The organism is Flavimarina sp. Hel_I_48 (assembly GCF_000733945.1).
Classification (GTDB): domain Bacteria; phylum Bacteroidota; class Bacteroidia; order Flavobacteriales; family Flavobacteriaceae; genus Leeuwenhoekiella.
Genome location: NZ_JPOL01000002.1, coordinates 1,285,686 through 1,343,356 on the forward strand (window position 1 = coordinate 1,285,686; position 57,671 = coordinate 1,343,356).

Sequence of the window (57,671 nt, forward strand, 5' to 3'; positions counted from 1 at the left end):
ATAGCTCATTTCCCCGTTGATCTCTACGCCTGCTTCAAAAGATTTCTTGGCATTATCCCAGGCACCACCGGCATTGTTCTGAAAAATAGCCCACATAACACCAGAAACGCACACTCCTGCCATATAACCGCCCAAGGGTTCTGGGCCAAAAATGAGTCCCATAAGAATGGGGGTAATAATTGTAATCAGACCGGGCAAGATCATTTCCCGAAGTGCCGCTTTGGTCGAAATTTCAACACATTTGCCATATTCCGGCTTTCCGGTGCCTTCTAAAATACCGGGGATTTCCCTAAACTGGCGACGTACTTCCTGTACCATTTCCATGGCTGCTTTCCCAACAGATTGCATGGCCAGTGCAGAGAAGATAACCGGGATCATTCCACCTACAAAAAGGGCAGCAAGAACATCTGCCTTAAAAATATTGATACCATCTATTCCGGTAAAGGTTACATACGCCGCAAAAAGCGCCAGCGCAGTAAGTGCCGCAGAAGCAATGGCAAACCCTTTGCCTACGGCAGCCGTAGTATTTCCCACGGAATCCAGAATATCAGTACGTTCCCTAACTTCATCTGGGAGATTACTCATTTCTGCAACCCCGCCCGCATTATCTGCAATAGGCCCAAAAGCATCAATAGCCAACTGCATCGCTGTGGTCGCCATCATGGCTGAAGCGGCCAGTGCAACCCCATAAAAACCGGCCAACTCATACGAACCATAGATAGCGGCTGCAAATAACAAAACCGAAAGAAACGTACTTTTCATACCAACGGCCAGACCGGCAATAATATTGGTTGCCGCCCCGGTTGATGAATTTTTTACAATACTCATGACCGGGCCTTTTCCCAGACTGGTATAATGGGCGGTGACCAATGAAATCAAGGCACCCACCGCCAGACCTATACACGCTGACCAAAAAACATTCATGGAAGAAATTTCCTGATAACCGCCCTCTCCAAAGAAATTCATTTGAATAGTTTCAGGCAACATCCATTGTATCAGGAAAAAACTAGCGATCAACGTAAGTATAATAGCGACCCAGTTGCCCGTATCAAGCGCTTTTTGCACTTTACTTTCCCTTGCGTCATTACTGCTTATTTTTACTAGAAAAGTACCTAATATGGAGGCTAAGATCCCGACTCCCGCAATAACGACCGGCAATAAAATAGGTCCCATATTACTAAATTCATCCTGAAACAGAACACCGGTATTTATGGAAATATCGCGTATCATATAATTTCCCAGCACCATGGCCGCCAAAACTGTTGCAACATAACTACCAAAAAGGTCTGCACCCATACCGGCCACATCGCCCACATTATCACCCACATTGTCTGCAATTGTCGCAGGATTTCTAGGATCATCTTCAGGAATACCAGCTTCTACCTTACCCACAAGATCAGCGCCCACATCTGCCGCTTTTGTATAAATACCACCACCTACCCGGGCAAAAAGCGCAATGGACTCTGCACCAAGGGAGAAGCCAGCAAGTGCTTCTAAAACAATGGTCATATCCATATAAAAATCGCCTGTTTGACCCATAAACTGGGCAGAGAAGAACATAAAAAACAGGGAAATACCAAGGACTGCAAGTCCGGCAACTCCCATGCCCATAACCGTACCACCGTTAAAACTTACTTTTAAAGCTTGTGGCAAACTGGTTTTTGCCGCTTCCGCAGTACGTGCGTTAGCATCTGTGGCGATACGCATCCCAATGTTACCGGCTAGTGCCGAAAAGATGGCTCCTATAATAAATGCGGGAACGATCATCCAGCTGGTACTTTCAACAAGGGTTGATATAAAAAACAAAAGTGCTGAAGCGATCAGCACAAAAATCAATAACAATCGGTATTCAGCAGCCAGGAAAGCAAGCGCACCTTCCTTTATACTTTTGGAAATACTTTGCATTTTGTCGTCTCCGGCGGGTTGTTTCTTTACCCATGACCGTTTGATGAACATAAAAATAAGCCCTAAGATCGCCAGCGCGATGGGCAGTAGAATAATATTTGCCTCCATAAATTTTATCTTTAATGAACTTTAATAAAAATGTCTTACTAAGTTATTAAAATTGATGGTAATAAAACTCGTTAACAGATTTATTAAGAATATAATATTTCTTTAGGAAAAAAATGCCGATTTCTCAAATACAAAGAATAGTCTCGATCATAAAAAATTATAAGCTTTAAGCCTTCAGTAAAAGTTTTTTAAGGCGTTTGCTTCTGTAACGGGCGGCAATAAAAACCACTATTCCCAGGGGCAACGCAACCATAAGATACCGTAACGACATATCAAAAGTAGTAGTGATTGTGCCCGAAGAGGATATAATATAGCTGGATATAGAAGTAATTATATATAACAAACCGCCCATTAATCCACCGGAAATCCCCGCGTTACTAGGAAAAAACAGCATATTATTGGTAAAGTAATTGGTGAACACAAAACCACTACAGATATGGATGATAAAGGCAAAACCCATTAAAAGTAGTAGTGTATCATAATGCGTTCCCAGCGCCATAAGAACGCCAATCAAAAGCAATTGAAAGACAGAAAAAAATAAAATTTTAGGATTGAACGCATAGTTCACCATTTTCTTACTTATAATACCGCCCAACATCCAGGAAATACCCAGCGCTAAGGTACAGTAGCCAATCATCACCGGAGTAAAATTAAAATGATGCTCCACTAAAAATGGTCCTGCAATATTAAATACCATCACCACGGAATAGGATAGGCCAAGAATCAAAATACCAGATAGAAAGCCTTTATTTTTAAGCATCACACGGTAAAGGAGCGTGGTCTTTTTTAGGTTGAATTTTTTAAAATTCCGGATAGTTTCCCCGCCTATTACCAGCTCTCCCGCAAACAATACTGCGGCATAAATAGCCAAAAAGTAAAAATTAGATTCCCAGCCAAAAATACTTTCCAGATAACCCCCAAGAAATGGGGCAATTATGGGTCCGCAGGACCATACAATCGTGAAATAACTCAAGAAATTTTTCCGTTCCACGTTATTGTATATATCTACAAAATAAGCGCGTTTTGCCACTACAATAAAAGAGGTAGCAATTCCCTGTACTATACGCAACAGGCAAATAACATAAACATCACGTGTAAAGGTAACCGCAATGCTGCTCAAAATTAAAAGTACCAAAGAGACCAAAACAGGTTTGTAACGGCCTATACTATCTAAAACACCCCCTACAAACAACTGTACGATACCATAACTTAAAAAGAAGGAAGTGAGCGTTAGCTGGATACTTTGTTCAGAAACCTCCAGATTTCTGGCCATTGAGGGAAATGAGGGCAGATAAACATCTGTCATAAATCCCGAAAGCGGAACCGTAAGAAACGTAAGAATAGTTGCGTAGCGTTTCCTTTGAGGACTGGCAGATCTTAAGTGCATCAAGTGGCTTTTTTAGAGCGACAAAAGTAGCGTTCCGCAACGACCAAACTGTTTATTTTAATGGTTTATTATAACCTTGGTCAGATTATTATCAACTGAAATAAGCGTTTAACCGATACTTACAGATAGCCAAAGTAAGTACAGTTCAATAAGTGTATTTTTAATTCTAAAGTTGGACGGCGCAATGTAAATCCCCCCTATTTTACAAAACCTTACTATGGAATAAAACCAAGTGAATTCCTTTCACAATAAATCAGGACTTCACATAACTACGCATCAAACAAAACCTATTAAACAAAAAAAACCGCACAGTAACCTAATTATGGTTCCTATGCGGTTTTTTTATAGTTTTGAGAGTAATTATAGACTTACCTCACTGGCAGGTACATCACTCTTTTCAAAGCGCTTGATACATTGAGCAATAATTTTTTTCGCTTCATGAACATCGCCCCAACCACCTACATCAACTTTTTTCTTCTCTAGATCCTTATAAACCTGAAAAAAGTGTTCGATCTCTTTGATCAAGTGCGGGTTAAGTTCATCAAGATCAGTAACCGTATTTGCAATAGGATCGCTAACGGGCACACAAATGATTTTTTCATCTGGACCTTTTTCATCAGTCATATGAAATACGCCTATGGGCTTTACTTCAATAACACAACCTGGAAACGTAGGTTCAGTAACAAGTACGAGAACGTCCAATGGATCTTTATCCAGTGCCAGGGTTTCTGGTATAAAACCATAGTCTGCCGGGTACATCATTGATGAGAAGATCATGCGGTCATAACGCAACTTCTTTAATTTGAAGTCGTATTCATATTTATTCCGACTTCCTTTGGGGATTTCAATAAGAACGTCAAACGTTTCTATTTTATCTACTGTCATAATTTATTATTTTATAAAATTGAGTTGTAATCAATATTATTGGGGGTGCAAAAATACCTTAAAAAAAAGGTTAATCAAATCCAGGGCATTTAAAAATCAAAATATTAGAACAAATTTAGCTTGATTTCTAAAAATTATCGCTGTAAAGCAAAAAACTTCTAATTTTAACCAAAAATCGGGTATTTTAAGGAGTTTTCTCTAAAATGCGAATTCAAGAGAGCCAGTTACGCCAAACCTGCGGGCATCTGGCAAATCATTATAATTCCCTCTAAAATTAAAGTCAATACGCAATATTTTAAAGATATTTCCTACACCTACACTATATTCATAATAGGGCTTATCACTAGGGGAAAGATAAGGTTCACCCGTAGCGTTTATGGCCCTGTTTTCATCAGAAATATCACCATAAGCACCTCGCAGGCCTATTATTTCCCGCAGGTTCAACCTTCGCAGCCAGGGCACTCTTGCAAAAAGCAATCCTCCAAAATTATGTTCTAAATGCACAGATAAGTAAGTATCTGTAACAAACTCATAATAATTGAGTTGGGGAAACGTACTGTAAATGGAAAAGAGGTTTTGATTACCCGGTATAACACTCAGCAAACTGAGCGGAACCTCCCCAAAAGTTTTACCTACCTCCACATTTGACAAAAAGGTACCAAAGCCGCCTACACGCCAAGGCTGACGATAAGAAAATTGAATTTTCTCATAGTCAAAATCACTGTTTAAAATTCCGTCAATTCCCTTGGTATAGCGCATAAAAAGCGTAGGGAACCACTCATTGGTCACGGTGCGCTCCACCCCATATCCAGAGGTGATCTTACCCGGCTCATAGATGAGGCTCAGTGCCACTTCAGCCTGATTCACTACAGATTCAACCTCGCTCTGGCTGGCATCTGTATAATAGTCAAGATTGAAAGTAGGCGATGCCGAACTCAGATCGCGATAGGTGAAATCTGTACGGGCAATCAAGTTTTTTAGCGGCTCAGCTTCCAGCGAAAAATTAGTGAGTTCTATATTGGTCAGTCGGTCATTTGCCCCTACGGTCACCAGCGAGGAAGAAGCCAGGTTTCTGCCCAGCACATCTGTAGAAGAAGTTAAGCTCGCCGCAGTCTGCTCCACATCCCGGCGATAACCACCAGCGATGATAAAACGGCTTCTGTTATCAAGCAGCCATTTCCCGGAAATACCAAATTTAAATTTATCATCTTTAAAACCGTAGGCCCCAAAACCTTCCAGCCGCCACGGGTCATTTTGACCAAAATACGTGCGGCCGCCCAGACGTATGCGCATTCCCTCGACGTCGTTAAAGCCAAATACTGAAAATATAGGCCCCACATCAATATTTGCCTGGTCCCATTCATAATAACCAGATACCAGTGTCGAGCCAACGCTATATAGGTTCTTAAAGCGGGGGACGGTGCGAAGTGTATCCAGCATTTCATAAACCCCTTTTTCATCCTTGCTCAGGGATTCCATCCTGTTCTCTTCCCAGAAGGCATCATCACGGGTATAAATAGACTTATTGTATTCTTTTATACGCTTTTTGTAAAATTCCTGTGGCCGTTCCTGATCAAAAACGTAATTGTCATAAAGTGTTGTGCGCTTACCATAAATTCCCCGGCTTTCCTCCTTTTTCCGCAGTGCGAAATCTGAAAGGAAATAATCCCTGGTTATAAGAAAGGTACTATCGTTAAGGACATCATATTCCTGCTCAATGTAGATCTCTTTCACCCAATTTATATTAGCGCTTTTATTCACCTGCATGTTGATTTCCTTGATTGCCCAGGTGGAATCGTTCACCCAGAAATCACCTTTAAACGTAAGTTCATTTTTACGTCGCGGATAGTAAATAATATTATAGCACCATTTATCCTTTATGTAAGCGCTATCGGCTAGTACATAATTATAGGTATTGATACCCGTGGTAGATAGCGGACTTGTAAAGCTTTTATCAAAAAACTTCAGGTAGTTATCATATATATTGAAGTCATTATATAGGTCATTGATAAAAGCGATCAGGGTCTGGTTCGTATTGAAACCACTGTTTTTATTACCCAACAAATCCTCCTTCTTTTCATTGATCAGATTATCTCCGTAAACCTTGCTGCTCGCCTCGTTTATAAAAATAGGCAGGTAGGTTTTCCCGGTGATCCTCGAGGTATCTGTCTGATCGAAGATAAATTCCATCCCATTGAAAACTTTGCTGTTGATCAGGGAACTATCAATAGTATTAAGGTCAAACTCTACTTTCTCATATTTATCATAGGCATATTGCTTAAACTGACCAAGACCGTTACTCCGCTTATTTTCCCAGATTTTACGTAGTATATCTATCGCGGGATTGTTTTCCTTAGGTTGTTTCCCGCTGTAAATAAGTACTTCTGACATACTTTCTGCCTCTTCCGCCAGGGTTATTTCAAGATTGTAGTTCACCTTATTCTGGAGCGGCACATCTGTGGTGGCATACCCTACAAAAGAAACCCTTAGCGAAGTATAATTGCTATCTGATTCCAGGTAAAACCGACCTTCTTCATTAGTGATCGTACCTTCTGTAGAACCAGGAAAAACTACATTCGCAAAAGGGACACCTTGTCCTTGTAGATCTTTTACAACACCGCTAACTTTAGTCTGTGCTGAAGCCACTAAAGAAAAGCCTAACACAAAAACGAGGATATTGAAATACTTCATACTTTTTGGGGATTTGGGGTATAGTAGTGCAATTTATACCAAGAAACGCCTATATACGACAATGTGAATAAACAAGTTTCAAAGCGTGTGTATAAAACTAAAAAAGGCTTCACCGATGCATACCGATGAAGCCTATAATTATATATGTTTAGCTTATTTATAAAGCACTTTTTTAACCGCTAGGATAACATCATCACTATTGGGGATCCATTCTTTAAAAAGAACTGGTGAATAAGGTGCTGGTGTATCTGCCGTATTAATTTTTATTATGGGTGCATCCAGAAAGTCAAATGCTTTTTCCTGTACCTGGAAAGTGATCTCCGTAGAAACATTGCCAAACGGCCATGCCTCCTCAAGAATAACCAAACGGTTTGTCTTTTTAACTGACGTAATGATCGCATCAATATCCAAAGGTCGTACCGTACGCAAATCTATAATTTCGCAGGAAATATCTTCTTTTGCCAATTCATCTGCTGCTTTGTACGCCTCTTTGATAATTTTACCGAAAGAAACTATAGTGACATCAGTACCTTCTCTTTTTATATCGGCAACGCCTATGGGGATCAAATATTCCCCTTCTGGCACCTCGCCCTTATCGCCATACATTTGCTCGCTCTCCATAAAAATACATGGATCATCATCACGAATTGCAGATTTGAGCAATCCTTTAGCATCAGCAGGATTTGAAGGAACGATTACTTTAAGACCTGGCGTATTGGCAAACCAGCTTTCAAAAGCCTGGGAGTGCGTTGCACCCAGTTGACCCGCAGAAGCCGTTGGTCCCCGGAAAACAACCGGACAGTTAAACTGCCCACCAGACATCTGACGTATTTTTGCAGCATTGTTTATAATCTGATCAATACCTACAAGGGAAAAGTTGAACGTCATGTACTCAACAATGGGTCGGTTACCGTTCATGGCGCTACCTATGGCAATACCGGCGAAGCCAAGTTCAGAAATGGGAGTATCAATAATACGATCTTCCCCAAATTCATCAAGCATCCCTTTTGAAGCTTTATAAGCCCCATTATACTGGGCAACTTCCTCGCCCATAAGGTAAACAGTTTCATCGCGGCGCATCTCTTCGCTCATCGCTTCACAAACCGCTTCCCTAAATTGTATCGTTTTCATGTAAAATATGTTTTTCCTAAAATATGTATGGCCAGTTGCAATTTTATTGGATATTTTCGGCTAAAATCTACCCTAAAGCAGTGTAAAATTACCTAAACTTTCCCTAAATAAACAAAGACAGCAAAAATAAGATTTAAATGCTGCTCACGGAATGTCTTTTAACTAAATTTTGTTATGCGTGCATAGTAAATTCTGCTCAATATTATGTACTTTCGTAGCGCAAACGAAATAGTAAAGTTCTAAATAACGTATATATGAAAATTCTGGTATGCATTAGCCACGTGCCTGACACCACTTCAAAAATTAATTTTACAGAGAACGATACCCAATTTGACACCAATGGCGTTCAATTTGTGATCAATCCCAATGATGAATTCGGCCTTACCCGGGCCATGTGGTTCAAGGAAAAGCAAAATGCGACAATAGATATTATAAATGTAGGCGGCCCAGAAACCGAACCTACCCTGCGTAAGGCACTCGCGATTGGTGCAGATTCTGCAATACGTATAAATACTCCGGCCGTAGATGGCTTTCAAGTGGCAAAAGAGTTGAGCCACGTCATTAAAAACGGTAATTACGATCTTATTATCGCCGGGAGGGAATCTATAGATTATAATGGTGCAATGGTTCCCGGGATGCTTGCTTCTTTGATAGGGGCAAATTTTGTGAATACCTGCATAGGCCTTGAGGTTGAGGGGGATACCGCTACTGCCGTACGTGAAATAGATGGCGGTAAAGAAACCGTGACAACTTCCCTTCCATTGGTCATCGGTGGTCAAAAAGGTATAGTTGAAGAAAGTGACCTGCGCATACCAAACATGCGTGGAATCATGATGGCTCGGAAAAAACCTCTAAATGTTGTTGAGCCACAAGGCGCTTCCGCGGAAACAAAAGTGGAAAGTTTTGACAAACCAGCTCCTAAAGGACCCACAAAAATGGTTGATGCAGACAATCTTGATGAACTCATTGATTTGCTGCACAATGAGGCAAAAGCGATCTAAAACAACCTTTTAGGCCTCTAGAATCGGTTGAAAATGATTAAATTTTATTGTTAAATTGGTTTTCCGTCCCTACGGAAAAGGAAAAAGAGAATCACATGTCAGTTTTAGTATATACAGAATCAGAAGAAGGAAAGTTTAAGAAAACCGCATACGAAGTGGCGAGTTATGCCCGTGGCATCGCAGATATGTTAGGCACAACGGTAACGGCGGTAACTATCAACGCAGAAGAAACGTCTTCGCTGGGAGCTTATGGTGTGAATAAGGTTTTACACGTTAAGAATGAAAAGTTAAAGCAATTTAGCGCCTCGGCCTATGCCTCAACTTTAGAAATGGCTGCCAAGCAGGAGGATGCGAAAGTTGTAGTATTAAGTTCTTCCGCAAATGCGAGATACCTCGCCCCTTTACTGGCCGTTGCGCTAGAGGCAGGTTATGCTTCAAATGTAGTTGCACTGCCTACTAGCCAGGAACCTTTTAAAGTAAAACGCACAGCTTTTACAAACAAAGCCTTTAGCCATACAGAAATAACTACGCCAGTTAAAATAATCAGTCTTGGCAAGAATGCTTTCGGACTAAAAGAGGCTGAGACCGAGGTTCAGGAAGAAGATTTTTCTCCTGAATTACCAGAAAACGCTTTCAACGTTGCAGTGCAATCCGTAGATAAAGCTAAGGACAAAGTCAGCATCGCTGATGCGGAGATCGTTGTATCTGCTGGTCGTGGCCTTAAAGGTCCAGAAAACTGGGAAATGATCGAGGAAATGGCAGACATTCTGGGTGCCGCGATGGCCTGTTCTAAACCGGTATCAGATTTAGGCTGGAGACCTCATGGAGAGCATGTGGGTCAAACAGGGAAACCGGTAGCTGCTAACTTGTATATTGCAGTTGGTATTTCTGGGGCAATTCAGCACCTTGCAGGTATAAATTCTTCCAAGACGAAATTAGTGATCAACAATGATCCCGAAGCCCCCTTCTTTAAGGCAGCTGATTACGGTATCGTGGGTGATGCTTTTGAAATTATACCCCGGCTCAATGAGAAATTAAAGGCTTTTAAGGAGCAAAATTCCTAGGTCAAATACTATTTATAATAATAAGGCTGTTTTATCTGAGGATTTTTTCCCTCTTTTAAGCAGCCTTTTCCTATTTTTGCCCCCATGAGTTTAGTGCGGATGAACATAAAGGGAATATCGTATAGCCAGACCCAGAACGGGGCCTATGCGCTTATTCTGAACGAAATTGATGGAGAACGGAAACTTCCCATTGTTATAGGTGCTTTTGAAGCCCAGAGTATTGCTATTGCCCTGGAGAAGGAAATCAGGCCACCACGGCCCCTTACCCATGATCTGTTCAAAAATTTTGCAGACCGTTTTGATGTGGTGATCAAGCAGGTCATTATTCACAAGCTTGTGGACGGTGTATTTTATTCCAGCTTAATTTGTGAGCGCGAGGGCAAAGAGGAAACCATTGACGCACGTACGAGTGACGCGATCTCCCTCGCCCTTCGGTTTGATGCACCCATTTTTACCTATAAGAATATACTTGACAAAGCTGGTATTTTCCTAAAAACAAAAGAGCAGTCTGAAACTACAGATGAGAAGGAAGATATTATGGTAGATGACCTTGTTCAGGAAACTGAAGGCTCTGGCTCAAAAGGCAATTTTGCTAATCTTCCCCTTCAGGAACTTAACAACATGCTTGATAAAGCGGTTGCTCATGAGGATTATGAGGCCGCTGCAAAAATAAGGGATGAAATCTCTAAACGTAACTAGATTGCATGCATAAACTACTACTTGCCCTACTATTTACATTCAGCTTTATATCCAATTCCTTTTCTCAAACGGTACAGGAAGCTTTGCCTGTTAAGCAGGCAGCTACCTTAATCCCCAATCAGGGTTTTTCCATAGACAGTCTGTGGCGCGGCGTCCTTGGTATGGCCTGCCTTCTGGTGGTCACCTATTTTCTAAGCGTAAACAAAAAAGCAATCAACTGGAAAACCGTAGGCCTGGGACTTAGCGCACAACTGCTACTCGCGGTAGGTGTTCTTAAAGTATATTACGTACAGGTAGCCTTTGAATTTGTAGGTAAGATTTTTGTGAAAATCCTGGATTTTACGGCAGCGGGAAGTGAATTTCTGCTTGGTGGAATGATGGATGTAAACAACTTTGGCTTTATATTTATATTTCAGGTATTGCCCACGATCATTTTCTTTTCTGCTTTGACATCGGTATTGTTTTATCTGGGTGTTGTACAGATTATCGTAAAAGGGCTGGCAACACTTTTAAGCCGGTTATTACATATATCTGGAGCAGAAAGCCTATCTGTTGCGGGCAATATATTTTTAGGTCAGACAGAAGCGCCCCTTATGATCAAAGCGTATCTGGAACGTATGACACGTTCTGAAATCCTGCTTGTCATGATAGGCGGCATGGCGACTGTTGCCGGTGGAGTTCTTGCCGCGTATATTGGCTTTCTGGGAGGTGATGACCCGGCCCTGCGACTTGAATTTGCCAAGCATTTGCTTGCTGCATCGGTTATGGCGGCACCCGGGGCAATCGTTGTTTCTAAAATTCTCTATCCGCAGCAGGAGGAAATCGACTCCCGCGTAGAGGTTTCTTCGGAAAAAATTGGCTCTAACATTCTTGATGCCATTGCAAACGGAACGACGGAAGGATTAAAATTAGCGGCAAACGTGGGCGCCATGTTACTTGTGTTTGTAGCATTCATCGCCATGATCAATTATGGGCTGAATAAAGTAGGCGAACTCACCTATTTAAACAGTTTTTTAGCCGAATATACGCCCTATACCGCATTTTCACTGGAGTCTATACTGGGGACTGTTTTTGCTCCGCTTATGTGGTTGATAGGCGTTGCTACCGAAGATGTTATGTTAATGGGCCAACTTCTGGGTGTTAAGCTCGCAGCCAGCGAATTTGTGGGTTACATACAATTGGCCGAATTGAAAAACACGGCAAGCGGACTCACATTTACCTATGAGAAATCTGTGATTATGGCTACGTATATGTTGTGTGGCTTTGCAAATTTTGCATCAATAGGCATACAGATAGGCGGTATAGGATCACTCGCACCAGGTCAACGCAGAACGCTTTCAGAATTCGGTATTAAAGCCTTGATAGGTGGTACGATCGCCTCACTATTATCAGCAACGATCGCTGGAATGATTATAGGTTAATCAAGCTCAAAAGTAGTTGCCCAGGAAATGGCCTGATCAAGGGTTTTAAAAAATGCGAAAGGACCATCAAACATTGCCTGCTCTTCTAACAAAGTTTCTTCTGCATTAGGCTGATCTGTAACAATTGCAATGGCAACCATTTGTTTTTTGTTCAAATGCTGGTACGCATTAATATCAATAATGGTACGCATCTTTCGGTTGGAAATGTATACGAATTTCCTGTTATGATAATAAACGTCTATACCACGCATTAACGTCTGAACCTGTTCAACTGAAAGATCCTGGTAGGGTTCACGTTCAAAATAAACGTATTTGTCATAACAAAATGCCTTGCCAAAAGGATATTCAAGTATCTTCACTAGGATTTTATTTAGAGGGTAAAAATAGCGTTTTTTTTCAATGTTAACAAAAACCTAATGATTTTTTAAGAATATGCTAAAACCAGCGCGCTTTGTATTCCTTACGATGAACGAGTATAACTCATGTAACGTATGCAGCCTAAAATTTAGTAATTTTGCTTTTTGTTGAAATTCAAAATAAGTAATGAAACAATATCACGATTTAATAAAGCACATTCTGGAACACGGAACCCAAAAAGGGGATCGTACAGGAACAGGTACAAAAAGTGTTTTTGGTTATCAAATGCGCTTTGATCTCGCCGATGGCTTTCCTCTGGTTACCACAAAGAAATTGCACCTAAAGTCCATTATTCATGAACTTTTATGGTTTTTAAATGGAGAAACGAACATAAAATACCTACAGGATCATAAAGTGCGCATCTGGAATGAGTGGGCAGATGAAAATGGTGATCTGGGCCCTGTTTATGGCCGTCAATGGCGCAACTGGAACAATGATGAAATAGACCAGATCCAGGAGGTGGTAGATACATTAAAAACAAATCCAAACAGTAGGCGCATGCTCGTTAGCGCATGGAATCCCAGTGTCATGCCAGATACGAAAAAGACTTTTGCAGATAACGTGGCACAGGGCAAAGCTGCGCTTCCACCCTGTCACGCCTTCTTTCAGTTTTATGTAGCACCGCCAGAATTTCCAAACGAAAAGCCCAAACTTTCCTGCCAACTTTATCAGCGCAGTGCAGATGTTTTCTTGGGAGTTCCCTTCAATATTGCTTCTTACGCCCTTTTTACGATGATGATCGCACAGGTGTGTGATTATGCGCCGGGAGATTTTATTCACACTTTTGGTGACGCGCATATTTACAGCAATCATATGGAACAGGTGGAGCTACAGTTGTCCAGGGATCCCCATTCCCTACCCACCATGATCATAAATCCTGAAGTAAAAGATATCTTTGGCTTCACTTTTGATGACTTTACATTAACAAATTACAATCCGCATCCACATATCAAGGGTGCCGTTGCCATTTAATAACCCAAATACATAATTATGAAAAAATTACTTGTACTCTTATTCTTGACTTTTACCGCCACAACATTTGCCCAGGACGGTGTTTCTGTAAATGGAGGAACGATGGTCATAAAGGATATAGCACCCGTTTGGCCTGGCTGCGACGGCTCTATTGCAAAAAAGAAAGCCTGTTTTAAGCAAAAACTTGCCCAGCATATAGGTAAAAACTTTAGGTTTCCGGAAGGTTATACACCAGGCAGTGTCAAAGAAAAAGTTGTGGTGAGTTTTGTTATCAATGAAAAAGGCGCACCTGAAATTTTAGAGGTAAAAGGTGGTACCGCAGCCCTTCAAAACGAGGCAAAGCGGAATATTCTTTCTATACCACATATGACTCCCGGCCAGGCTAACGGTAAACCAAAGGCCATTAAATATAAAGTACCCTTTACGTTTTAACGAGGTCTTAACGCAGGCAGCTACGTGGTGATTGTAAATTTGAGTATCATCGTTAAGTATGTACTTTATGATTGCCACAAAACCTGATCTTTTACAATTTTTCAAAAAAACCCGATCTCATTCCGAGAGCATCTGTGAACCTTTACAAATCGAGGATTACGTAGTGCAGCCCATCGTTGATGTTTCTCCTCCTAAATGGCATCTGGGACATACAACCTGGTTTTTTGAGGAGTTTATCCTCAAACCCCATAAAAAAGAATACAAACTTTTTAGCGAGGATTTTGCTTTCGTTTTCAACAGTTATTACGAGAGCGTGGGAAAGCGCGTAGTGCGTACAGATCGTGGAAACTTGTCCCGGCCTACGGTCAAGGAGGTTTATTCCTATAGAAACTATGTTACAGAACAGCTATCAGAGTTACTGAATGAGGAGGTCTCTGAGGAGATAGAAGGACTGGTCGAAATTGGTATTCACCACGAGAAACAGCATCAGGAACTACTTCTTACTGATATCAAATATATTCTGGGCAACAATCCCCTTACACCCGCATACCGTGATGATTTTCAAGAATCAACCATTGAATCGCAAAAGCCACAATGGATTGAAATTCCGGAAGGGATTTACACTATAGGCCATCGCGGGGATGGTTTTGCCTATGATAACGAGTTTGGTCGTCACAAGGTTTTTCTTCAAAAGTTTGCCATCGCCAACCGTTTCGTTACAAATGGGAATTATCTTGAATTCATAGAAGCCGGCGGTTATGAGAATGTCATGCTGTGGCATGCTGAAGGTTGGGAATGGGTACAGACACACGATATAAGCAAACCTTTATACTGGCACAAAACCGAAACTGGCTGGCAGCATTATACCATGCAGGGCCTCAATTCACTTGACCCTGACGCTCCCCTGGCACATATTTCATATTACGAGGCATTTGCTTATGCACAATGGAAAGGCCTACGACTTCCCACGGAATTTGAATGGGAAGTGGCACAGGAGCATTTTTCATGGGGACAACGCTGGGAATGGACAGAAAGCGCCTATCTCCCCTACCCGGGCTATACTAAAGTGGATGGTGCCCTGGGAGAATACAACGGCAAATTTATGGTGAGTCAAAAAACACTGCGTGGCGGATCTGTAGCTACTTCAGAAAAACATACGCGTCCCACTTACCGCAACTTTTTTCACCCACAATTACGCTGGCAGTTCACCGGACTCCGACTTGCAAAAACGCTTTAGAGATTAAAATGACTACACAAGAGAAAACCACGTTTGCAACCGCTTTTGAAAAAGAGGTTTATGAAGGCTTGACCGCGTTTCCTAAATATCTTTCCTCAAAGTTTTTTTACGATAAAAAGGGAGACAAACTCTTTCAGGAAATCATGGCCATGCCCGAATATTACCTTACGGGTTGCGAGTATGATATTATAGACTCCCATAAAGAAGAATTTGCTTCTATATTTAGCGCAGATAACGGCTTTGACCTTATTGAACTGGGCGCCGGCGACGGCAAAAAAACAAAATTGCTATTAGCCCATTTTATGCAGCATAACGTCAATTTTAGCTATAAACCCATAGATATTAGCGCAGATGTACTTGCAGAACTTAAAGAAAGCGTAAACGATACCTGGCCAGAGCTGGACATTCAAACGCAACAGGGAACGTATGTTGAAGTTCTTGATAATATATCCACTTTCAACAAGAGAAAAAAAATCATCATGTTGCTGGGGTCTAATATTGGGAACCTTACGCATGACCTGGCCGTTGATTTTCTAAAGAATATTCAGGAAGCCATGAGAGAAGGCGATATCTTATTTATGGGTTTGGATCAAAAAAAAGAACCAGAACGTATTCTTTCGGCTTATAAGGATAGTAAAGGGATCACGGAAGCATTTAATAAAAACCTGTTAAAACGGATTAATAGGGAACTCGATGCAAATTTTGACCTCGATGCATTTACCCACTGGCCTACCTACAATCCCGAAACCGGAACAACAAAAAGTTTTCTTGTAAGCCAAAAAGAACAGCTTGTGAATATCAAAAGCCTGAACCTGGAAATCCATCTTCAGGCGTGGGAAAGCATACACACCGAAATTTCCCAGAAATACGATGATAGCATTGTCTACTGGCTCGCAAAAGAAGCCGGACTACAGGTTACAGACCAATTTGCCGATGAGAATGGTTATTTTAAAGACTATTTGTTTGAAAAAGCAAGTTCATAAACGTCTAAAGAAAAATCAATTTATATAACACTAAAAACTAAATTATGAAAGCACTATTTAACGGTAAAACCATAGCAGAAAGCGACAATACAATTGAAGTAGAAGGAAACCACTATTTTCCTCCACATGCAGTAGATCAACAATTTCTTGTAAAAAGCGATACCCATTCCACTTGCCCGTGGAAAGGAGAAGCTAGTTATTACTCTATTGAGGACGATGGTAAAAAGAGTAAAGATGCCGCATGGTACTATCCCAGCACAAGCGATAAAGCGAAAAACATAGAAAACTATATCGCTTTCTGGAAAGAGGTTGAAGTGACCTCTTAAAGCATAAAAAACCGGTGATTTAAGCTATAAATCACCGGTTTTTTATTTATAAATAGACTTTTATCTTATAATTCAAGTACACTATTCTCAGCATCTGCAAAATCGTTCCACTGGTAGCGATCTGCTTCACTATCGTTTACCCAGGCACTATCCACAAGATATCTAAATTGATAGGTTTGCTCTGCAGGTAAATTAATGGTTCCCTTGAAATTACCGTTTTTCAGTTTTTTGAGTTGGTAATCTTCTGAAGGATCCCAATTATTAAAATCTCCTAAAACAATTACTTTTTCCGCATTTTCAGCAGGAAGGGTAAAAGTCACCTTGCATTCTGGTTTTGATTTTAAATAAAGTTTTTTAATTGCCATAACTATCGGTTTTATTGAGTAATAAATATAACAAAAGCTCGCGTAAATACCAAAAAACCAAATATTTAACCATAATTTTTTCGGAAAAATCATATTAATCCATAATATGGTTTCCATTACGAAATACGAAATCGTTATTTAATTAATTATTTACAATTTGTCATCTCTCAGAATTACTGGAAATAGACAAATCAATGCCCAATTACCTTTAAAAGTCGCATTAAATCGTCTTCTGTATTAAAATAATGGAAACTTACCCGTATACCTTCACCTCTTTGAGAACAAATAATATCCTGCTCACGTAATTTATTAAATAGTTTTTGATCTCCTTTTATATTAAAAATAGGTGCGTGGTTTTTTCTTTTCAGCACCATGTCAGCAAGTAATCCTCTTTCGGCAAAAGCTTCAAAAGCTTGCGTCTTCAAAAGGTTGATCTGCTCTTCAATGGCAGGCATCCCTATACTTTTAACCAGTCCTATGGCCGCGGTTACGCTCCCATGGGCGAGGGTGTCCTGATGGCCAGGCTCAAACTTCCCTATAAATGTATTCTCCTCTTGTTTGTATTTTCCTCGTACGCTATTGAACCCTATCGTCTTTGGGAAAACGCGATCCTGCACCGCTTCTTTAAACATAAAAAAACCATTCCCATAGCCCGCATTGAGCCATTTGTAGGCACTGGCTCCCAGCACATCTATTCCACTGGCATCAAAATCAAAAGTTTCCCTTCCACAATATTGCGTGCCATCTGCTACGATAAGCAGTTCGGGATGAGCATTTTTTAATTGTTTGAGGAAGTTTAGATCGATCTGTATTCCGCTTAAGTACTGCACAAGGCTAAGGGCGAGCACATCTGGCTTTTCTTTCTCAACTTTTGCGGTAATATTTTCTTCCAGATTTGCATCAATATCGGCATAAACTACTTCAAAATCACGTGAAGTCACCGCCCAGTTGATGGATGGGTAATCGTCCCTGAGTAATAAGACTTTAGAAGTCTTTGGCAATCCTTCAAGAAGTATGTTAAAGCCAAATGAGAAGTTGGGCACTAGTGCAAGTTGGCCCGGCTCACAGTTAAAAAACCCGCTAACACCCTCTCGTACCTTGGTCATAAAAGTATCCTGTTTATCTTTTAAAAGGCTACCCATAATAAGATAATCCAGATCATGTTCCTGCCTAAAATCAAGCACTGTTTCTGACAGCAATCCCGAGGCAGCAGTATTAAGATGGATATATTGTGATGTAACCGGAAATTCTTTTTTTAAGTTTCTCATAGGAAATAAAAGGGCTTATTTAATGTAACTTTGAACTGCACCAATTTACCAGTTCTTATGTTCTCAAAAAAGCAGGAATCGACTAAAATAGACCATCAACAACGTGAACTTATTGAATATGCCCAACTACGGGTAAAAAAGAAAAAAAACCTTTTTCGCCATTTTGTAATTTTTCTTGCGGGAGCGATACTTCTGATTATTTTGAATCTTATTCTTGATTTTGGTAAAGACTTTAGGCCTTTTAATGTAGACTGGTTTGTATGGGCGATCCTGATCTGGTTTTTTATCTTTCTTGTGCATTTTTTAAATGTGTTCCTCATCAATGTTTTTATGGACAAAAAATGGGAACATGAGCAAATTGATAAGTTGGTCGCACAACAAAAAGCACGAATTGCAGAACTCAAAGACCGCGTGGAAAAAGAAAATCCACCGCCAGAACAGAGAAAAAGTCCATTTATTAGCCCCAACAGACCTTTAAATCAATAAAAACATGCTTATTATTATTGCCGCTGCAGGAGAAAACAACGCCCTTGGAAAAGATGGGGATCTGCTCTGGCATTTGCCCGATGATTTTAAACGCTTCAAAAAACTTACCACAGGACATCCCATCATTATGGGCCGAAAAACTTTTGAATCCCTGCCCAAAATGTTGCCCGGCCGAAAACATATCGTGATCACAAGAAAAGAAGATTACCATCCTAAGGGTGTACAAATCGCCCATTCTCTTGAAAAGGCCATTTCCTTTGTGCCTAGTGATCAAGATTCCTACATAATAGGAGGCGGCGAAATCTATAATCTCGCCCTGGATATTGCTGATAAAATAGAACTTACCCGCGTACACGGTACTTTTGAGGAAGCAGATACTTTTTTCCCTGATATTGATGAAGATAATTGGAAACTGGAAGAAAAAACGTCGCATCCTCAAGATGAAAAACACAAGTTCTCATTTGATTATCTGACTTATGTTAGAGCCTGATTTTTTAAATGAGCTTTCCCAGAAATTAGATTCAAAGATCATTTCCCACAAACCGCTTTCAGGTGGGGACATTAATGAGGTTTATACACTTGAGTCCGAAAATGAAAAATGGGTCATCAAAGTGAACAATGCGCAGCGTTTCCCCGGAATGTTTGAAAAAGAAGCCGCCGGACTGCAAGCGCTACGCGAACCACATATTATTGATGTACCCAAGGTTATTACTTCTGGCGAACATCAAAATCAAAGCTATTTACTACTGGAACACAAAGCTACCGGAACAAAAAAACAGGAGTTTTGGACGATTTTTGGTCGGCAGCTGGCAAAATTGCATCAGCAGAGTGCGGCTAAGTTTGGTTTTGAAGAAGACAATTACATTGGCAGCCTTCCACAATATAACGAAGCAGAAGATAACGCAGCGGAATTTTATATCAATCAACGCTTAAAACCACAGTTCGCATTAGCGCTAGAAAATGGCTATAAATTCACTGAAATTGACCGTTTTTACGACAAAATAAGGCATTTAATTCCGCAGGAAAAACCAGCATTGATACATGGCGATCTCTGGAGCGGTAATTTTCTCGTAAATGCCAGTGGAGATCCATGTTTGATAGATCCCGCCACCGCTTTTGCCCCACGGGAGATGGATATAGGATTGATGCATCTTTTTGGCGGTTTTAACCCTTCCCTTTTTGATGCCTACAATTCAGAATTTCCACTTGCACATGGCTGGCCGGAGCGCATCAAACTGTGGCAGCTGTATTATGTTCTGGTTCATGTCAACCTTTTTGGAGGTGGATATTTTGCTTCCGCGGAAGCGATACTCAGGCATTACCTCAATTCTTAACAAACTTTAGGTTTTAGACTTCCAGTTTTAGCAATCTTTTAGCCACGTTCCTGTTTTCAAGCCCGTATATTTAAATCAACTTAAAACTATACATAATGAGCACAGAGAATCTATATAATAAAGACGCTAAGAAGAAAATAAAAGAAATGGCAGAAGACATCGATTTTACGATGATGGCCACAAATTTGAAAGAAATTCCATTAAGTGTTATCCCCATGAGCACAAAAAAAGTAGATGGAGAAGGCAACATCTGGTTTTTGAGCGGGAAAGACAGCGATCATAATACAGATATTCAAAATGATCCTAACGTACAGCTTATTTATTCCAAGCCAGGCGACATGAAATTCCTAAGTGTGTATGGTCGTGCCACGATCACTACAGATAAAGGGATTATTAAAGATCTTTACAGTAAATCTGATGATAACTGGTTTGACGGAGTAGATGACCCTAATATTACCGCAATTAGCTTTAAGCCTAACGAAGCAGCATACTGGGACACGGAAACCAATAAACTTGTCGCACTCTTTAAAATGGGCGTAGGTACGGTAACCGGAGAGAAACAAGATGTTTCAAAATCAGGTAAAATGAAGGTATAATTGCCTATTTTCATCATAAAATACCTAAAACCACCGATATTTCGGTGGTTTTTTATTGCCTTCTTTCAGCCCAATTTTCAACGTTTAAAACCTATAACTTCATAGGAATCCTTATTTTTGAGATCTATTCCCATTTTACACAAATAAACTTATGTCAACGCAAAAACGCCTGTTCCTTCTTGATGCCTACGCCCTTATTTTCCGCGGTTATTATGCACTTATTAAAAATCCGCGTGTCAATTCAAAAGGTCAGGACACCTCTGCGGTCATGGGTTTTGTAAATTCCCTTTTTGACGTTATCAAACGGGAAAAACCAGACCATTTAGCGGTCGCTTTTGATAAAGGTGGCAGTCATGAACGCGTTGAAATGTACGAGGCCTACAAAGCGAATAGGGATGAAACCCCAGAAGCTATTCGTATAGCGGTGCCCATCATACAGGAAATCCTGAAGGCTATGCACGTTCCCTATGTAGAAATACTGGGAGTCGAGGCTGATGATCTTATTGGCACCCTGGCAAAGCAGGCAGAAAAAGAGAACTATCAGGTATTTATGGTCACGCCAGACAAAGATTATGCGCAGCTGGTCTCAGAAAATATCTTTATGTACAAACCCGCGCGCATGGGCAATGGTATTGAAATCTGGGGAATCCCAGAAGTTCGGAAAAAATTTGAGATCGAGCGCCCGGAGCAGGTCATTGACTATTTGGGAATGCGCGGCGATGCCAGCGATAATATCCCCGGGATTCCCGGTGTGGGCGATAAAACCGCAAAAAAATTCATTCAGGAATATGGTTCGCTGGAAGGCCTATTAGAGAATTTCCATAAGCTGAAAGGCAAAATGAAGGAAAAAGTCATTGAATTTGCCGAACAGGGATTGTTGTCCAAAAAACTGGCAACTATAATGACCGACTGTGATGTGCAGTTTCATGCAGAGAGCTATGAACTTTCAGAACCTGATACAGATAAAGTACAGGAGATTTTTGATGAGCTGGAATTCCGTAGGTTGAAAGACCAGTTTATCAAGATATTTTCTGGCGAAGCCGAAGCCTCTGTGGGCGCGGCAGTTTCCAATACCGAAACCGCAAAAAAACTGGTTTCTTCCGCCGAAAAAGCAGCCGCGGCAGGATCAGGTCAATTCTCTTTATTCGGTGAAAACAGCCCCGCGATGGATATTGAAGAGCGTAACGCCCGTAAAACCATCGCCGATACTTCGCACCTTTATCAAAGCATCGCCCCGGGAATGGCAATGAATTTGTTTTTGCAGAATTTACTAAAACAGAAATCTGTTTGTTTTGATACGGAAACCACTGGCCTCGATCCCATTACGGCAGAACTTGTGGGCATTGCTTTCTCATGGGAAAAAGGGAAAGGTTTTTATGTTCCGTTTCCTGAAGAAAAAGACAAAGCGCAGGAACTTATTGAACAATTGCGGCCGTTTTTTGAAGCAGAAGGAATTGAAAAAATAGGCCAGAACTTAAAATACGATATTAAAGTACTTGATAAATACAACATCAGGCTCAAGGGAAAACTGTTTGACACCATGCTGGCGCATTATCTGATCAACCCAGACATGCGGCACAACATGAACGTGCTGGCAGAAACGTATCTTAATTACACTCCGGTTCCCATTGAAGAACTCATCGGCAAAAAAGGCAAAAACCAGAAAACCATGCGCGATGTTCCGCTTGAAAAGCAGACAGAATATGCCGTGGAAGATGCAGATGTCACCTTTCAGCTCAAAGAACATTTTGCCAAAGAACTCACCGAAGCCCAGACGCAAAAACTTTTTGATGAGATTGAAATCCCGCTCGTGCAGGTGCTTGCAGACATGGAACTTGAGGGTATAAACCTGGATCAAAAATTCCTTAAATCCCTATCAGAAGAACTTAATGCAGATATTATTTCGCTGGAATCAAAAATATATGAAGAGGCTGGCGAAGAATTTAATATCGGTTCGCCAAAACAGCTCGGCGAGATTCTTTTTGACAAATTAAAGTTGGTCGACAAACCGAAAAAAACCCGAACCGGCCAATACAGCACCGCAGAAGATGTGCTTTCCTACCTTGCGCCAGATCATGAGATTATTCAACATGTGCTGGATTATCGCGGTCTGGCCAAACTAAAAAGCACCTATATAGATGCGTTGCCTGAGCAGGTAGAACCATCTACTGGTCGCGTGCATACGGATTATATGCAAACCGTGGCCGCTACCGGTCGCTTGAGCAGCAACAATCCCAATTTGCAGAATATCCCCATACGCACCGAACGTGGTCGCCAGGTACGAAAGGCGTTTGTTCCCAAAAATGAAGATTACATTTTGCTTGCAGCAGATTATTCGCAAATAGAACTGCGTATCATCGCTGCGTTGAGCAAGGAAGAAAACATGATGAAGGCTTTTACAGATGGGCAGGACATTCACGCCACTACTGCCGCTCGTGTTTTTGATGTTGCGCTTGAAGACGTTTCCCGCGAGCAGCGCAGCAATGCAAAAACGGTAAATTTTGGGATCATTTACGGTGTTTCCGCTTTCGGGCTCAGCAACCAGACCGAACTTTCACGCAGCGAATCCAAAGAACTTATAGACACGTATTACAAAACATACCCGCAATTGCGCAATTACATGAGCGAGCAGGTAAGTTACGCGCGTGAAAACGGATATGTTTCAACTGTTCTGGGCAGAAGGCGCTACTTAAAAGACATCAACAGCAGCAACCAGATGGTGCGCGGCGCGGCAGAACGTAACGCGGTAAACGCGCCCATACAGGGAAGTGCGGCAGATATCATCAAGATCGCGATGATCAACATCCATAAAAAATTACGGGATCAGGATTATAAAACTAAAATGCTATTGCAGGTGCATGATGAACTCGTCTTTGATGTTTACAAGCCTGAATTAGAGCAGGTAAAAGAAATGATTCAAACCGAAATGGAACAAGCTTATATTCTTGATGTTCCACTCGATGTTGAATTGGGCGTTGGTGAAAACTGGCTGGAGGCGCATTAATTGAAAACGTTTTGGTGCAATTATATTCTGGGCGTTTCCCTGCGGGTCGGGCTTTGCGTTGCAATCTTTTTGCTCGTTTCTCGCAAAAAGGTTTCCTCCCGGAAGGGGCAGACAAAGTCACTTCAATCCCTAACGCGAAACTTGAAAAATACTGATAAACACAAAATAAAGAGAAACCAGTTTTCTCAATAATAAATTCTGAGGGAAGTTTTTAAGACACAGTATATTTGATGAGTAACACGAATAGTTCAAAAATACATTTGGGATTACTGCTCAGTGACAGCGTGAATAAAAAGGGTTTAATAGCAAAACTCTTTTCCCATGAAAAAAAAGCCATTTTACAAAAATTTTGCGATGGCAAAGGCCTGATTTTCTCAGATTTTGTCATTGAAAAAATTCACGAAGAAGAGCGCCGATACGACGAGTGCCTAATTGCTTACAGAAAACTCGCAACCTATTCTTCCGGAGAGCGGAAAAAGCTTTTTATAGAGCATATTTTAAAGCAAAATCCCGATTTTATTGTTCTTGACAATCCGTTAGATCATTTAGATCAGGAATCGCGAGTCGTATTTTCTAAAACCCTGGAGGAAATTTCACGGAAGACAACCCTGATCCAGTTGGCCAGCCGCGCAGCAGATTTTTTAGGGTTTATAGATCAGAAATTTAAACTATCAGGGGAAAAATTCGATCTTATTCCTCTTTCAGCGGAATTGGAAAAGGATCAAAAAGTATCAAAAAACCACCTAAATCTACCCGAAAACAGCTCAAAAACCAGGAAAACAAAGGATGAGCTTGTAAAAATGAAACAGATTTCCGTTAGCTATGACGGCAAACCTATCGTAAAAGATATATCCTGGACGATTTTCCAGGGTGATTTCTGGCAATTGATAGGCCCTAACGGTTCAGGGAAAAGCACAATACTTTCGCTTATTACGGGAGAAAGCACTAAAGGTTATGGACAGGAACTTTACCTCTTTGGCAAGAAAAAAGGGAGTGGGGAAAGCATCTGGGAGATCAAGCAGCAAATAGGATATTTTGCACCCAATATGATCGAGCTTTTTCAGCGTAACAATACGTTGAAGGAAATGATACTTTCCGGCTTTTATGATTCCGTGGGACTTTATGACAAACCTTCCACATTTCAGCAGAATAAAGCACTGCAATGGCTTCAACTTGCCAAAATGGAAAATCTAAAAAACCATAATTTCAATAAATTATCACCCGGCCAGCAGCGCCTTGGGCTTATTTTACGGGCCGTTGTGAAAAACCCATCCCTTCTTATCCTTGATGAACCCACTGAAGGTCTAGATGACATCGCAGCCGGCCTCGTTATTGAACTGATCACAACGTTTAGATCTCAAACGGCGATGGCGATTGTCTTTGTCTCCCACAGAGTAGAAAAAGGGCTGGAGCCCAGGGCGGTTCTTGAACTATTACCTTCAACCGAAGGTTCAATAAGCAAAGTAACTTCCAGTAACAACAATAAGGTCTAAAGCTGTCAATTTTCATTTAAAATGACCTATTTTTAGACAAAATCCGATAAAAATAAGCCTGATAACGCCAATTAATTAAGATAAGTTTTTTTTCATTGTTTTATTCTTATTTTAGCAAGCTCATCAATTCAAAGTAAATTGTGAGTGAAAACTTACCCACTACTTTTCAGCCTCTAGAGAACTGCCTTAATTGTAAGCATGAGTTGGAATCCAACGCCAATTATTGTTTAAACTGTGGATCTAAAATAAAGGAACTGAGATTTAACCTAAAAAGGTTACTTGCAGTATATTCAGAGAGTTTTTTCAGTCTTGAGAATACATTTACTAAAACTTTTATAGATCTCTGGATTAGGCCAGATAGTGTCATAAATGGTTTTGTGATAGGCCTTCGCAAACGCTACATGAATCCAGTAAGTTATTTTGCTATGGCTTTGACCATTTCGGGACTACAAGTTTTTGTAATCAAAAAATTCTATCCGGATGCACTCGCTAATATGTATGGGTCAGAAAAAACGGGATTTATGTCTATCGCGGTCCTTGACTACCAAACGCTCCTTACATCTGCTTCGATACCCTTAATGGCATTTATTGGTTGGATTGTTTTTAAAACGCTTAAGAAATACAATTATGCGGAACATCTTATACTTAATTTTTATGCCTATTCCCAATACGCTATACTGGCTACTCTAGCCGGAACGTTTTGTCTTATTATAGGATGGGATTATGGCATTTTCGCGTTTGTAATGATATTCATGACAATTGTTTATTATACGTATGTTTATAAAAAAGTATTTGGACTGAGTATTAAAGGTTTAATTTTTCGAACTCTATTTTTTACATTAATGTCTGGTTTTATATTCGCTCTGTTAAGTATTGCAGCAGCTCTAATGATGTTTCTTACCGGATCTCTTCCACTGAAAGCATGATCAGATATAATCGAGATATTTTAGGCATAATGCTAAAATCTCTATATTATGAACCCCAGAATTATTCACACGCATGCAAACAATTCTTAGAATGAGCTAAAAAGAAATTTAGATCCTTTTAAATCTCCCTCATATTAATAAAAACGGTCACTTTGTTTTCTCATAAATTATTAATAGCGTGTAGTTTGCCATATAAATTTATAATTGTACATTTGCAGCCCTGTTTTCCCTAGATGTGAATCTGGGGCAGGAAAAGGAATGTTTAATAATAAATTTAATCAGTGTGGACACATTAAGTTACAAAACAGTATCTGCCAACAAGAACACCGTCAATAAAGAGTGGGTTGTTGTGGATGCTGAAGGAGAAACGCTGGGTCGCCTCTCGAGCATCGTTGCAAAATTTTTGCGCGGGAAGTACAAGCCTAGCTACACACCACACGTTGATTGCGGTGATAACGTAATTGTTATCAATGCAGCCGGAATCAACTTAACGGGCAAAAAGTGGGACAGTAAATCATACATACGTCACACAGGGTACCCCGGTGGTCAAAAAAGCTTAACTGCTACAGAACTCTATTCAAAAGACCCTACGCGTCTTGTAGAGAATGCAGTTAGAGGTATGTTGCCCAAGAACAAACTTGGCGCAGCATTATTTCGCAATCTAAAGGTTTATGCCAAGGCTGACCACGGTCAGGAAGCTCAAAAACCAAAAGAAATTAATCTTAACGAACTCAAGTAAATGGAAGTTATTCACAAAATAGGCCGTAGAAAAACGGCTGTTGCACGTGTTTACCTTGCTCCAGGAAAGGGTGACATTACCGTAAACAAGCGTGAGCTTAACAATTACTTTACTACCGGCACATTGCAGTATAAAGTAAACCAAGCGCTTATGCTTACAGAAAATGACAAGAACTTTGATATCAAAGTGAATGTTTTTGGTGGTGGTATTACCGGTCAGGCAGAGGCAATTCGCCTTGCACTTTCCAGGGCAATGTGTGAACTTGATCCAGAGAACAGAGGTATTCTTAAACCAGAAGGCCTTCTTACACGTGACCCAAGAATGGTGGAACGTAAGAAATTTGGACAGAAGAAAGCACGTAAGAAATTCCAGTTCTCTAAACGATAATATTTTTCATTCCCGAAAGCATTCGGGAGATTTTGAAAACTTTATCGAATTTGCCGGGTTCACCCTAAGCAAATTCCTAGAACTGAATTTAAAAACTAATTATTAAGTCGTTGTCCCAACTTTAAAAATTGGGAAGTTAGTTTAGCATCTAAATAGACAAGGCGATGCGCCGTGCGCAGACCACTTGCCTATTGCTACTACAACGGGAACGTAAACTAAGTCAAGAAATGACAAAGACAGAAAATGTAAAAGAATTGCTGGATGCAGGTGTACACTTTGGCCACCTTACCAGACGATGGGATCCCAATATGGCGCCATATATTTATATGGAACGCAACGGGATACACATCATAAACCTATATAAAACCGCTGCAAAACTGGAAGAGGCTAATGAAGCTTTGACCAAAATTGCATCTTCAGGAAGGAAAATCCTTTTTGTAGCTACTAAAAAACAGGCTAAGGAAATTGTTGCAAAACATGCAGCAGACGCCAAACAGCCTTTCATTACTGAAAGATGGCCTGGTGGAATGCTCACCAATTTTGTGACCATTCGTAAAGCGGTGAAGAAAATGCAAACCGTAGACCGTATGAAAAAAGACGGCCGTTTTGACTCTCTTTCTAAAAAAGAGCAATTGCAAATGAACCGTATGCGTGATAAACTTGAGAAAAACTTAGGTTCTATCGAAGATATGACACGTTTGCCAGGCGCACTTTTTGTGGTAGATATCAAAAATGAGCACATCGCCATTAAAGAAGCACAGAAATTAAACATTCCCATTTTTGCGATGGTAGACACAAACTCAGATCCACGTGAGGTAGACTACGCAATCCCTTCTAATGATGATGCTTCTAAATCTATCGAAAAGATCATTTCTTCGGTTTCCAATGCTATTGCAGATGGTCTTTCTCAACGTAAAGCTGGGAAAGATGATGATGGTGAAGACAAGCCAAAGAAAAAGAAAGCTAAAAAAGACGATAAATCAAGTGACAAGCCTTCTAAGCCCAAAGCAGCAAAAGCTGACAAAAACGACGAAGAAGAGTAAACTTTAGTTGATTATAATAAACATCGTTCAGTATCGCATCTTTGTATCGTGCTGAGCGATTTTTACTTTAAACGACACTTGTGTTTATAACGGAACAATTAATAACAGCAATAAAAATTAAAAGATATGGCAAAGGTAACCGCCGCAGACGTAAATAAATTGAGGAAAACAACCGGTGCAGGTATGATGGACTGTAAAAATGCCCTTGTGGAAGCAGATGGTGATTTTGACAGCGCTATTGAGATCTTGCGTAAAAAAGGTCAGAAAATCGCCGCTAAACGTGCCGACAGGGATTCTTCTGAAGGAGCTGTCATAGCAAAGGTAAATGAAGATGCTACAAAAGGCATTATCATTTCTCTAAACTGTGAGACTGATTTTGTGGCAAAAAATGATGATTTTGTTACTATGGCGCACAAAATGGCCGATATCGCCATCAACCATAATTCAAAAGAGGAGTTTCTTGCAGCTCAGTTCAGCGATAAAATGACCGTTGAAGAAAAAATCACAGAGCAAACGGGTGTTATAGGAGAGAAACTGGAGATAGGTGATTTCCGCGTACTTGAGGCTGCTTTTGTAGGTTCTTACATTCACGCTGGTAATAAAATCGCAGCACTTACTGCCCTTTCTGCTGCCTCTGATGGCGCAGAAGAAGTCGCAAAAGACGTTTCTATGCAGATCGCAGCGATGAACCCTGTTGCCCTTGATGAAAAAGGTGTTCAACAAGATACTATTGATAAGGAAATTGAGATCGCTAAAGATCAATTGCGCGAGGAAGGAAAGCCAGAAGAAATGCTTGACAATATCGCAAAAGGAAAATTAAACCGTTTCTTTAAAGATAATACGCTGGTAAACCAGACATATATCAAAGACAATAAAATGAGCGTTGCCGAGTATGTAAAAACACTTGGTGATGTTAAAGTAGTAGGTTTTGAGCGCGTAGCTTTAGCTTAATATTTTTAATCTACCCCATTTTAAAAAGCCATTCTGGATAAATCCAGAATGGCTTTTTTATTTTTCAACGGTTTCCCAAATTTCAAAACAATTGATTCGATAATACTGATTCAATTTCTTTTGACGATATCTCAATTAGACTAAAAATCAGCTGAAAAGCGGTTAGAATAACCTGAAATCAGTACTTTTCAGCTATAAATTCTGACCAGTGCTTGATTATAAAAAGCTCTAAAACGGCTCTATCTTTGGTCTCAATAGTTTCGGAACACGTTGGATCATCTGCCATAAAATAGAGAAATCTGCCAAAATCCGTTTTCGCGAGGGGGAGGATCTTCAAAAATATGGAAACTCCTTAACCCTTACTTCAGGGCACGGCAAGCACACAACTAAAAAGAAAAAAACATAGTTTGATCATTGCAATTGGAAGGTTTTTTAATTAGATAGCGATTATTAATGCTTTAATAGTTTTTATGCTGCTTATCGTGCCCAATCCCTTCGCTTATTAATCAAAATGTCCGTAATTCCAGAACAACGGTAAATTGGGACCTTATGGATTGAAAAGCGGCTTCGCGTTAGGGATTGCAGTGAAAATCCTTTTTGTGATGCAAGAGCAAAAAGATTGCAACGTAAAGCCCGGCCCGCAGGGAAACGCCCAAAAATTATTGAAACTGCCAAAACCAACTCCGGGATCAAAGAATCTAGACCATAACTAAGGCAGTTTGTTTTTATGTAATAAGCTTTTAGAATTTTCAATTTTTTTATTACGGTACCATTTTTATCAATAAGTACTTCTTGAAATTCAATACGTTACAGGAAGCAAAAGAGGGCTGGCCAAAAAGTAAATCAAGACCTTTTGACCTGTATGAATTCTTTCTTTTTCAACAACCCATTAAAACGTATCTTTGCGCGCAAACAACCCTAAATTTATGGAATTCAAACGTATTCTTTTAAAATTATCTGGAGAGGCCTTGATGGGCAACAGGCAATATGGTATTGATCCTGAACGCCTTGCCGAATACGCCAATGAGGTTAAAAAAGTAGTTGATCAGGGTGTACAGGTAGCCATCGTGATAGGTGGCGGTAACATCTTTAGGGGTGTCGCTGGTGCCAGCACCGGCATGGACCGTGTTCAGGGCGACCACATGGGCATGCTTGCCACGGTCATTAACGGCCTTGCATTACAAAGTGCACTTGAAATTGCGGGGGTTCAAACACGATTACAAAGTGCTATCAAAATAAACGAGGTAGCAGAACCTTTTATACGCCGCCGTGCCATAAGACATATGGAAAAAGGGCGCGTGGTTATATTTGGTGGTGGAACGGGAAACCCCTATTTTACAACAGATTCTGCCGCGGTATTGCGCGCAATTGAAATTGACGCAGATGTGATCTTAAAAGGTACCCGTGTAGACGGTATTTATACCAGTGATCCAGAAAAAAACAAAGACGCGGTAAAATTTGATTTTATCACCTTTGAAGATGTTATTCGCAAAGGCCTAAAAGTTATGGATACCACGGCTTTTACCCTGAGCCAGGAAAATAAATTACCCATTATCGTCTTTGACATGAACAAAGAAGGAAACCTGATGAAAGTTGTTTCCGGCGAGACCGTGGGAACTACTGTAAATTTATAATTAGTACATTTGACTAATTTTTTCACCCGCAAAGGGCTAAATTTTAACGTATGAACGAGGATATTCAGTTTATTTTAGACACTACAAAAGAGATGATGGATAACGCCATCACCCATCTCAAAAAGCAATTGACAAATATACGTGCAGGCAAAGCGAGCCCCGCCATGCTGGGCAGCGTTATGGTAGATTATTATGGCAGCCAGACACCATTGAGTCAGGTCGCAAACGTAAATACACCAGATGGAAGGACCTTGTCCATCCAACCCTGGGAGAAGGCAATGATTCATGAGATCGAAAAAGCGATCATGAACTCTAACCTGGGTTTTAACCCCATGAACAATGGGGAAAGCGTTATCATCAATGTGCCGCCGCTTACCGAAGAACGTCGTAAGGATTTAGTAAAACAGGCTAAAGCCGAAGCAGAAGAAGCAAAGATAGGGGTTAGAAATGATCGAAAAAATGCCAATAATGACATCAAAAAGCTTGAAAAAGAGGGTCTGGCGGAAGATTTATGCAGAAACGCAGAAATAGATATTCAAACACTTACCGATAAATATATCCAAAGGATAGACGATGTACACATCGCAAAAGAAAAGGAAATACTTACGGTATAACACGTTAAACAATAGCTAAGAGCGGCCAGATGGTCGCTTTTTTTTTGCTACATTCACTCCCTATTCCTCAAGCCCAATCCAGTGATACAAAAGATATTTTTTTTGCTTCTTTTAGCGCCCATGAGCCTTATGGCGCAGCAAAATATAGACGTTGATACGCTCATGCAAAGAGCCATAAACCGAAGTGCCGCAAACAATCCTCAAGAGGCGCTACAACATTTTGCCTACGATACTTATGAAAAAACCATTATCACAGATTCACTCCAAAACAAGGATGACAGTCCGCACTCGTTCTTTTCTGAAATGGTATCAGAGAACAAATTCATTAAACAGGTTGGGTTTTTTGAACGTGTAGAAGGTATACGCATGGCAGGATTTGATGAGCCGCGCTATGAAATTATGGCCACGACCATAGAATCCAGATCTTTCTATGACGAAGATTTTGTAATCTTTAATTATAGGTATGCCGGTCCTTTTTCAAATAGGGGCTTAAAACATTATAACTATACATTTCTGGGTGATACTATCATTAATAACAGACCCAGTTACAAAGTGGCCCTCGCCCCTAAAAGACCTGAAGCTGTCCCCGGTCTGGTAGGCACCCTGTGGCTGGATCAGGAATCGCTTGCCCTACAACGGGCAATAATCAACCTGAACGATGATATCATCGTACGTATGGTTCAGGAGAACAGCTACCTGCCAGAACAGGATATTTATATGCCGAAAACCAATATACTCTATCTTGAAAAAGGGAAAACAGATAAGAGACTTTCCTTTTTTAAAGGGAAAATAGCAGTGGGCACAGTTGAAAAAAATCCGGTAAATAGCGCTATTGAAGGAAAATACCTGATTTCAACCAAAATAAACACCAATTTCTCCTTTTCACCATCCATAACCATTGAACGTGGAGGTCTTGCTATTCAGGTGGAAGAAGATGCTGACACACAGCCTGATTCCTTCTGGGACGAATACCGGCCAGAGCAGTTAACACAAAATGATCTCAATAGCTTTGGTTTCCTAAAGGAAATAGTATCCAGTCAAAATATTGAAAATAGGCTTAAAGTGATCGACAACTTTGGGATAGGCTATTATTCAGTAAACTTCTTTGATTTTGACCTTACCTACCCTATTAAATTCAACAATTATGAAGGCCTTAGATTAGGTATGGGCGGAGTGACCAATAGCCAGTTCTCTGATCGTTTTCGCCTGGAAGGTTATGTGGCCTATGGCTTTAAGGACAAAGCTTTTAAATATGGCGTGGGCGGCGGTATATTGCTCAATGAATACCACGGCGCCTGGTTAAGCCTCACCTATAACGATGACATACAGGAAGTAGGGAGCTACAATTACCTTACAGACCGCCGGGTATATTCTCTTTTTGAGCCCAGGTTAGTAAACATCAGCCAGTATTATGCGCATAAAACAATTAGGGTCAATCAGGAATATCGGCTTACCCCTAAAGTTCTTTCTGAACTGCAACTAGCCAATATAAACATAGAACAGATCATTCCTTATACCTTTTTAAACGATGGAAAACGCTATACGGATTATATACTGAGCGAGGCGACTTTTGGTGTTCGCTGGACGCCCTTCAGCAAGTATATGCACACAAAAGCGGGCACCACCGAAATTTATGATGGGTATCCCGTAGCTACTGCGCAAATAACTCAGGGCATAAAAAACGTCTTTAATAGTGATTTCAGTTATACTAAAATTGGTGCCAACCTTTTTTATCAGATAGTCCGTTTAAACAAATCCACGACCCAGTTTCTGGTTGAAGGAAAGTTGGCATTTGGTGATATCCCGTTAACTCAATTATACCACGCTTTTCCTGATGCACCCAATAAACCTACCATTCTGGGACGTTTTTCGGTAGCGGGCATTCACAGTTTTGAGACCATGTATTTTGGGGAATTTTATTCAGACAGGCTTGCTACGATGGAGATAAAGCACCGGTTAAAACCTTTTGATTTTGGTAAAAAATTCAAGCCAGAACTGGTTTTCCTCACCCGTTATGCCATAGGCGATGTAAGCAATCCGCAGAACCACCTCAACGTACAGTTTAAATCCCTTAAACACGGCTATTCTGAAAGTGGTTTTGAGCTCAATAAAATCATATTCGGCTTTGGTACCAGCCTTACTTATAGATATGGTGCGTACAGTCTTCCCAATTTTGAGGATAATGTAGCCTTTAAGTTCACCTTCAACCTTTCCCTTTAAAATTCAGTTATTTGTACTAAAACATAGCGTAAACAAGTAACTTTGCATCCGCTAAATTTTTAAGATGAAGAAATTTTTGACCTTTGGTTTTTGGGACCGTGTTGCCCGCGTTATTTTGCGCAATCGCCTGGTAATCCTAATACTGATCCTGGCGGCCACCGTTTTTCTGGCCACAAAGTGGAAGGATATGCGCTTTAGCTATACTGAGGCCAACTTACTTCCCGCAGACCATCCCGTCAACCAGGAATATCAGCATTTTATTGACAGATTTGGCGAAGAAGGAAACCTTATTGTTCTGGGAATTCAGGATTCCTCCTTATTTACGCCAGAGGTACTTAACCGCTGGAATGCTCTATCAGACAGCCTTAACCGTTATAATGAGGTAGCGCTTTCCGTTTCTTTACAAGATTTAAAACTGCTACAGAAAGAAGACAATCCCAAACGTTTTGACTTTGTACCTTTTATAGGAAAAAAGGTAACCTCGCTTACGGAAGCTGATCATTATAAAAAACAACTTTTTGACAGCCTGCCCTTTTACGAGGGCCTTATTTATAATAAAAAATCTGGTGCGGTGCGCAGCGCCATTTATCTCAAAAAGGACATTGTAAATACACCGGCCCGTAAGACTTTTATCCTTGAACACCTCAACCCGTTAATCGAAAGTTTTGAGGCTGAGACTGGCGTTGACGTTAGGGCAAGCGGTATGCCTTACATTAGAACGCTCAACAGTAAAAATATCATTGATGAAATAGGGATTTTTGTGGGCGGCGCCTTACTGGTTACCTCCCTGATCTTCTTTTTCTTTTTCCGCTCTTATCGCGCCACGATGATCGCAATGATCACCGTAATGATAGGCGTGATGTGGGCTTTTGGGTTTTTAGGTCTTCTAGGGTATGAAATCACCGTATTAACCGCGCTTATCCCGCCGCTTATTATTGTTATCGGGATTCCCAACTGTATTTTTCTTATCAATAAATATCAGCAGGAATACAAAATTCATGGTAATCAGGTAAAGGCGCTTCAGCGTGTAATCACTAAAGTAGGTAATGCTACATTGATGACAAACATTACCACGGCCTCTGGTTTTGCGACTTTTATATTGACCAAAAGTTCGTTATTAAAGGAATTTGGTGTGGTCGCCTCTATAAATATTCTGGCTATTTTCTTGCTGAGCTTGCTCATCATACCCATAATGTACAGTTACATGACACCGCCTAAGGAGCGTCACCTCAAACACCTGGGCAGATCATGGATAGAACGCTTTGTTAGTTGGATGGAAAATATGGTGCGCAACCGCCGAATCACGATTTATATGGTTTCCCTGGGGCTGCTGATCATAAGTATGATCGGGATGTCACAGATTCGCGTTTCAGGTAGTTTACTGGAGGATATGCCGAAAAGCACGACATTTTATGAAGATATAAAATTCTTTGAAAATGAGTTTGATGGCATTATGCCGCTTGAAATTTTGATCGATACCAAAAGGCCAAAAGGTGTCCTTAAACTGCCTACGCTCAAACGTATGGATGAGCTGAGCAACACCATTACCGAAATCCCAGAACTTTCTAAACCGGTATCCATTGTGAATTTGGTCAAGTACAGCAAACAGGCCTTCTATAATGGTGCGCCAAAATACTACCAACTTCCCACCTCAAACGAGCGCAACTTTATTTTACCGTACGCCAGCAGTTTTGGTGATAATGCAGGTTTGATGAACAGTTATGTGGACAGTACCGGTCAGTACGCCCGTATGACTACATTTATGCAGGATATAGGCACAGACCAGATGGAAAAGGTTGAAAACAACCTCAATACGAAGATAAATGCCCTTTTCCCTAAGGAAAACTATAACATAAGCCTTACCGGGAAAGCCCTGGTTTTTCAAAAAGGTACAGATTATCTGGTTAACAACCTTATTATAAGCCTGTCACTGGCAATATTTCTTATTGCCCTTTTTATGGCCTGGATGTTCCGTTCTTTTAAAATGATCCTGATCTCGCTCATTCCTAATTTGCTACCATTGGTAATTACAGCTGGTCTCATGGGATTTTTAGGTGTTCCTTTAAAACCTTCTACCATTCTGGTTTTTAGTATTGCCTTTGGTATTTCCGTAGATGATACCATTCACTTTTTAGCAAAATACCGTCAGGAATTGATGAAAACCGGATGGAAAATAAAAACATCAGTGTATGCATCTGTACGAGAAACGGGGCATAGCATGCTTTATACATCGATTGTACTGTTTTTTGGATTTTCGGTATTTATGATTAGTGATTTTGGCGGCACCATCGCTATGGGCGGACTTGTTTCGGCTACACTGCTTTTCGCCATGTTTGCAAACCTTCTTTTATTGCCGTCGCTTTTGCTTTCGCTGGAGCGGAATATTGCCAATAAAAAGGAATTTAAAGAACCCAGCATTGATATCATTGACCCTGATGGGGACGAGGACAATAAACTTGATGGGATTTAAAATATTCATTTTAAGCATCGAATATTCTCTTTTTTGAGCCATTTTTTTAGTTCATTTGTTGGTTTTGGGCGTTACCCTGCGGGTCGGGCTTTTTGTTGCAATCTTTTTGTTCGTTCCTCACAAAAAGGCTTCCTCCCGGAAGGGACAAACAAATTTTAGGCAATCCCTAACGCGAGATTCGTTTCTAAAGCATAGGATTGTTTTAACGCTAGCGAATACAATATCAGTATTAACAAGGCTAGATAATTAGCCTTAAAAGACTAAAAAACGCCTCTAAAATCAGGTTTTAGAGGCGTTTTTTGGTGTATTTAAGCAGATTTACATGTCTATTTAAAGTAAACATAAATGCAGACAACAACAAGGCAGATCGCGATGCCTACGGGCTTTACATATTTCCATGGATTTATATCCACTTCATTGGTATATTGTAGTTCATAATCTTCATCACGTGGGTACATTTTACCTATCACGAGCATTATGATAATGTTGAGCACAAAGAGAATCGCCATTACGTGCAGGTAATGCGGGTAATTCTCTTCTCCAAAAACATAAGGTTTCAATATAAACTGACTGATACTGTAAAGTACAACGCCAGAAATCAACCCAACTTTTGCCGCAATAGCGGGTACTCGTTTTGTGGTATATCCCACCACAATGATTGTCAAAATGGGAATACTATAACATCCATTTACTTCCTGCAAATAACCAAAAAGCCCTTTTGAAGCATTTGCAATAAAAGGAGCCACAATCATAGAAATCAGTGCCAGTATGATCCCAAAGGATTTTCCTGCTTTTACGATTTCCCTTTCCGAAGCCTCCTTATTGACGTATTGCTTGTAAATATCCACACCATAAAGGGTTACAGAACTGTTTAGCGCGCTATTAAATGAACTTAAGATCGCACCAAAAAGTACCGCAGCAAAAAAGCCCACCAGTGAAAGTGGCAAAACCTCGCGTACCAGCGCAGGATAAGCCTGGTCTGCATTCTCAAGGTTACCCTCAAAAATATGGAAGGCGATGATACCCGGTAAAACCACGATAAGAGGTCCCAAAACCTTCACAAATGCACCCAGTAGCAGCCCTTTTTGTCCTTCCGCCAGGTTTTTAGCACCAAGTGCGCGTTGTATGATCGCCTGGTTTGTACCCCAGTAAAACAGCTGAACCAGCATCATACCCGTAAAAATTGTCGAAAAAGGAACCGTGGATTCCGGACCGCCCATAGCGACAAATTTTTCGGGATTTTCTTCCATTAGGATATCTATTCCCGCGATCATATCACCGTCTCCCACCGCCAGTAGTCCAAAAACAGGGATCATGAGACCGCCAATGATCAAGCCCACAGCATTAATGGTATCCGATACGGCAACGGCCTTTAAACCTCCAAAAATGGCATAAATAGAACCAATAATACCAATTCCCCATATACAGATCCACAACGCGGTGGTTTCACTTATGTCAAATTTAGCCGGCATATCAAACATGGTCACAATGGCCAGGGATCCAGAATAAAGCACAATAGGCAACAAAACGATCGCATAACCAGAAAGAAAGAGTCCGGAGGTCATGGCCTTCGTAAATGTATCATAGCGCCGCTCGAGAAATTGCGGTACCGTGGTCAAACCGCCCTTGAGGTAACGCGGCAATAAAAAGATCGCGGTGATCACCATAGCAATTGCGGCAAGCGTTTCCCAGGCCATGACCGGAAGTCCTTCGGTATATGACTGGCCGTTGAGCCCTACGATCTGTTCCGTAGAAAGATTGGTAAGCAGTAAAGATCCTGCGATCACAACTGCGGTAAGACTGCGACCACCCAGAAAGTAGCCATCTGAAGAAGTTTCATCTGTAGTACGCACAGACCACCAGGAAATAACCGCTACCAAAATGGTAAAAGCCAGAAAGGAAATAATTGCCATAAAATTGAATATTTAAGCGTTACGCTTTCATTACATGAAAGTGGATCACTGAAAAGCAGAACAAGATATTAAAAAAACGATCGTTCCGTTTGGTTACAGCGTAAAATCATAGCCAGAGGCGACTAACTCCCGGTATCTGTATTCATCAAAACGATAGAGATAAGCGCCTTTTTTTGAACTACTATGATCTTTTTCATCGGTTTTGATCAGGAAATTAAAGGAAATTACTTTTTTTCTGAAATTTCTCGAATCTAAAGTTTTATCATAAATAGCCTCATAAAGCGCCTGTAATTGCGGTATGGTGAATAGATCTGGAAGAAGTTCAAAACCTATGGGCTGGTAACGCGCCTCTTTTTTTAAGGCATCAAGCGCTTCTTGTGCCATAATATTATGATCAAGCACGAGTTCTGGCAATTCCTTTATGGTAAACCATTGTGCGCTGTGATCTTTTGCTGTTTTAGCATCTTGCCCTTCTGCATTGATGAGTGCATAATGCGCAATTGAAATACACCGCTGACCGGGATCACGATTGATATCGCTATAGCTTTTAAGTTCTTTCAAATAGACTTTTTCCAGGCCCGTAAGCTCGTACAAAACCCGCTCCGCGGCACTTTTTACATCTTCGGTACTTTTAACAAAACTGCCCAGAAGAGACCATTTTCCACTTAAAGGCTCAATTTTTCGCTTAAAAACAAGTAGCTTTAATTTTCCTTCATAAAAACCGAAAATAATACAATCCACGGCAATATGTATTTTCTGCTGGTGCTCATACCAGTCTTGCTGTTGCTTTAAACTCATTTGTACAAAGGTGATTAATGGGGCAAAGATAAAATTTTTATATAATCAATATTAAACGTATATATTACGCTTAATAAATTTAGCTACATTTGGGGTTACATTGGTTACCAGTGCAATTATAAAATCAAAGTGTTGAAAAAACTATCCAATAATCAGAAAAAACAGGATAAATTAGACAATTTTAAGGCAGAAATCGTCATTAATTCACCTGGACGCGTTAATCTTATAGGCGAACATACAGATTACAATAATGGTTTTGTTATGCCTACGGCAATAGATAAGAAGATACTTTTTTATCTAAAGTCAAATGGATCTGATCAATGTAACATCACCAGTATTGATTATGACGCTTCGGTAAGCTTTGATATAAATGTACCAGATCCAGACCGCGAGGAATGGACGCAATACCTCATTGGCGTTGTTGAAGAAATCAAAAAACTGGGCAAAACCCTAAAAGGATTTGATTGTATAATTACAAGCGATCTGCCCGTGGGCGCTGGCATTAGCTCATCTGCCGCTCTGGAATGTGGTCTCGCTTTTGGCCTAAACCTACTTTTTGACCTCAAGCTGGAAAAACTGCAGATCGTTAAACTGTCCCAAAGCGCAGAACACAATTATGTGGGTACTAAATGTGGCATTATGGATCAGTTTGCCTCTGTGATGAGCAAAGATGCGCACGTGATCAAACTGGATTGCCAGAGTCTGGAATATGAACTCCTCCCCTTTGATATTGCACCTTATAAATTGCTGCTTCTCAATACGAATGTTGCCCATAACCTGGCCAGTAGTGAGTACAATGTGCGCCGCCAGGAATGTGAGCAGGGCATCGCCATACTTCAGCAAGATTATGAAAATACAAACTCACTTCGGGATGTAAGTATTGTCCAGCTTAAACAATGCAAAAATAAAATGGATGATGTGATCTATAGACGTTGCAGCTACGTCTTACAGGAGAACGAGCGTGTACTAAAAGCTTCGGAAGCCCTTAGGAATAATGACCTCAACACCTTTGGCCAGTTGATGTACGCCTCTCATGAAGGATTGCAAAGTCAGTATGAAGTAAGCTGCAAGGAACTGGACTTTCTAACCGATTTTTCACGATCGCACGAGCAGATACTTGGATGCCGTATGATGGGTGGCGGTTTTGGCGGTTGTACCATAAACCTTATTCACGAAAATGCCGTAGATGATTATATTGATGAAGTTTCAAAAGCTTATTTCGCCCAATTCAATATTGCATTGACCGCATTTACAACCATTCCCGCAGAGGGAACCACTGTTTTAGAAAACAACCTTTAAACTTTAAAAAATGATCGATTTTAATGATAATTCGCACCGTAGATATAATATCCTAACCGGGGAATGGATTCTGGTTTCCCCACATCGCGCAAAACGTCCCTGGCAGGGTAAGGAGGAAGAATTAATAGTGGAAGATCGACCCAACTATGATCCCAGCTGTTATTTATGCCCCGGAAATGAACGTGCCGGTGGGGAGCACAACCCTCAATACACAGAACCTTTTGCTTTTACCAATGATTTTGCAGCATTAAAAAAGAGGTCCCATTTGAAAAATTCAAAGACGGTCTATTAATGGCCGAAACCGAATCAGGAACTTGTCGTGTATTGTGTTTTTCACCTGATCACTCAAAGACACTTCCGGTTATGGAAGAAGATGCGATTACAAAAGTCGTAGAACTCTGGCAAAAGGAATTTAAGGAACTGGGAAAACAGGAAGATATCAACCATGTGCAGATTTTTGAAAACAAAGGTGCGATGATGGGATGCAGCAATCCGCACCCGCATGGGCAAATCTGGGCGCAGCGCAGTATCCCCCAGGAAGTTCAAAAAAAGTGCGAAAAACTAAAAGAATATTGGGACAACAATGGCACTAGCCTATTAGGTGATTATCTCAAACAAGAACTGGAACTCAAGGAACGTATCCTGATCGAAACGGAGTTTTTTGTCGCACTCATACCCTACTGGGCAGTCTGGCCCTATGAAACGATGATCATACCCCGTACGCAGCATCGCAATATCCTAAGTTTAAATGATGCTGAAACAAAGGATTATGCTAAGATCATAAAGCAGTTGACAACCATGTACGACAATTTGTTCAACATATCTTTTCCGTATTCGTCTGGGATACATCAATCCCCAACTGATGGTCAGGATAGGTCAGAATGGCATTTTCACATGTCTTTTTACCCACCCCTTTTGCGCTCTGCAACCGTAAAAAAATTCATGGTAGGTTATGAAATGTTTGCCACACCTCAACGCGATATCACCGCAGAAATGGCTGCGAAAACCTTAAGGCAATTACCAAAAAAGCATTATTCAAAGGCAAATTAGGCTGAAATTGATCTAAAAAAAATCCGTTTTCACCAGTTTTCAAGGAATATTTTTTTTTGAAAACCATCCCAAAATATCTTTTTTTTTGCGTTAGGGATTGAAGTGGAAATCCTTTTTGTGAGGCAACGAACAAAAAGATTGCAACAAAAAGCCCGACCCGCAGGGTAACGCCCAAACGATTTAAATCAATGCATTAAGAAAGCTAACCCAATCCCGCGTTAGGGATTGAAGTGGGAAATCCTTTTTGTGAGGCAACGAACAAAAAGATTGTAACAAAAAGCCTGACCCACAGGGTAACGCCCAAACAATTTAAATCAATGTATTCAGAAAGCTAACCTAATCCCGCGTTAGGGATTGCCATGAAAATCCTTTTGTGAGGCACGAACAAAAAGATTGCACCAAAAAGCCCGACCCAAAGAGAAACGCACAACAATTTGAATCTATGAATTCAGAAAAGCAAACCCAATCCCGCGTTAGGGATTGAAGTGGAAATCCTTTTTGCGAGGCACGAACAAAAAGATTGCAACAAAAAGCCCGACCCGCAGGGTAACGCCCAAACAATCCAAATTTATGCATTAAGAAAAGCAAACCCAATCCCGCGTTAGGGATTGAAGTGGAAATCCTTTTTGTGAGGCAACGAACAAAAAGATTGCAACAAAAAGCCCGACCCGCAGGGTAACGCCCAAGTCAATCTAAACATGAAACATAATCCTTATCGCCCCAACCTATAACCTACTTTTTAGCCCTTACTTTCTGCTCCCATTTCCAAGCGGAAGTAAGCGCATCGTCTAATGTTTTCTCTGCTTTCCAGCCCAGTGTTTCATTGGCTTTGGTCGTATCAGCATAAGCAGCGACCACATCGCCTTCACGACGTCCTACAATTTCATGAGGTAAATCCTTTCCGGAAACCTTTTCGAAGGACTTGATGACCTCAAGTACAGAACTGCCGGTACCGGTCCCGATGTTGAAAACCTCGTAATTAGACTCATTTTTATTGTCTATAAGGCGCTGTAGGGCAATTACATGTGCCTTTGCCAGATCCACAACGTGAATATAATCGCGTACGGCAGTACCATCTTGAGTAGGATAATCGTCGCCATAAACCGAAAGTTTATCGCGCATTCCCATCCCTGTTTGCGTAATATAAGGAATCAAATTTTGAGGAACGCCCAATGGAAGTTCGCCAATTTCCACACTTTCATGTGCCCCTACCGGATTAAAATACCGCAGTGCGATGGCCTGCAATTCTTTTTTAACCTTACAGGTATCGCGAATGATTTCCTCACCCACCTGCTTGGTATTTCCGTAAGGGGATTCTGCCGGTTTTACGGGAGCTGATTCCGTAATGGGAAGTTCATCTGCCTGACCATAAACAGTACACGACGAACTAAAAATAAAATAACTTTCCGCCTTTTCACTAAGTTCCTGAAGTATATAGATCAGGGTGCCCAAATTGTTTTCATAATATAAAAGTGGTTTTTCCACACTTTCACCTACTGCCTTGGAAGCCGCAAAATGGATCACCCCAGATACATCTTCATGTTTTTTGAAAAAAGCGCTAACATCGGTTTTATTCCGAAGGTCCATTTCAATGAATTCTGGTTTCTTGTTGGTAATCTTGGTTATTCCGTCAAGTACATCCCTGGAAGAGTTGGAAAGGTTGTCTATTATGACAACTTCAAAACCTTTTTTTTGCAATTCAACAACGGTATGTGAGCCTATAAATCCAAGGCCGCCAGTAACTAAAATTTTCACGATATTTCCTTTTAAATTATGCTTGAGCCTAAAGTTTTAACAGCTCCGCTTTTCAATTCTTCATTCCTTAACTTCTGCGCTGCTTTCTATTCGGAAAGCTTTGCCAGCGCTTTGTCCAGATCAAAATCCTTTAGAGAATCAATGATCATATCTGGCGCAAAGGCATAATTATCAAGATCTGCCCTCTTTGAGACCCCAGATAACGTCATAATGGTTTTATAACCCATCTGTATAGAACCCAGAATGTCAGTATCCATCGTGTCACCTATGACGATGGTCTGGTCTGTGGTAAGGCCTAATTTTTTACGTGCCGCCCGCATCATCACCGGACTGGGTTTTCCAACAGAAAAAGCACGCTTTCCCGTGGCTTCTTCAATCATTTTCACGATCGCTTTGATCCCAAGATTGGACCATCCTATTTTCTTTGGCGAAGGATCCAGATTTGTGGCGATCAATTTGGCACCGCCCAACACCATATCTACCGCTTTATTGGCCATTTCCAGGGTAAAATTGCGACCTTCCCCTATAACTACATAATCAGGATCCTGGGTTACCAAGGAATAACCATTATTGTGCAGACTGGAGATAAGACCACCTTCGCCCAGGACGTACGCTGTACCATCAGGATGGGTAAAACTTAAAAACCAGGCGGTAGCCATCGCACTGGTGTAAACATTTTCTTCGGTAACCTTTATACCCATGGGTCGTAATTTATTGACCACATCTATGGGACTACGCTGGCTGTTATTTGTCATGAACAAAAAGGGGATCCCTTTTTTCTGGAGTTCGGCGATAAATGTATCTGCACCGGGAATAAGGTCATTACCACTGTAAATCACTCCATCCATATCTATAAGAAAACCTTTGTCCATAATAGTTTATCGTATTAGGTTAAACGTAAAAATAGCTTTTAATCGTAATAATCGTGTATTTTAAACGTAAATCATTGTTTTAATACTCTTTTTCGTAGAAATGCGTGGCATCATATAAAAGCCTATCCAGCTTTTCATTTTCAGCAATGACCCGTTTTTCATCCCAATCAAGGTAATCTATAAAATCCTGAAGTACTAGCTTTCGGTTTTTTACAATACTTGCAATATCAAAATATAGCCTTCCCGTACGGCGTACAAAAAAATCTGCCAGGCTATTCGCCATTTCATAGTGGATACAATACCAAAGCTCCGCACGCACCAAACGCTCCCCTACATCGGGATTGAGAAAAAAATTGATCTTCTTTTTGATCACATCAGTTTGTTTACCATAGGTCGCGGTAAAATACCAGGACAGGTACCCAGCATCTTCTATCTGTAATTTTTCAAATTCAAGTTCCAGCTGGTTTTGATAAAGTCCTACCTCTCTTGAATTTCGCAAATGGTGGGATGTAAGCGTAATATGCTCTGTTCGCGGCGGGTCAAACGTCCTGCTTTGCTTATCGTGCAATTTTTTTATCACCGTTTCATTGACGCGCTCCGCCATCTTACGGTAGCCCGTAAGCTTTCCACCGGCGATAGAAATAAGTCCGCTTTTGCTTATGAAGATCTCATCTTTACGGGAAAGTTCTGAAGGATCTTTTTCCTCTTCGTGGATCAAAGGTCGCAGACCGGCCCAGTTGGATTCAATATCTTCTATACTTAGCTCAATATTGGGGAACGTATTATTAACGGCATCTATCAAGTATTTGGCATCAGCCTCTGTGGCTACTACATGATCCAGGTCACCATTATAATCTGTATCTGTAGTTCCCACATAGGTAACCCGCCCACGCGGAATGGCAAAAATCATGCGCCCATCTGGAACATCAAAATAAAGCGACTGCGCCACGGGTAACTTTTCCTTCGGAAAAACAATATGCACGCCTTTAGTAAGGTGCAGGTGCTTATTGTTCATGCTTTTATCTTTTTTACGTACTTGATCCACCCATGGCCCTGCGGCAGAAACAAACGAATGCGCCTCGATCTCAAAACTTTTTTTGCTATTGTGGTCTTTACATTTTACGGCTATAACTTTCCCTTTGTAATCGTAAACGAAATCTTCCATCTCACAATAATTGAGGCAGATAGCACCAAATCCTGCGGCTTTTTTTAGCAATTCAATGGTGAGGCGGGCATCATCTGTACGGTATTCCGCATAATAGCCTCCTCCCAGTACGTGCTGCGCGTCAAGCATGGGTTCAAGTGCCAGCGTTTGTTCCTTATCCAGCATTTTGCGCTTATCCTTTTCCTCAACATTGGCCAGTAAATCATAGACTTTTAGCCCTATGGAAGTCAATATTTTACCATATTGCCCGCCTTCTATGAGCGGTAAAAGCATTTTTTCTGGCACAATTAGATGTGGCGCAAGTTTATGAACGATGGCACGTTCTGTGCCTGATTCTTTCACCAGACCTATCTCCATTTGTTTTAAATAGCGCAGTCCACCATGTACAAGTTTAGTGGATTTGTTACTGGTTCCCGAAGCAAAATCGTTCTTTTCTACCACGCAAACGCTGAGTCCGCGGGAAACGGCATCCAGCGCAATACCTGCCCCGGTTACCCCGCCTCCAATGATCACCAGGTCAAATTCTGTCTTTTGTGCCCTATAGATATACCGTTCCCTATCCATAACACTGAAACGTAAGGGAGAGTCTTCCTTCTCAAGACTTTCGGCGTAGCCAGAACGCGTTCTCAATACGGCAAGATCCCAACCGTGGATTTTCTTTTTTCGCTCGTGCGTATTCAATTGGGGTTCAAAAATACGGTTCACCTTTCTAATGCCAGAAACTTCCTTTTTAGTCCAAAGTCCGGCTTTTATCCCTGCTAAAAACGCTACGCCCAGCGCAGTAACTTCGAGCATTTCTGGGCGGTCTATCTCCGCATCCATAATATCTGCCTGAAACTGCATTAGGTAATCGTTTGCGCTTGCACCGCCATCTACTTTGAGCACTTTTAACTGTTTGCCACTGTCTTGGATCATTGCGGTGATCACATCTTTAACCTGATAAGCCATGGCCTCAACAGTGGCTTTTATGATTTCATTCTTTCCGGTATTAAAAGTGAGTCCCTGCATAGTACCCTTAGCGCTCGCATCCCAGATAGGCGCGCCCAGGCCGGTAAATGCGGGCACAAAATACAGCTCGTCCAGGGTCTGGGTTTTAAAACAAATCTCCTGTGTTTCGGCAACCTCTTTTATAAGACCCAGGCTATCCCTGAGCCACTCTATACTCGCACCCCCCACGAAAACGCTTCCCTCAAGGGCATATTTAACGCTTTCATTCTCGATTGTGCAACAAAGGGTAGTGAGGAGTCCGTTTTGTGATAGATAGGGTTTTTTGCCGGTATTCAGTAGCATAAAACAACCCGTACCATAGGTGGTTTTAGCCATTCCCGACTTGTGCCCGCCTTGTCCAAACAGGGAAGCCTGCTGGTCACCGGCCACGCCATAAATGGCAATGGGATGCTCGTTATAGATAATATTGCCATAATCTGATGCCGACTCCCGCACCTGCGGAAGCATGGACCGTGGTATATCGAATTCTTCAAGCAGCTCTTTGTCCCAGGTAAGATCGTTTATATTGTAGAGCATCGTGCGGCTGGCATTGGTATGATCCGTAAAATGATTTCCCGTGAATTTGTAGATCAACCAACTGTCTATGGTGCCGAAAAGAAGTTCGCCATTTTCGGCTTGTTTTCTGGCATCTTTGACATTATCAAGAATCCATTTTACTTTTGTCGCCGAAAAATAACTATCTATAACTAGGCCCGTCTTTTTTAAGATTTCCCGCTGCAATCCCCGTTCCCGCATGGCTGCGCATATACCCTCGGTACGCTTGTCTAACCAGCAGATCGCTTTATAAATAGGCGTTCCGGTTTTTTTGTTCCATACCACAACGGTTTCCCGCTGATTTGTAATACCTATACCCGCAATTTCTGTGAGTTCCACCCTCGTTTCTTCAAGCACTTCCTCAAAAACTGCTTTCTGATCTTCATAGATCTCTAGTGCGTCATGTTCTACCCAGCCCGATTGTGGATGATATTGTTTTAATTTTTTCTGGGCCATATGAACGATCTCCCCTTTAACGTTAAAAAGGATCGCTCCAGTAGTGGTTGTACCTTGATCAAAGGCAATGACGTACTTTTTGCTCATGATTGCTAAATCTTAAATTGATATTTTATCTCCTGCTCATAAATGTCGCCCGGCTCAAGTACCGTACTGGGAAAATGGTCGTTGTGCGGTGTATCTGGAAAATGCTGTGCCTCCAGACAGAGTGCTGGGGCCTGGGCTTCAATAGTACCATATTTACCCTGCCATTCCCCTATATTTGCTGCACTAAAAAACTGCAGGCCCGGCTGCGTGCAATATAAATGCAGGGAAACCTCACTTTGCGGAGCTATCAAAACTGCGGCTGCTTCGTCAATTTTGCGATCATTAAGCACAAAATTATGGTCAAAACCACCTTCTATATTGGTCAATTTATCGCTTAAAACAGCTGATTTTCGCAAATCCATGACCGAGCCTTCGACTGATTTTAGTTCGCCGGTGGGAATGCCATCTTCTTTCTTAGGAAGGTATTGATCTGCATTGATCATTAAATGATGTCCCAGGATGTTTGAATCTTCTGAAAGGTTGAAATACTCGTGACGGGTGAGATTGACCACCGTTTTTTTATCGGTTACTGCCTGGTGATTGAGAACAAGCGTATCCTCTTGCCATTCAAAACTTAATTTTACCTGTAGGTTTCCTGGATATCCTTCATCGCCATCAGGACTGGTATGGGTAAGGATCAGCTTTTCATTTTCAAATTCGTAATCCCAGTTTTTCTTCCCAAAACCCTCAACACCTCCATGCAGTTGGTTTATACCTTCATTAGCGATAAGGTCTATCTTCTCGCCGTCTATAAAAATTTCAGAATTTGCGATTCTGTTGGCATTTCGGCCTACAATACTGCCAAAAAATGGATTCTCTTCTTCATATTGTTCTAGTTTATTGAATCCTAATACAACATCTATGAACCCTTCATCTTTTTTTGGAATCAATAATTTCTGAATGATCGCGCCGTAAGTAAGTACGTGTGCCTGGATACCGTTCTCTGAAATTAGGCAAAAACGATAAACTTCTTCTCCGGTCTTTGTGGTGCCAAAATAATCTTTAGTCAATGGTTTCTTTTTAAAATTGTTGAGTTAAAGATACGGTTTGAACAAAGATTCAGAAACCGAAAAATACATAATTCACAAAATCAAAAATAAAAGCACGCGTTATTTAATGAGCACTTTGGAGGAACGCTACATCATACACCTTAAAAATATTCAGAAATGAAAAGACCTTTTAGGGATAACCAATTATCATAAGAAGAACAATTCGGCCAAATTCTTTTGAGACCGAATTATTAAAATAAAACTACTGAAAAACGCACTATTATCGGCTAAAACAGGGCAAAAACCTTTTAAATCTGATTGATTTCCTGCAATTGTGCGATAAGTTCTTCGGCGGTTGCCTGCCCTTTATCCTTATTGTACCATTGCTGCAGATCCTCCTTAAATTCAGGAGGGAGCGTTCCGTAGGATTTTTTACATTCCACTACCATGGCAGCTGCTGGTTCAGGACGCGGGCCCCAGGTATAGAGAACCACTTCAGAAACAGGATCCTGTGCGATCAATTTTGGGATTGATTTACTGCCCTGGGTCAAAAACGCGTTCATAAGCTGTGGGTGATCATCCCGAAGTACCACATTTAAATTTATAGCTTCGTTAGACTCGGCAATTTTGTTCATCACAGGCATGGTATGGGCGGCGTCGCCGCACCAACTTTCGGTAATTACCAGCCAGTTAACAGGCTGCTGCAATTTTTGCATGGCACTGATCTGTATCGGTGTAAGATTAAAAAGCTTGTCCCCGCGTTTCATCCTGCGGTCGTTAAGTTCGGTATATTTAGAAAGTGCTTCCGCCTGGGTGTGCCCGGTGCTCGTAAAAGAATTTGTATGATTGTTTACCAGTGTTCGGTATTCGGCATAAGAGATTCCATCTTTCAATGCTTCGGCAACCAGTTCTTTACATTCTGCCGTAGATATTTGCTGCATAGTATTCCTGTCTTTTGAGTTAAGACCTTTCTTGTTCTCGATTCAATCTGGCTCAAAAATAATATCTTTAAACCCTAAATCTGTTAAATATGAGCCAACACAAATGCGGCTGGTGTCTGGGCGATGCGCTCTACGAGCAATATCACGATAACGAATGGGGCGTTCCCGTAAAGGAAGACCGCGTTTTTTTTGAATTTATTATTTTGGAAAGCTTTCAGGCTGGATTGAGCTGGATCACCATCCTGCGCAAACGCGAGAATTTTAAAAAAGCCTTTGACGCTTTTGATTATGAAAAGATCGCAAATTATGATGAAAAAAAGATAGCCCAACTCTTACAAAACGAAGGGATCATTCGCAATAAACTCAAGGTAAAAGCCGCTGTTACAAACGCACAGGCGTTCATGGAAATCCAAAAGAAATACGGTAGCTTTTCAGACTATGTATGGGATTTTGTTGACGGAAAAGCGCTCCAGAACGAAATAACAAATTACAAAGAGGCACCTACCACAAGACCAGAAAGTGATGCGCTGAGCAAAGATCTAAAAAAGCGCGGTTTTAAATTTATGGGACTTACAGTGGTTTATGCGTTTATGCAGGCTACCGGACTTGTAAACGATCATGAACTTACATGTTTTCGGCAAACGGAAGTAAAAAAATAGCCGCTAAATAAGGAGGATTTTAACCGTTTTAGGTCGGTTTTTGACTAATTATGGGCATTTATATCATCAATTAAAGGCTATTTCGGAATTGACACTTTTCCCGCGCTCTGGGTAGCGTTCCTTATAAACTATCCTCACTTTGCAGTACATCCAAAAATTTATGCCTTGGTATTTCGTAGGCTCCCATGCGCTCTAGATGTGGATTATAAACCTGGCAATCTATAAGTTTGTAGTTTTTAGATTCCAGGTTTTGCGCAAGGTTGATCATGGCCACTTTACTTGCATTGCTTACCCTGCTGAACATGCTTTCACCACAAAAAATTTTTCGGTCTTTTAAGTTGATACCATAAAGACCTCCCACAAGTTCGCCTTCACGCCAGACCTCAACAGAATCGGCATGTCCCATCTCGTGCAATTTTAAATAAGCCTCTACCATTTCATTTGTGATCCACGTGCCGTTCTGACCTTCGCGGGGAATACGTTTGCAATGCAAGATCACCTCTAAAAACTGCGTATTGTAGGTTACTTCCCAATCGCCGTCACGCATTGTTTTGCGCATGGATTTTGTGATCCTGATTTCTTCTGGTCTTAATACCATCCTAGGATCAGGAGACCACCATAAAACAGGTTCACCCGCATTGTACCACGGAAAAATACCCCGGGCATATGCCGCTAGCAACCGTGAAGGTGCAAGGTTTGCACCCACGGCCAGCAAACCCTCTGTATTTGCGAGCGCAGGATCTGGAAAAGGATCTGCTGTACCTAAATATATGATAATGAGATATGTTTTGGCCAGATTATAAAATTGGCCGATTATAGAAAACAATGAAAGCTTTCCTGCCGAGACAAAAAAGCTTTTCAACTATTCTTATAAAGATTGGACCTTAAAATGGAAGGTCATCATGATCCTCATCTTCAAAATCTGAAGCAGGCTCAAACTGATCTGCTGGAGGTGCCGGCACATTACCAGATGGGGCTCCTTGCTGTAAATTCTCTATCCTCCAACCTTGCAGGCTGTTGAAATACTTAGTTTCCCCCTGTGCGTTCGTCCATTCCCTACCGCGTAGATTGATACCTATTTTTACGTTTTGACCTACGTTAAAGCTATTGAGCAGGTCAGTTTTATCCTGTACAAACTCTACCATGATAGGTTGTGGATATTGCTCTTCTGTAGTAACGACAACTTCACGCTTTCTAAAACCGTTGCTGCCAAAGGTCTGTGTCTCTCCTATTAATTTAATTTTTCCCTGTACTTCCATATCTGATTATTAAATTTTAGTCCGTCGGTTACTTCCCGAAGGTGATTGTTTTTATTTGGTTAACGTTGATTTATCTGAGAGCAAAAGTTTCCAGGCGTCGTAAGGCTCTTCCTCATGCAATAATTCCTGGGCTCTACGGTGCAAACGTGCTGTATCCCCAGCCTCAGAAAGTCGTCTTAGGTCAATATTGGCCTCTAGGTAATCTTCAATTTCCTCTTTACCTGGAAGATGCTCTACATTTCCCAGTTTGCCCAGATCGTTTCCGGTCAGGATCTCGCTTTTACGTACATTTTCTGGCATGGCATCTACGCCCATCCCCTTTTTGCTCAGGGGTTTTGGCACTTCAAACATACCCTGATTAGCCCTTGTATACCAGTTACCACCCATACGTGCGACCTGATCAATTTTATGTTGGTCAATTTTACCTTCGCCATCAAGGACGTCGTTAGCAATATGCAACTTCACCACCTCACAAAGTATGAGGTTGCCGGCACCGCCTTCATCGCCCAGTGCAATTATTTGAAGCATTTTGCACTCCATTTGCACGGGGGCTTCGGCAACCCGGGGTGGTTTTACAAGCTCAGAAGGTGTTTTGGTAAGTCCGCTCTTCACAAATTCATCAACGCCCTCGTCATATTCTGTACTGCTGAGCGACATTTGCTGTACAATACTATAATTTACGATATTCACAACCACCTCGCCGGTTGCCTCAATATTTTGAAGGGTATGTTTGATACTGCCATCACGCATGCGCCTTACACATGAAAATGCGAGCACGGGCGGGTTTGAACTGAACACGTTAAAGAAACTATAGGGCGAGAGGTTTACCCTTCCCTGCGCATCAACCGTACTTGCAAAAGCGATGGGTCTGGGACCCACGGCCGCCGCAAGATGGCCATAAAGTTCTTTAGCGCTAACCGCTTTAGGGTCTATGGTATGCATGGTTTTTAATATAATTTATGCAAAGATAGGCATATGGTACCGCACTTAAAACCGCATCCCGCACAATAATTGTAAGGGATTTACTTTATATTTAATCTAAAAGGATACTTTAGTATTGTAGATGTTCTGCAACTGATTGTACACCTTCATAAAATCAGGATTACCGCACGCCCCTAATTAATAGTTTTATGCGTATCAACATTGATCAGCGCTTTTCACGCTGGTTTATCATTTTTGCCGCCTTTGCGATTACCGGTCTGGTCTTGTGGAATGTTTCCCTGTTTTTTGGACAATTGAAACAGGCTGAACGTGACAAGATGCAGATCTGGGCACGCGCCCTGCAAGGTATAAACGCGGCAGATTCCAATGAATATTTCAACCTCTACACCCTCATCAACCGTAAGAATACGACCATACCTATCATCATCACAGACGAAAATGAAGTGCTTGACAATAGTGTCAATATTCCGGAGGACATCCTAGCTAACAAGGAGGAATACAAACAGCTCCTTAAAGATATGGAGGAGGAAAATGAACCTATACGTATTGATATAGAGAACGGCGACCTGTTGTATGCGTATTATGGCCATTCTCCCATAATCAACCAACTCAAGTATTTTCCCATTGCCCTGATCATAGTGGTTGTGCTTTTTATATTGCTTATCTATTTCTTTTACGCCACGTCAAAGGCATCTGAACAAAACTTTCTCTGGGCAGGAATGGCCAAAGAAACCGCACATCAAATTGGGACTCCTTTATCATCCCTCGTAGGCTGGACCGAAATTTTAAAGGCCGAAAACGTCAATCCCGAGTACCTGACGGAAATCAATAAAGACATAGAGCGCCTCAATACCATAACAGAGCGTTTTTCTAAAATAGGGAGTGTACCTATTTTAGTAGAAAAGGATATTATTTCAGAAACAGAAGAAGCCTTTGACTACCTGGCAAAACGCAGTTCAAAATTGGTCGTTTTTGAAAAAGATCTTCCGCAAGGCGTGCTGCTTGTAAAGTTAAACCCGGAACTTTTTGCCTGGACGGTAGAGAATATTGTCAAAAACGCCATTGATGCCATGCGCGGTAAAGGCAAGCTCACACTGGTACTCACGCGCGATGTACGTTATGCTAAAATACGTATAACAGATACAGGTAAAGGGATACCCAAAAACAAGTTCAATAGTATATTCAAACCTGGATATACCACAAAAAAAAGAGGATGGGGTCTGGGATTGTCACTGGCGAAGCGTATTATTGAAGAGTACCATGATGGCCAGGTGAAAGTGCTTCACAGTGAAAAAGATAAAGGCACCACTTTTCAAATTGCATTAAAATTAGCAGATGAATAAACTCAAGAATTTTAACGAAAAAATACTCTCAAAAGGTCATTTTATACTCAAAAAAGTGAGTTTTGACTACAAAAACCTCAATAATGAATGGGAACACCAGGAGCGTGAGATTTTTGATCGTGGCCACGGTGCAGTAGTTTTATTATACAATCAGCAACAGCAAAGTATTATCCTTACAGAACAGTTCAGGATGCCGGTCTATATGACTGAAAAAGAGGATGCGGTAATGATGGAAGCCTGTGCCGGCATGCTGGATGACAATGATCCCAAAACTGCAATTATTAAAGAAATTGAAGAAGAAACGGGCTATCGTCTTAAAGAAGATCAAATAACTAAAATCTACAAAGCGTATTCTTCCCCTGGGGCAGTTACCGAAATCCTACATTATTTTGTCGCGCCCTACACGCGTGCACAAAAGGTTTCAGGTGGGGGTGGCTCAGCAGAAGAGACCGAAAATATAATTGTACACGAGATGCCTTTTGCAAAAGCCATCCAACTTTTGAGCGATGGGACTATAAAAGATGCAAAAACGATAGTACTTTTGCAGTATGCACAGTTGCATATCTTTTAAGCAACATTGAATTAAGAATTATGGCAGTCGATTTTATAGAATACAAACAAGCCCAGTTGAGAAGCAATTGCCCAGAATGCTATTCTTCAGATGGACTTACATTAGTATTTTCTTATAAGAACGAGAAAAACAAACTTTTTGAACGTTCTACAGAAGAGGTCAAAACCAGAATGTATTGTACGACCTGCGATACCATAATCCCTCCATCCCGATGGACAGATGATATTGAACGTGTATTTGAATACAATAAGAAACTGGCCGCACCGCCAGAACCTTATTTTAAGTTCAAACCCCTTTCACTTATTTTACTTTTAGGGGTAATAACCGTAGGTATAGGGGCAGCGTTTTTAATCATAAAAACGCAATAGGATTTATCCTATATTATTGTTTATGGTCGCGCCAAGGCTTTTCATTTCCTCTTCTTCAACTTTGACTTTTGATGTAAAGCGCGCATCTTCCATTGTAGAAAGAGGGATCAGATGAACATGCACATGGGGCACTTCAAGCCCTATGACAGAAAGCCCAATACGCTTGCAGGAAACGGATTTTTCCAATCCATTCGCCACTTTTCTTGAAAAAAGCATCAGATCAATATATTCCTGTTCTTCAAGGTCAAACACTTTGTTCACTTCCTTTTTCGGAATACATAAGGTATGTCCCTTAGCATTGGGATGCACATCAAGTATAGCAATATGCTTATCATCTTCATAAACGATGGTAGCGGGAATTTCTTTGTTGATTATTTTTGTGAATATGGAAGCCATTTTTAAGGTCTATAAGGTGATTTTAGTACTGAAAAACTAACGCTAATGGGCAGTTTGGAATGGTTAAAATTGTTTCCCTATCTAAAGCCGAAGAGCAGCGTTCCTGCTAAAAGCTTCTGTTAAATGTGCCTGGGAATCTGAAAACTACGTACGTGAGATCTCAAGAATGTCAAATTTCATTACCCCGTTAGGCACTTGTATTTCTGCCGTTTCCCCTACTTTTTTACCCAAAAGGCCTTTCCCGATAGGAGAATCTACAGAAATGAGTCCGTTTTTTAGATCTGCTTCGCTTTGAGCTACAAGTTTGTATTTCATCTCCATCCCATTGGTCTGGTTTTTTATTTTCACAGTAGAATGCACAAGCGCTTTTGAAGTATCCAGTTGGGATTCATCAATAACGCGCGCATTGGAAACAGTTTCTTCCATTTTTGAAATACGCATCTCAAGCATCCCCTGCGCCTCTTTTGCCGCATCATATTCTGCGTTTTCACTCAAATCCCCCTTGTCACGCGCGTCTGCAATGGCCTGTGAAGCTTTGGGCCGCTCCACATCCTTCAAGTTATTGAGTTCATCCCTCAATTTTTTCAGTCCTTCTTCAGTATAGTACGATACTTTACTCATAAATTTATATTTTAAAGCACAATGCGCGCCTTTAATTTCCGTTGAAATGCCTCTGGTTCTTTAAATCGCAATCGAGGTATATAAAAATAAAAAATCCCATTTTTTAGACGGGATTTATAGATGCTAATATACGAATTTATTAGTTCCTGACCTTAATTTATTCTAATTTGACAACTTGTAACCGATCAGTATTATGCAGAAAATAGTTATTTTAACTTTATCGATTATCTTTTTTAGCTCTTGTTCTAAAGAGGACAATATTACCAACCGCAATCCTAATCTTGCGAACATACAGTTCAACGTAAAGCTGAATACTAATCTACCACAATACAGCGAATTAAAGTTCGCCGGGAATGCCGTTTACGTAGCCAATGCTGGGAACCGGGGTGTTTTTGTAGTGAACACAGGAACCGGGACACGCGCCTGGGAGGCTGCAGATCCCAACCATCCCATACAGGATTGTTCTACGATGAAACTTAACGGAATTGAGGTCACCTGCCCATGCGAGAACACGATTTACAATCTGTATACAGGGCAGGCACGTGGGGAAGATAAACGCTATCCCCTTCTTGAATACAGAACTTCTACCAGTGGAAATATAATCACCATTACCGACTAAAAAACTCGTGCTTTAAAGCAGAAAACAGGCATTCTTAAGACTTTTTCTTAGGCTGGGTAACCATAAAATCCTTTAAATAATAGGGTTCAAAGTAAGCTAAATCTTCAATCTTTTTATCTTGGAATGCATGTTCTGCCAAGGAAGCCATCTCCCGTGCTGATGGTAGCGCATCTATTATAAACAGGGCATTGGAATGCTTGCAAATGGATTTAAATTTTTCTACACCGTTCCCTATAAAAACGGTCTTTCCCCTATCAAGGTATTCTGTAAAAGAGTTCTCGTCAATAATTTCTGCCCTTGTTTCCCTTATTTCTGCAAAGGCGCTATCATAAACGGCACTGTATACTTCCATACGGCGCGCATCCAGCAAAGGGATAATATTTTGTATTCCTTCAAGGTTGACCTGGCTTGCGAGTGATTTTAGGGTTTCAATGGCAATTAGTGGAATCTCATGTGCGTAACACAATCCTTTCGCACTGCTTACCCCTATTCGCAAACCCGTATAGGAACCCGGGCCTTTACTTACCGCAACGGCATTAAGATCTTTGAGGCTATAACCCGCTTCTTTGAGGACTGCAGCAATATATTGATGTAAAAGTTCGCCATGAGAATAGCCTTCGCTCAAATCTTCTTTCAGCGCGATTGTTTTACCCATCTGGGACAAAGCTACAGAACAGTTTGTTGTTGTTGTTTCTAAGCAAAGTATAAGGGACATAGAATACTTAATTCTCGGCTAGTGCATCATTTTTAGCGACCTCCACTTTATCACCAGCGTTTAGGTTTTTAGTAACCAGGGTGTAGGGACCGGTGATCACCGTTTCATCTGGACTAAGGCCTTCGGTAATCTCAATAAAAGTATTATTCTGAATACCGGTTTTGATGACTCTTAATTTTGATTCGTCCCCTTGTTTTATGAAAACGCATTCAAACTGTTTTCCATCATTTACGGGAGCAGAAGAGGCTTGCGCACCAGGACCTTTTGAACTTGTAGTATCGCTTTTGATAACAATAGCGCTTATGGGCACGGCCAGCACATCTGGTTTACTAGCGGTAATTACATCAACAGTTGCGGTCATACCCGGTCTGAATGGAGAATAACTTGAATTTTGACCTTCCGTTAAATCAGCATAGGATTTTTCTAAAATACGCACCTTCACTTTAAAGTTGGTCACCTGATCTGCAGTGAGCCCTTCTTCGGCAGAATTGGCTATTTCTGTAACCACGCCGTTGAATTTCTTTTTCAAATAAGCATCTACCTCTACACGTGTTGAATCGCCTATATTGATCTTTACAATGTCGTTCTCATTTACATCTACCACAACCTCCATATTGCCAAGGTCTGCCACGCGCATAATTTCAGTACCGGCCATTTGCGCCGTCCCTACAACCCGCTCACCAAGTTCTGCATCCAGACTTGATATCGTACCGGTTATGGGGGCATAAATCTCGGTACGCTGCAGGTTATCTTGGGCCTGCTTTACGTTTGCCATTGCGCTTTGCACATTGTAATAGGAAGATTTTACGTTAGCCTGTGCGATCTCATAATCGCTTACCGCCTGATCCCAGTCGGATTTTGAGATAACCCCTTTTTTAAATAAAGGTTCACTGCGCTCATAATCCAATTTCGCCTTTTTTTCACTGGCCGTGGCCTGTGCTAGATTGGCCTGTATATTTTGCAAGGATGCCCTGGACTGTGTAAGTGCTGATTGAATTAAATCTGGATTGATGCGTACAAGCAAATCCCCTTTTTCTACCTGTTGTCCTTCTACAACGGGCATCTCTATAATTTCACCGGACACTTCTGAAGAAATACTGACCTCCGTTTCCGGTTGGATCT

The 57,671-nt window shown here is 41.1% G+C and carries 52 protein-coding genes and 1 pseudogene (2 of these 53 cut by a window edge); 31 read left to right on the forward strand and 22 right to left on the reverse strand.

The annotated features are described in order from the left end of the window. The 5 genes from P162_RS05795 to P162_RS05815 all read right to left on the reverse strand — a co-directional run. Nucleotides 1-2,013, reverse strand: partial view of a sodium-translocating pyrophosphatase gene (locus P162_RS05795; protein WP_035916885.1) — the 5' portion only. It extends 264 nt beyond the left edge of the window; only the first 2,013 of its 2,277 coding nucleotides appear in the window; its start codon is at nucleotides 2,011-2,013; the stop codon falls past the left edge of the window. A gap of 166 nt (nucleotides 2,014-2,179) precedes the next feature. Next, complete coding sequence (locus P162_RS05800) at nucleotides 2,180-3,400, reverse strand: MFS transporter (RefSeq protein WP_031426302.1); 1,221 nt, start codon at nucleotides 3,398-3,400, stop codon at nucleotides 2,180-2,182. 360 nt (nucleotides 3,401-3,760) lie between these two features. Next, the gene (locus P162_RS05805) at nucleotides 3,761-4,285 is read right to left on the reverse strand and encodes an inorganic diphosphatase (RefSeq protein WP_031426303.1); all 525 of its coding nucleotides are present in this window, start codon (nucleotides 4,283-4,285) and stop codon (nucleotides 3,761-3,763) included. A 198-nt stretch (nucleotides 4,286-4,483) separates the two neighbouring features. Next, complete coding sequence (locus P162_RS05810; RefSeq protein ID WP_031426304.1) at nucleotides 4,484-6,976, reverse strand: DUF5686 and carboxypeptidase-like regulatory domain-containing protein; 2,493 nt, start codon at nucleotides 6,974-6,976, stop codon at nucleotides 4,484-4,486. Between the two features lie 153 nt (nucleotides 6,977-7,129). After that, entirely contained in the window at nucleotides 7,130-8,107 is a 978-nt protein-coding gene (locus tag P162_RS05815) for a pyruvate dehydrogenase complex E1 component subunit beta (protein ID WP_031426305.1), read from the reverse strand. Nucleotides 8,108-8,361: 254 nt separating this feature from the next. Here P162_RS05815 and P162_RS05820 point away from each other — a divergent pair, with 254 nt between their 5' ends. From P162_RS05820 to P162_RS05835, 4 genes are all read left to right on the forward strand, one after another. Beyond that, nucleotides 8,362-9,108 carry an electron transfer flavoprotein subunit beta/FixA family protein gene (locus tag P162_RS05820; protein ID WP_031426306.1) on the forward strand — a complete coding sequence of 249 codons (747 nt, stop codon included), beginning with the start codon at nucleotides 8,362-8,364 and terminating at the stop codon, nucleotides 9,106-9,108. A 95-nt stretch (nucleotides 9,109-9,203) separates the two neighbouring features. Continuing rightward, nucleotides 9,204-10,172 carry an electron transfer flavoprotein subunit alpha/FixB family protein gene (locus P162_RS05825; RefSeq protein WP_031426307.1) on the forward strand — a complete coding sequence of 323 codons (969 nt, stop codon included), beginning with the start codon at nucleotides 9,204-9,206 and terminating at the stop codon, nucleotides 10,170-10,172. 84 nt (nucleotides 10,173-10,256) lie between these two features. Continuing rightward, nucleotides 10,257-10,871, forward strand: coding sequence for a bifunctional nuclease family protein (locus P162_RS05830; protein ID WP_031426308.1), 615 nt, complete (start codon nucleotides 10,257-10,259; stop codon nucleotides 10,869-10,871). A 5-nt stretch (nucleotides 10,872-10,876) separates the two neighbouring features. Then, on the forward strand, nucleotides 10,877-12,292 hold the full coding sequence (locus P162_RS05835; protein ID WP_035916887.1) for a NupC/NupG family nucleoside CNT transporter: 1,416 nt from the start codon (nucleotides 10,877-10,879) through the stop codon (nucleotides 12,290-12,292). Here the strand turns inward: P162_RS05835 and P162_RS05840 are convergent. Next, nucleotides 12,289-12,651: a hypothetical protein gene (locus P162_RS05840; protein ID WP_031426310.1), complete on the reverse strand. Its 363-nt coding sequence runs from the start codon at nucleotides 12,649-12,651 to the stop codon at nucleotides 12,289-12,291. The two genes, P162_RS05835 and P162_RS05840, sit on opposite strands and share 4 nt — an antisense overlap. Nucleotides 12,652-12,835: 184 nt before the next feature. Here P162_RS05840 and P162_RS05845 point away from each other — a divergent pair, with 184 nt between their 5' ends. The 5 genes from P162_RS05845 (at nucleotide 12,836) to P162_RS05865 (ending at nucleotide 16,659) form a co-directional block, all read left to right on the forward strand. Further along, a complete protein-coding gene (locus P162_RS05845) occupies nucleotides 12,836-13,681 on the forward strand; it encodes a thymidylate synthase (protein WP_031426311.1) in 846 nt (281 codons plus the stop codon). 18 nt (nucleotides 13,682-13,699) lie between these two features. Continuing rightward, a complete protein-coding gene (locus tag P162_RS05850) occupies nucleotides 13,700-14,113 on the forward strand; it encodes an energy transducer TonB (RefSeq protein ID WP_031426312.1) in 414 nt (137 codons plus the stop codon). 67 nt (nucleotides 14,114-14,180) lie between these two features. Next, complete coding sequence (gene egtB / locus P162_RS05855; protein ID WP_031426313.1) at nucleotides 14,181-15,350, forward strand: ergothioneine biosynthesis protein EgtB; 1,170 nt, start codon at nucleotides 14,181-14,183, stop codon at nucleotides 15,348-15,350. A gap of 8 nt (nucleotides 15,351-15,358) precedes the next feature. Then, nucleotides 15,359-16,333: an L-histidine N(alpha)-methyltransferase gene (locus tag P162_RS05860; protein ID WP_031426315.1), complete on the forward strand. Its 975-nt coding sequence runs from the start codon at nucleotides 15,359-15,361 to the stop codon at nucleotides 16,331-16,333. 44 nt (nucleotides 16,334-16,377) lie between these two features. After that, nucleotides 16,378-16,659 (forward strand): DUF427 domain-containing protein, encoded by a 282-nt coding sequence (locus tag P162_RS05865; protein ID WP_081868384.1) that lies wholly within the window; start codon nucleotides 16,378-16,380, stop codon nucleotides 16,657-16,659. A 65-nt stretch (nucleotides 16,660-16,724) separates the two neighbouring features. Here the strand turns inward: P162_RS05865 and P162_RS05870 are convergent, their stop codons facing one another. Together P162_RS05870 and P162_RS05875 are read right to left on the reverse strand one after the other, a co-directional pair. After that, complete coding sequence (locus tag P162_RS05870; RefSeq protein WP_031426317.1) at nucleotides 16,725-17,024, reverse strand: isoamylase early set domain-containing protein; 300 nt, start codon at nucleotides 17,022-17,024, stop codon at nucleotides 16,725-16,727. 191 nt (nucleotides 17,025-17,215) lie between these two features. After that, the gene (locus P162_RS05875) at nucleotides 17,216-18,292 is read right to left on the reverse strand and encodes an aminotransferase class V-fold PLP-dependent enzyme (protein WP_031426318.1); all 1,077 of its coding nucleotides are present in this window, start codon (nucleotides 18,290-18,292) and stop codon (nucleotides 17,216-17,218) included. Between the two features lie 57 nt (nucleotides 18,293-18,349). Between P162_RS05875 and P162_RS05880 the strand changes: the two genes are divergently transcribed. The 15 genes from P162_RS05880 (at nucleotide 18,350) to P162_RS05950 (ending at nucleotide 36,189) form a co-directional block, all read left to right on the forward strand. Then, nucleotides 18,350-18,778 carry a 2TM domain-containing protein gene (locus P162_RS05880; RefSeq protein ID WP_031426319.1) on the forward strand — a complete coding sequence of 143 codons (429 nt, stop codon included), beginning with the start codon at nucleotides 18,350-18,352 and terminating at the stop codon, nucleotides 18,776-18,778. Between the two features lie 4 nt (nucleotides 18,779-18,782). Next, a complete protein-coding gene (locus tag P162_RS05885; RefSeq protein ID WP_031426320.1) occupies nucleotides 18,783-19,268 on the forward strand; it encodes a dihydrofolate reductase in 486 nt (161 codons plus the stop codon). Continuing rightward, a complete protein-coding gene (locus tag P162_RS05890) occupies nucleotides 19,255-20,112 on the forward strand; it encodes a fructosamine kinase family protein (RefSeq protein ID WP_031426321.1) in 858 nt (285 codons plus the stop codon). The genes P162_RS05885 and P162_RS05890 overlap by 14 nt, the downstream gene beginning before the upstream one ends. Before the next feature lie 95 nt (nucleotides 20,113-20,207). After that, entirely contained in the window at nucleotides 20,208-20,708 is a 501-nt protein-coding gene (locus P162_RS05895) for a pyridoxamine 5'-phosphate oxidase family protein (protein ID WP_031426322.1), read from the forward strand. Nucleotides 20,709-20,859: 151 nt separating this feature from the next. Beyond that, nucleotides 20,860-23,712 carry a DNA polymerase I gene (polA, locus tag P162_RS05900; protein WP_031426323.1) on the forward strand — a complete coding sequence of 951 codons (2,853 nt, stop codon included), beginning with the start codon at nucleotides 20,860-20,862 and terminating at the stop codon, nucleotides 23,710-23,712. A gap of 230 nt (nucleotides 23,713-23,942) precedes the next feature. After that, nucleotides 23,943-25,205, forward strand: coding sequence for an ATP-binding cassette domain-containing protein (locus P162_RS05905; RefSeq protein WP_051907797.1), 1,263 nt, complete (start codon nucleotides 23,943-23,945; stop codon nucleotides 25,203-25,205). Between the two features lie 140 nt (nucleotides 25,206-25,345). Continuing rightward, nucleotides 25,346-26,131: a DUF3667 domain-containing protein gene (locus tag P162_RS05910; protein WP_031426325.1), complete on the forward strand. Its 786-nt coding sequence runs from the start codon at nucleotides 25,346-25,348 to the stop codon at nucleotides 26,129-26,131. Nucleotides 26,132-26,414: 283 nt separating this feature from the next. After that, on the forward strand, nucleotides 26,415-26,870 hold the full coding sequence (gene rplM / locus P162_RS05915; protein WP_031426326.1) for a 50S ribosomal protein L13: 456 nt from the start codon (nucleotides 26,415-26,417) through the stop codon (nucleotides 26,868-26,870). Beyond that, nucleotides 26,871-27,257, forward strand: coding sequence for a 30S ribosomal protein S9 (gene rpsI, locus P162_RS05920; protein ID WP_031426327.1), 387 nt, complete (start codon nucleotides 26,871-26,873; stop codon nucleotides 27,255-27,257). 227 nt (nucleotides 27,258-27,484) lie between these two features. Then, nucleotides 27,485-28,300 (forward strand): 30S ribosomal protein S2, encoded by an 816-nt coding sequence (gene rpsB / locus P162_RS05925; RefSeq protein ID WP_031426328.1) that lies wholly within the window; start codon nucleotides 27,485-27,487, stop codon nucleotides 28,298-28,300. A 126-nt stretch (nucleotides 28,301-28,426) separates the two neighbouring features. Beyond that, the gene (gene tsf, locus P162_RS05930) at nucleotides 28,427-29,251 is read left to right on the forward strand and encodes a translation elongation factor Ts (RefSeq protein ID WP_031426329.1); all 825 of its coding nucleotides are present in this window, start codon (nucleotides 28,427-28,429) and stop codon (nucleotides 29,249-29,251) included. A gap of 926 nt (nucleotides 29,252-30,177) precedes the next feature. After that, complete coding sequence (gene pyrH, locus P162_RS05935) at nucleotides 30,178-30,885, forward strand: UMP kinase (protein WP_031426330.1); 708 nt, start codon at nucleotides 30,178-30,180, stop codon at nucleotides 30,883-30,885. Between the two features lie 50 nt (nucleotides 30,886-30,935). After that, a complete protein-coding gene (frr, locus tag P162_RS05940; protein ID WP_031426331.1) occupies nucleotides 30,936-31,499 on the forward strand; it encodes a ribosome recycling factor in 564 nt (187 codons plus the stop codon). A 102-nt stretch (nucleotides 31,500-31,601) separates the two neighbouring features. Next, the gene (locus tag P162_RS05945; protein WP_241077736.1) at nucleotides 31,602-33,719 is read left to right on the forward strand and encodes a DUF5686 family protein; all 2,118 of its coding nucleotides are present in this window, start codon (nucleotides 31,602-31,604) and stop codon (nucleotides 33,717-33,719) included. Between the two features lie 64 nt (nucleotides 33,720-33,783). Beyond that, nucleotides 33,784-36,189: an efflux RND transporter permease subunit gene (locus P162_RS05950; RefSeq protein WP_031426333.1), complete on the forward strand. Its 2,406-nt coding sequence runs from the start codon at nucleotides 33,784-33,786 to the stop codon at nucleotides 36,187-36,189. Between the two features lie 326 nt (nucleotides 36,190-36,515). Here P162_RS05950 and P162_RS05955 read toward each other — a convergent pair whose 3' ends face one another. Further along, nucleotides 36,516-38,102 carry a solute:sodium symporter family transporter gene (locus P162_RS05955; protein ID WP_031426334.1) on the reverse strand — a complete coding sequence of 529 codons (1,587 nt, stop codon included), beginning with the start codon at nucleotides 38,100-38,102 and terminating at the stop codon, nucleotides 36,516-36,518. Nucleotides 38,103-38,195: 93 nt separating this feature from the next. Next, the gene (locus P162_RS05960) at nucleotides 38,196-38,900 is read right to left on the reverse strand and encodes an NUDIX hydrolase (RefSeq protein ID WP_031426335.1); all 705 of its coding nucleotides are present in this window, start codon (nucleotides 38,898-38,900) and stop codon (nucleotides 38,196-38,198) included. Nucleotides 38,901-39,029: 129 nt separating this feature from the next. Here P162_RS05960 and galK point away from each other — a divergent pair, with 129 nt between their 5' ends. Then, a complete protein-coding gene (gene galK, locus P162_RS05965; protein WP_051907799.1) occupies nucleotides 39,030-40,199 on the forward strand; it encodes a galactokinase in 1,170 nt (389 codons plus the stop codon). Nucleotides 40,200-40,209: 10 nt separating this feature from the next. Beyond that, nucleotides 40,210-41,249, forward strand: a pseudogene (locus tag P162_RS05970) (UDP-glucose--hexose-1-phosphate uridylyltransferase). Nucleotides 41,250-41,981: 732 nt separating this feature from the next. Here P162_RS05970 and galE read toward each other — a convergent pair. The 5 genes from galE to P162_RS06000 all read right to left on the reverse strand — a co-directional run bounded on the left by galE (nucleotide 41,982) and on the right by P162_RS06000 (nucleotide 49,056). Next, the gene (galE, locus tag P162_RS05980; RefSeq protein WP_031426337.1) at nucleotides 41,982-43,004 is read right to left on the reverse strand and encodes a UDP-glucose 4-epimerase GalE; all 1,023 of its coding nucleotides are present in this window, start codon (nucleotides 43,002-43,004) and stop codon (nucleotides 41,982-41,984) included. A gap of 86 nt (nucleotides 43,005-43,090) precedes the next feature. Beyond that, the gene (locus tag P162_RS05985) at nucleotides 43,091-43,876 is read right to left on the reverse strand and encodes an HAD-IIA family hydrolase (RefSeq protein WP_031426338.1); all 786 of its coding nucleotides are present in this window, start codon (nucleotides 43,874-43,876) and stop codon (nucleotides 43,091-43,093) included. 79 nt (nucleotides 43,877-43,955) lie between these two features. Continuing rightward, nucleotides 43,956-47,126 (reverse strand): glycerol kinase GlpK, encoded by a 3,171-nt coding sequence (gene glpK / locus P162_RS05990; RefSeq protein ID WP_031426339.1) that lies wholly within the window; start codon nucleotides 47,124-47,126, stop codon nucleotides 43,956-43,958. Between the two features lie 5 nt (nucleotides 47,127-47,131). Further along, on the reverse strand, nucleotides 47,132-48,136 hold the full coding sequence (locus tag P162_RS05995; RefSeq protein ID WP_031426341.1) for an aldose epimerase family protein: 1,005 nt from the start codon (nucleotides 48,134-48,136) through the stop codon (nucleotides 47,132-47,134). A gap of 287 nt (nucleotides 48,137-48,423) precedes the next feature. After that, the gene (locus P162_RS06000; RefSeq protein ID WP_031426342.1) at nucleotides 48,424-49,056 is read right to left on the reverse strand and encodes a thioredoxin family protein; all 633 of its coding nucleotides are present in this window, start codon (nucleotides 49,054-49,056) and stop codon (nucleotides 48,424-48,426) included. Between the two features lie 89 nt (nucleotides 49,057-49,145). Here P162_RS06000 and P162_RS06005 point away from each other — a divergent pair, with 89 nt between their 5' ends. After that, nucleotides 49,146-49,715 (forward strand): DNA-3-methyladenine glycosylase I, encoded by a 570-nt coding sequence (locus tag P162_RS06005; protein WP_031426343.1) that lies wholly within the window; start codon nucleotides 49,146-49,148, stop codon nucleotides 49,713-49,715. A 121-nt stretch (nucleotides 49,716-49,836) separates the two neighbouring features. Here the strand turns inward: P162_RS06005 and aat are convergent, their stop codons facing one another. The 3 genes from aat to P162_RS06020 form a co-directional block, all read right to left on the reverse strand. Then, complete coding sequence (gene aat, locus P162_RS06010) at nucleotides 49,837-50,490, reverse strand: leucyl/phenylalanyl-tRNA--protein transferase (RefSeq protein WP_031426344.1); 654 nt, start codon at nucleotides 50,488-50,490, stop codon at nucleotides 49,837-49,839. Between the two features lie 109 nt (nucleotides 50,491-50,599). Continuing rightward, nucleotides 50,600-50,974, reverse strand: a complete 375-nt coding sequence (locus P162_RS06015) for a DUF3127 domain-containing protein (protein ID WP_031426345.1) — start codon at nucleotides 50,972-50,974, stop codon at nucleotides 50,600-50,602. Nucleotides 50,975-51,025: 51 nt separating this feature from the next. After that, nucleotides 51,026-51,916: a flavin reductase family protein gene (locus tag P162_RS06020; RefSeq protein WP_031426346.1), complete on the reverse strand. Its 891-nt coding sequence runs from the start codon at nucleotides 51,914-51,916 to the stop codon at nucleotides 51,026-51,028. A gap of 188 nt (nucleotides 51,917-52,104) precedes the next feature. Here P162_RS06020 and P162_RS06025 point away from each other — a divergent pair, with 188 nt between their 5' ends. The 3 genes from P162_RS06025 to P162_RS06035 are packed head-to-tail and all read left to right on the forward strand — an operon-like array spanning nucleotide 52,105 to nucleotide 54,198. Then, nucleotides 52,105-53,259, forward strand: a complete 1,155-nt coding sequence (locus P162_RS06025) for a sensor histidine kinase (protein ID WP_031426347.1) — start codon at nucleotides 52,105-52,107, stop codon at nucleotides 53,257-53,259. Beyond that, the gene (locus P162_RS06030; protein ID WP_031426348.1) at nucleotides 53,252-53,830 is read left to right on the forward strand and encodes an NUDIX domain-containing protein; all 579 of its coding nucleotides are present in this window, start codon (nucleotides 53,252-53,254) and stop codon (nucleotides 53,828-53,830) included. Before P162_RS06025 ends, P162_RS06030 begins: the two co-directional genes overlap by 8 nt. 20 nt (nucleotides 53,831-53,850) lie before the next feature. Continuing rightward, entirely contained in the window at nucleotides 53,851-54,198 is a 348-nt protein-coding gene (locus tag P162_RS06035) for a hypothetical protein (protein WP_031426349.1), read from the forward strand. Nucleotides 54,199-54,201: 3 nt separating this feature from the next. Here P162_RS06035 and P162_RS06040 read toward each other — a convergent pair whose 3' ends face one another. Both P162_RS06040 and greA read right to left on the reverse strand, forming a co-directional pair. After that, a complete protein-coding gene (locus P162_RS06040; protein WP_031426350.1) occupies nucleotides 54,202-54,594 on the reverse strand; it encodes an HIT family protein in 393 nt (130 codons plus the stop codon). A 144-nt stretch (nucleotides 54,595-54,738) separates the two neighbouring features. After that, complete coding sequence (gene greA / locus P162_RS06045; protein WP_031426351.1) at nucleotides 54,739-55,215, reverse strand: transcription elongation factor GreA; 477 nt, start codon at nucleotides 55,213-55,215, stop codon at nucleotides 54,739-54,741. Between the two features lie 193 nt (nucleotides 55,216-55,408). On the opposite strand from greA, the gene P162_RS06050 reads away from it, so the two are divergent. Continuing rightward, nucleotides 55,409-55,834: a Rieske (2Fe-2S) protein gene (locus P162_RS06050; RefSeq protein WP_031426353.1), complete on the forward strand. Its 426-nt coding sequence runs from the start codon at nucleotides 55,409-55,411 to the stop codon at nucleotides 55,832-55,834. A gap of 34 nt (nucleotides 55,835-55,868) precedes the next feature. Here the strand turns inward: P162_RS06050 and tsaB are convergent, their stop codons facing one another. Both tsaB and P162_RS06060 read right to left on the reverse strand, forming a co-directional pair. Beyond that, nucleotides 55,869-56,549, reverse strand: a complete 681-nt coding sequence (gene tsaB / locus P162_RS06055) for a tRNA (adenosine(37)-N6)-threonylcarbamoyltransferase complex dimerization subunit type 1 TsaB (protein WP_031426354.1) — start codon at nucleotides 56,547-56,549, stop codon at nucleotides 55,869-55,871. Between the two features lie 7 nt (nucleotides 56,550-56,556). After that, nucleotides 56,557-57,671, reverse strand: the 3' portion of a protein-coding gene (locus P162_RS06060; RefSeq protein WP_031426355.1) for an efflux RND transporter periplasmic adaptor subunit. Its footprint extends 169 nt past the window's final position; 1,115 of the gene's 1,284 nt are visible here — the last part of the coding sequence; its start codon lies beyond the right edge, outside the window — the gene reads right to left on this strand; it ends in the stop codon at nucleotides 56,557-56,559.

Bases quoted from the DNA above. Each gene is read 5' to 3' on its own strand.
- P162_RS05820 (WP_031426306.1), top strand. From the start codon at position 8,362: ATGAAAATTCTGGTATGCATTAGCCACGTGCCTGACACCACTTCAAAA.
- P162_RS05860 (WP_031426315.1), top strand. From the start codon at position 15,359: ATGACTACACAAGAGAAAACCACGTTTGCAACCGCTTTTGAAAAAGAG.
- P162_RS05875 (WP_031426318.1), bottom strand. From the start codon at position 18,292: ATGAGAAACTTAAAAAAAGAATTTCCGGTTACATCACAATATATCCAT.
- greA (WP_031426351.1), bottom strand. From the start codon at position 55,215: ATGAGTAAAGTATCGTACTATACTGAAGAAGGACTGAAAAAATTGAGG.
- P162_RS06040 (WP_031426350.1), bottom strand. From the start codon at position 54,594: ATGGCTTCCATATTCACAAAAATAATCAACAAAGAAATTCCCGCTACC.
- tsf (WP_031426329.1), top strand. From the start codon at position 28,427: ATGGCAAAGGTAACCGCCGCAGACGTAAATAAATTGAGGAAAACAACC.
- P162_RS05845 (WP_031426311.1), top strand. From the start codon at position 12,836: ATGAAACAATATCACGATTTAATAAAGCACATTCTGGAACACGGAACC.
- P162_RS06005 (WP_031426343.1), top strand. From the start codon at position 49,146: ATGAGCCAACACAAATGCGGCTGGTGTCTGGGCGATGCGCTCTACGAG.
- P162_RS05805 (WP_031426303.1), bottom strand. From the start codon at position 4,285: ATGACAGTAGATAAAATAGAAACGTTTGACGTTCTTATTGAAATCCCC.
- P162_RS05870 (WP_031426317.1), bottom strand. From the start codon at position 17,024: ATGGCAATTAAAAAACTTTATTTAAAATCAAAACCAGAATGCAAGGTG.
- polA (WP_031426323.1), top strand. From the start codon at position 20,860: ATGTCAACGCAAAAACGCCTGTTCCTTCTTGATGCCTACGCCCTTATT.
- egtB (WP_031426313.1), top strand. From the start codon at position 14,181: ATGATTGCCACAAAACCTGATCTTTTACAATTTTTCAAAAAAACCCGA.
- P162_RS05865 (WP_081868384.1), top strand. From the start codon at position 16,378: ATGAAAGCACTATTTAACGGTAAAACCATAGCAGAAAGCGACAATACA.
- P162_RS06025 (WP_031426347.1), top strand. From the start codon at position 52,105: ATGCGTATCAACATTGATCAGCGCTTTTCACGCTGGTTTATCATTTTT.
- rpsI (WP_031426327.1), top strand. From the start codon at position 26,871: ATGGAAGTTATTCACAAAATAGGCCGTAGAAAAACGGCTGTTGCACGT.
- P162_RS05810 (WP_031426304.1), bottom strand. From the start codon at position 6,976: ATGAAGTATTTCAATATCCTCGTTTTTGTGTTAGGCTTTTCTTTAGTG.
- P162_RS06020 (WP_031426346.1), bottom strand. From the start codon at position 51,916: ATGCATACCATAGACCCTAAAGCGGTTAGCGCTAAAGAACTTTATGGC.
- P162_RS06000 (WP_031426342.1), bottom strand. From the start codon at position 49,056: ATGCAGCAAATATCTACGGCAGAATGTAAAGAACTGGTTGCCGAAGCA.
- P162_RS05905 (WP_051907797.1), top strand. From the start codon at position 23,943: ATGAGTAACACGAATAGTTCAAAAATACATTTGGGATTACTGCTCAGT.
- P162_RS06035 (WP_031426349.1), top strand. From the start codon at position 53,851: ATGGCAGTCGATTTTATAGAATACAAACAAGCCCAGTTGAGAAGCAAT.
- P162_RS05885 (WP_031426320.1), top strand. From the start codon at position 18,783: ATGCTTATTATTATTGCCGCTGCAGGAGAAAACAACGCCCTTGGAAAA.
- P162_RS05950 (WP_031426333.1), top strand. From the start codon at position 33,784: ATGAAGAAATTTTTGACCTTTGGTTTTTGGGACCGTGTTGCCCGCGTT.
- P162_RS06015 (WP_031426345.1), bottom strand. From the start codon at position 50,974: ATGGAAGTACAGGGAAAAATTAAATTAATAGGAGAGACACAGACCTTT.
- P162_RS05960 (WP_031426335.1), bottom strand. From the start codon at position 38,900: ATGAGTTTAAAGCAACAGCAAGACTGGTATGAGCACCAGCAGAAAATA.
- P162_RS05815 (WP_031426305.1), bottom strand. From the start codon at position 8,107: ATGAAAACGATACAATTTAGGGAAGCGGTTTGTGAAGCGATGAGCGAA.
- P162_RS05850 (WP_031426312.1), top strand. From the start codon at position 13,700: ATGAAAAAATTACTTGTACTCTTATTCTTGACTTTTACCGCCACAACA.
- rpsB (WP_031426328.1), top strand. From the start codon at position 27,485: ATGACAAAGACAGAAAATGTAAAAGAATTGCTGGATGCAGGTGTACAC.
- glpK (WP_031426339.1), bottom strand. From the start codon at position 47,126: ATGAGCAAAAAGTACGTCATTGCCTTTGATCAAGGTACAACCACTACT.
- pyrH (WP_031426330.1), top strand. From the start codon at position 30,178: ATGGAATTCAAACGTATTCTTTTAAAATTATCTGGAGAGGCCTTGATG.
- P162_RS05985 (WP_031426338.1), bottom strand. From the start codon at position 43,876: ATGGACAAAGGTTTTCTTATAGATATGGATGGAGTGATTTACAGTGGT.
- P162_RS05895 (WP_031426322.1), top strand. From the start codon at position 20,208: ATGAGCACAGAGAATCTATATAATAAAGACGCTAAGAAGAAAATAAAA.
- P162_RS05880 (WP_031426319.1), top strand. From the start codon at position 18,350: ATGTTCTCAAAAAAGCAGGAATCGACTAAAATAGACCATCAACAACGT.
- P162_RS05955 (WP_031426334.1), bottom strand. From the start codon at position 38,102: ATGGCAATTATTTCCTTTCTGGCTTTTACCATTTTGGTAGCGGTTATT.
- P162_RS05890 (WP_031426321.1), top strand. From the start codon at position 19,255: ATGTTAGAGCCTGATTTTTTAAATGAGCTTTCCCAGAAATTAGATTCA.
- P162_RS05830 (WP_031426308.1), top strand. From the start codon at position 10,257: ATGAGTTTAGTGCGGATGAACATAAAGGGAATATCGTATAGCCAGACC.
- P162_RS06030 (WP_031426348.1), top strand. From the start codon at position 53,252: ATGAATAAACTCAAGAATTTTAACGAAAAAATACTCTCAAAAGGTCAT.
- P162_RS05835 (WP_035916887.1), top strand. From the start codon at position 10,877: ATGCATAAACTACTACTTGCCCTACTATTTACATTCAGCTTTATATCC.
- frr (WP_031426331.1), top strand. From the start codon at position 30,936: ATGAACGAGGATATTCAGTTTATTTTAGACACTACAAAAGAGATGATG.
- tsaB (WP_031426354.1), bottom strand. From the start codon at position 56,549: ATGTCCCTTATACTTTGCTTAGAAACAACAACAACAAACTGTTCTGTA.
- P162_RS06050 (WP_031426353.1), top strand. From the start codon at position 55,409: ATGCAGAAAATAGTTATTTTAACTTTATCGATTATCTTTTTTAGCTCT.
- P162_RS05800 (WP_031426302.1), bottom strand. From the start codon at position 3,400: ATGCACTTAAGATCTGCCAGTCCTCAAAGGAAACGCTACGCAACTATT.
- P162_RS05825 (WP_031426307.1), top strand. From the start codon at position 9,204: ATGTCAGTTTTAGTATATACAGAATCAGAAGAAGGAAAGTTTAAGAAA.